The following is a 56,117-nucleotide window of genomic DNA, read 5'->3' as shown; positions in this document are numbered from 1 at the left end:
GGCGACGCGTTGAGCCGACCGGTACTAATCGCCCGATTGACTTGATCGCTCCCGTGATCCGTGTCCGTGCGTGATCGGCAGCCGCTGCAAAGCGGGTGCCGATCACGCCAGACACAGCCACACGAAGACCCGCAGCGCCCGACGCTGCATGCTTGCCGAACCGGACACACGCCGTCGCAGCACCCTGCACGGCCCCGTCCCAAAAAATTGCGTTGCGCCGGTCTGGTGGCTTGAGCGGCGTGCCCAGAACCCGATCCCATCTCGAACTCGGCCGTTAAACACGCCAGCGCCCATGGTACTGTGTCTCAAGGCACGGGAGAGTCGGTCGCCGCCAGACCCGCACAACGCAATCACATCGTTCCCTCATCACGATCAGCGCGATCGGCCCCGGAGCCCGCCCCACAGGCGATCAGCCAGCCCGGACCAGCCGCACAACCTTGGCGCGGGGTGGAGCAGCCCGGTAGCTCGTCAGGCTCATAACCTGAAGGTCACAGGTTCAAATCCTGTCCCCGCAACCAAATCTCTTTCGATGACTCGACCCTTCAAAGAACCCGGCTCGCTAACGCGAGCCGGGTTTTTCGTGTTCGGGGCCACGCGTGCCTGCCTGCGTCGCTCGGTCGATGGGACGGCATTGCGCGTGCGCCACGCGTTCCAGACCGACGCTTCCAATCTTCTGACTCTGAGAGTTCCTTGCCGCTCATGCGCGGGCATCCGGTTAAGGACTTGTTCCGGCCGTCCAAGCTTCGAGCGTAGCGAGCCCTCACTCGGCAGCCCTGCCCGATCGGCGGACCTCTGAGGGCGTCAGGCCGAAGCGCCTGCGGAACGTGCGATTGAAGTAAGACAGGTCGCCGAACCCGACATCGAAAGCGATGGCGCTGACGGGCCGGTCGTCCTCGACATCGGTGAGGCGCTGCATCACCCGGTCGAGGCGGCGGGCGAGGACGAAGCCCGAAAAGGTCTCACCCTCCGCCTGGAACATCGCTTGGACCTGTCGGCTGGAAATCTGCTGCGCCTGCGCGACTGCGTCGAGGCTCAGGTCCGGCCGGCCGAGGCGCTGCTCGACCTCGGCCTTGAGCGCCTGGATCCGTAGATCGCGCCGGCTCGGGCCGGGAAAAACCGTCACGGGGGCCGGCTCGCGGACCGTAAAGGCGAGGAGCTCGGCGAGATGCGCGCGGACCAAGTCGGCGATGCCAACGGAGCCGACCGGGATCAGCCCCCGCAGAAGGCTCGCTCCATAGACGGTCAGGGTCTGCAGGCCGGGATGGTCCCGGCCGATCCGCCGGACGAGCCCGGTCTCCAGCGCGGCAAGCGGGCCGGTCAGCCGATCCCGCTCGATCGCCAGGAAGTCGATCCGGTCGACGCCCAGAGCCTCGAAGACGGCGCCCCGGCTCGCGGAGACGAGCAGCGCGTCCCGCGAGCAACAGGCGACGCTGCGGCTGCCCAGGGTCACCTGAAGACGTCCGACCGCGGGCCGCACCAGCATCAGGCGCTCGCCCGGCCCCTCGTCCCGCCAACACCGGGACGGCTCGAACACCGAGGCGATGCCGAGATCCGGGACGAGGCAGATCGCCGTTCGGCCCTGGAACGGAATGGAATCGGGGCCTTCGACCGTCCGCGGGACCGCGCCCGCTCCCGCATCACCGGATGCGGGGCGCGGCGGCGCTGTCATCGCAGTGTCGAGCATTGTTGTTCCGTCATCCCGCCCTCGATCATCCCTGGCTGCGCAGCAGTCCGCACGCGATCGCGCCAGAGTCCAAGCTGATCGGGGATCACCATGCTAGAGACATTGGGAGATGTCGAGAGTTCCAGCGCCTTCAACTTGGCGATAGGGACCCGGAAGACGAACTGATATTACATTAGACTAGTTTTAAACCATCCGCCGATCGGCGCATCTCTGCGCCCCACGCGTGCGCGAGGGTTCGGCAGGTTCGAGATGCGTTCCCGTGCGGACGTGCAGGGGTGGGTCTGACAATCATGCGTACTCTTCGTCTCCTCGCGATCCTCGGTGCGGGGACGGCCCTGGCCGGCGCGGCCCGAGCCGAGACGGCGGCCCCCGCCATCGCGCTCGACGAGATCTCCGTGACGGCCACCCGTGCGCCGCGCCGGATCGAGGACGTGCCGCAGAGCGTCCAGATCGTCGACCGCGAGCAGATCCGCCAGCAGCTTGCCCTGACCCCGAACCCCTCGGCGGTACTCTCGAAGCTGGTCCCGGGCTTCACGGTACCGAACGGGACGATCTCCAGCGCCTCCGAGAACTTCCGGGGCCGCAACCTCCTGGTCCTGATCGACGGCGTGCCCGTGAACACGCCGCTGCGCGACGTCTCACGCCTCCTCAACCTGATCGACCTGAATTCGGTGGAACGGATCGAGGTGGTGGCTGGCGCCTCCAGCCTCTACAGCGCGGGCGCTACCGGCGGCACCGTCAACTTCATCACCCGGCGCCCGACGGACGGGGCCCCGGTTGTCACGGTCAACACCGCGGTCCGGACCTTCACGGCTGACCCGGTCCACGGCGTTGCGCCCGAGACCTCGATCAGCGTGACCGGCAAGGTGCCGGACGGCGTCGATTACGCCTTCACCGGCTCCGGCCGGTTCGCCGCCCGTACCTATGACGGCAAAGGCCGGGAACTGCCCTCGGACGGCCAGCTCGGACAGGGTGGCGGCGACCGCTTCCAGCTCGGCAACATCAATTTGCGGCTCGGCTACGACCTCGATCTGGCCAAGCGCGTCGAGTTTGGCCTCACCCAGATCCTGCTCAACCAGGATCCGCGCTACCTGACCGATTACACCGGCGCCTTCGCCCGACCGAATTACGCGCGGCCCTATATCGGGCTGCCCGTCGCCGAGGATACGCGCTCGCTCTACCTGCGCTATACGGACCGCGATACGCCGCTCGGCAGTCTGTCGATCCTCGGCTTCTACAACGACATCAACAAGCGCTTCAATTACACGCAGTTCGCCTACCCGGCCAATCCGTTCGTCACGTATTCGTTCAACCCGACCGCGCCCACGAGCCTCGCCAACCAGACGGCGCTCGCGACCGAGCGCGGCGGCATCAACCTCACCTTCGACACGGACCTGAGCGCCCTCCTGCCCGGGCTGAAGCTGACCTGGGGCTCCGACGTGATCTCGGAATCCACCCGTCAGCGGGCGCGAGACGGCACCGACGTATTCACGCCCCTGCAGCAGAACAGCTATGCCGGCTTCGCCCTGATCCAGCTGCCCGTGGGCGAGCGGCTGACCCTGCGCGCCGGCATGCGCTACGAGCATTTCGACCTCGACGTGTCGGGCTTCACGCGACCGACGACCTTCGCGGCGACGGCGGCGCGCAACGCGCTGGGCTACTCGACCTTCGTCCTGCCGGCCCTCAACGTCACCGGCGGCAAGTTTGCCTATTCGGCCCCGACCTTCAACGCGGGGGCGACCTTCAATCTCGTGCCCGGCCTCGACCTCTACGGCGGCTTCAGCCAGGGCTACGCGCTGGCCGATATCGGCGCCTTCACGCGCCGGGCCGGCCTGTCGCTGGCCTATGCCTGCCCGGTGACGCGGCCCTTCTGCCTGCCCGCCGGCACCACCATCGCCTATGCCAGCATCGCGCCCCAGGCGCAGATCGTGAACTCCTACGATTTCGGCATCCGCGGCCGGAGCGGGATCTTCTCCGGCAGCCTCGGCGGCTTCGTGTCGACCTCCGACGACGGCACGACCTTCGACCCGCTCACCAATCGCCTGAGCCAGCAGAAGGAGATGATCTACGGCGTCGAGTTCGTCGGGAACGCGCAGGTCACGGAGCAGCTGAACCTCGGCACCGTGCTGGGCTACCGCGAGGGCCGCTACGACACCAACAAGGACGGCCGCCTTGACAGCGACCTGCCGAATAACCGCATCGGTGCGCCCTTCCACGGCACGGTCTCGGGGACCTACCTGTTCGCGAACGGCGTCTCGCTCCGGGTCGAGGGCGAGGGTTTCAGCGGCCGCGACGCCCGCATCGACCTCGTGGGCACCCGCTATCGCCTCAAGGACGCCTTCACGGTGAACGCCGCGATCGGCGCGCCGCTCGCCGGGGGCGAACTCTATGCCTCCGTCGACAACCTGTTCGACCGCGCCTACTGGAATCCGACCGCGACCGCGGTGCGCAACCTGACCGTCTACGGGCTCGGGCGCACCGTCACGGTCGGCTACCGCCGGACCTTCTGAGGGATGGTCGCCCTCGAGGAGACCGGCGACCTCGTGGTCCTGCGCTATCTCGGGCCGCCCGAGCCCGGCGACGAGACCGCCTATCTCGACGCCCTGGAGCAGGTCGGGGCGCGGTCCGCGCCGTTCGCGCTGATCCTGATCTTCGGCGGCATCGGCAAGCTCTCGGCCGCCGCCGAACGAGCCCAGGCCCTCTGGTTCAAGCGCACCCGCGCCGATCTCGACCGGCGCTGCCGCGGCCTCGTGATCGTGCGGCCGGGCTTCGAGGAGGCGAGCGCCGACCTGTTCCGCCGACTCTGGACCTTCCCCATCACGATCGCCCCGGACGAGGCCGCGGCCCGGGCCGCCGCGCAGGCCTACCTGGCATGAGCGCGGCTCCCACCGCCCTGGCCGCTCGGGAAGCAGGTCGCCGCGAGCGGATGTCGCTCTTCGCGGTGCTCGCCGCCCTCTACATGGCGCAGGCGATCCCCTCCTATCTGATCGCCGCGGCGCTGCCGCCGATCATGCGCGAGGCCGGCGTATCCCGGGCGGCGATCGGCTATGTCAGCCTCCTGTTCCTGCCCCTCGTCCTGAAGTTCCTCTGGGCGCCGCTGATCGACCGGGTACGGCCTTTTGCGCGGGCCCACCGAGCGGGCTGGGTGGTGGTGACACAGGTCGGCGTGATCGGATGCATCCTCGCTCTGCTGCCGCTCGGCCCTACCAATGTGCCCGGGATCATCGGGATCGGCTTCCTCGCCGCGCTGCTGATCGCGACGCAGGACATCGCCACCGACGGCTACGCCGTGAAACGGCTGCGGCCGGAGGATCGCGCCATTGGCAACGCCATACAGGGCGGCTCGGTGGCCCTCGGGGTGGTGGTCGGCGGTACGCTGAGCCTCGTCCTCTACCACCATGTCGGCTGGGCCGGCATGCTGCTGACCGCAGCCGCCTTCTCGGTGCCGCCGTTGTTCGCCGCCTTCGCCATGCGCGAGGGGGCGCCGGAGATCGGCGCCTCCGCGCCGCGCCCCTCAATCCGGGCCTTCCTGCGACGGCCGGAGGTGCGCACCATCCTCTGGGTCGCGCTCACCTACCGGGTGAGCGAGGGGCTCGTGAAGGCGATGGAGGGCGCCTACCTCGTCGATGCGGGCGTGCCCCTCGACCGGATCGGCTACCTGTCCGGCGTCTCGGCGATGATCGCAGGACTCGCGGGCTCCGGCGTCGCGGCGCTGCTGGTCCGTCGCTACGGCACGGCCGCGACCCTCGGCCTGCTGGGCGGATTGCGGACCCTCTGCTTCGGCCTGTTTACGGCCCACGCCCTCGGGGCCGTGGTCGGCCTCGGGCCGCTCTTCGGCGCGGCCGGGTTCCAGACCCTGATCCGCTACATGGAGATCGTCGCGCTCTACAGCCTGTTCATGGCGGTCTCCTCCGCGGAGCAGCCGGGCACCGACTTCACGATCCTTGCCTGCGCGCAGCTCGTGGTCTACCTGGTCGGCGCGCTGATCTCGGGCAAGCTCGCCGACCTCCTCGGTTACGGGGCCCTGTTCGGGGTGGCCACGCTGCTCTCCGGCCTCGCCACCGTGGCGACCGTTCGCCTGCTCGGCTCGGGCCGCACAGATCAGGCGACCGGATGACGAGGATCGTCCAGCCGAAGCCGCGCCGCGGCGCCGATCAGGGCAAGCCCCAGGGCCGCGCAGGTCCAGAACGGCAGCGCCGGCGCGATCCGGAATGCCGCGCCGCCGCACAGGGCGCCGATCCCCTGGCCGAGCACGTGGACGCTCGCGAGCCAGCCGGCGGCTGCGGCCTGAGCCTGCACGGGCACCCGGGCGACCAGGGCGGCGGTGTAATGCGGGGTCGCCAGGGCGATGCCGGCGCCCGCCAGGACAGCCCCGAGCATGGCGAGCCAAGCGCCGGGGGCACAGGCGATCAAACCGGTGCCCACCGCGAAGCCGGCGAGCCCGAGGCCGAGATTGCGCCGCAGGTTCGGGCCGAGGCGCGGCACCAGAAGAAGCTGCGTCAGGATCATCGTCACCGCGACGAGGGCGAAGGTCGCGCCAGCCAGTCCCGCTGCCGCGGCGGCGTCGAAGCCGAAGCGCTGCTGCAGGAGCAGGCCGAGCACGATCTGGATCTGGCCGAGGCCCAGGGTCAGGGCGAAGCCGATCCCCATGAGCGGACCGGCCCCGCGCAGGCCGCCGTGGCTGTGCATTCTCGCCGGCTTGGCCTTGGGGCCGCCCGCAAGGTCGGGCGCGGCCAGGAGCAGCAGTGGGCTCGCCGCCAGCGCCACCAGAGGAGCAGCCGTTCCGAGGATTCCGACGCTCATCACCAGAGAGCCGAGGATGCGCCCCACCGACAGGCCCGCGCTGAGTCGGCCGAGCGCCGTCGGGCGCGCCGGTTCCGCCACAGCCCCCGCCACGGCGGCCTGAGCGTGCGGCATCACCCCGGCCGCGCCCGCCCCGTAGGCGATCCGCGAGATGACCAGCAGCGCCAGGGCCGAGGCGGTGGGCAGATTCGGCACCGCGAGGGCGAGGGCGAACAGACCGTGGCCGAGCGTCATCAAGGCGGCCAGGACCGCGAACAGCCGGCGCAGGCCCCAGCCGGTCCCCCAATGCCCCCAGAGGGGCGCGCAGACCAGGAACGCGACCGCACCGGCGAAGGCGACGCCCCCGATCGCGGCCGCATCGAGTCCCGTGCGCTCGGCCGCCACCGGTACCAGGGCGAGCACCGCCGATTGCCCGAACCCCACTGAGGCCGCGGCAAGGGATAGCCGCTCGGCCGCCCCATCCCCGGGAGCGCGCGCATCGATTCGAACCATGACATCTCCGTCCGTGGGCAGATTCTATCGGCGCAATTTCGAACATGGCAATCATCAAATGGTATATTTAAAATAGTTCTATAGTAATGATCCCGCATTGCGCCGCGTTATATGGTCATTTATAGGCCATACCGCGAGATGAAGAGGATCGAATGATCGAAGCTGACATCTCATCTGCCGACGTTGCTTGCCAGATATCGGCACGCAGCTTCCTCAACAGCCTGATGCGGGAATGGGCCGGCTGGACCCTGGCGGCTGCCGATTCCTGCGCGGGCGATTCGGCGCGTCCCCTGTTGCGCGTCCCGCTGCCGCGCCGGGGTTCGGTGGTCGAGATCGCGGTCACCCATGTCTCGTCCGTTGGCCAGCACGTGTTCCGACTGCCGTTCCGCGAGCGGCGCGTCGGCCAGCCGTCCCGCATCATCGCCTTCGCCGAGTTCGCCGCCGCGGTCGCCAACGAGCCCACCATTGTCGGACCGACTGCCCCCCAGGCTGCGCCGACCTTCCTGCGTCGGCTCTTCCAGAGCCTCGCAACCGTCGAGGATATTCTCGCCCACGCCCCAGCGCCCGGCATCTTCCTGAGGCGCGACCCGAGTTTCCTCGAAGCCGAGCGGGCGCTCCGCTTCGGCCATTCGGTGCACCCGACCCCGCGCAGCCGGGACGAGTTCACCCTCACGGATTCGCGCCGCTTCGCCCCCGAATACGGACGGGGCTTTCCGTTGCGCTGGTGGTCGGCGGCGCCGGAGGCGGTCGTCCAGGGCTCCGCGCGGACGGAGAGCGCCGCCGACCTCTGCTCAGGTCTCGCCACGGCGGACCCCGCCTTCGATCCAAAAATCCGCGCCGCGAGCGAGGGCCGCGTGCTCCTGCCGATGCATCCGTGGCAGGCGGCGCGCCTCGCGCTCGATCCCGAGATCGACGCCCTGTTCCGCACCGGGCGCCTGCGCGACCACGGTCATGCCGGCGCGCCCTGGTACGCGACCACCTCGCTGCGCAGCCTCTACGCACCGCAGGCGCGCTTCATGCTCAAGCATTCGCTGAGCCTCCGGCTCACCAACTCGCTGCGCCTCATCAAGGACGTCGAGTGCACGCGCGGGCTCGTGGTCGATGCGGTGCTGCGCGGCCCGGTCGGCACGGAGATCGCCGCGCGTTGGCCGTGTTTCCGCGTCCTCGGCGAACCAGCCTACCTCGCCCTCCGCGGGGCCGACGGAAAGCTGCTGCCGCAGACGATCGTGGCGCTGCGCGACAACCCGTTCCGCGGGGCGGACGAGTGGCCGGCCGCGGTCTTGGCCGCCCTCTGCGAGGTCTATCCTGACGGGCGGGGCAGCGGGCTGGCCGATACGATCCTGCGCATCGCCGCGCGCGAAGGTTCCGCCGGTGCAGGCCCCGTTGAAGCCGTGGCCCTGCGCTGGTTCGAGCGCTTCCTCGCCGTCACGGTGGGGCCGATCCTCGAGATCCAGTGCGCGCTCGGCCTGCTGTTCGGCGCGCACCAGCAGAACCTGGTCCTCGGGCTGGAGGATGGCTGGCCGGTCGCGACCTTCTTCCGCGACTGCCAGGGCACGGGCTTCGTGCGCGAATTCCTGCCTGCGCTCCGCGAGGCCGCACCCGGGCTCGACCTGGAAGCCGGGCACCTCCTGACCTCCGCGGAGGCCGCGCGGATCATGGCCTACTACCTCGTGGTCAACAGCGTCTTCGCCGTCACCGGGGCGATCGGCATTGCCGGACTGGCGCCGGAGACCGCCCTCACCGGGGCCCTGAGCCGCTTCGTCGCGGCGCTCACCGCGAAAGATCTTCGGGACAGGACCTGCCTGCGCCTGCTGCTCGACGCCCCGGCCCTGGGGAGCAAGGGCAACTTCATGATTTGCTTCCGCAATATCAACGAGAACACCGACGTGACCGACCCCCTGGCGAGCTACGTGGACCTTCCGAACCCACTGGTGGAACCGCGCGGTCGCAGGGCGGTCCGGTCATGACGCTGCGCCCCTGCATCGATGCCGCCTCCGGGACGGTGCTGGACGGTTGGGCCGGGACGAGCCGCCACTGGCCCGTCGCCGACGCGGATATCGCGGTCGAGTGCTTGCCTCGCGATGTCCGCGCGGCCCGGCTGCTTGCCTTGCGCGATGGCGAGCCGATCGCCGAAGCAGAGCTGCGCTCAGACCCGGACGGCGTGCGCCTCGCGCTCACCGGCTCCGTGGGCCGCCATCCCGCCGACGCACCGGTCGTGACGGCCCTGGTCGAGGCTGCGTTCCAGCGCTGCCCGGATGCGCGGCGGCTGCGCGTTTCCGGACTCGGGGGCGCGCCGGCCCTGCTCGCCCTGGCCGCGACGGTGGAGAATACCCCGGCCGCCCCCGACGCGATCGTGGAGCGTGCCCTGTTCTACCAGCTCCCCCTGCTCTGGCTGACCGCCGGGGCGCGGACGGCCTATCCGCTGATCCGCTCGCAGCTCGGGCCGCAAGACCGGCTGCCGCCCCTGCGACCGCCACAGCCGAACGGCCCGTTCTACCGGCGCTGGCTGCCGCAGCTCGGCACGACCCTGTCGTTTCGCGCCATCGATCGGCGGCACGACCTCGGCCTGTTCCACGGCTGGATGAACCAGAAGCGCGTCGCCTTCTACTGGGAGCTCGCACAGAGCGAGGCGGAGCTGGACCGCTACCTCGCCGACCAGGAGGCCGACCCGCACCTGTTCGGGGTGATCGGCAGCTTCGACGACGTGCCGGTCGGCTATTTCGAGTTCTACTGGGCCAAGGAGGACCGGCTCGGGCCCTATTACGACGCCGAGGATTTCGACCGCGGCTGGCACGGGCTGATCGGCAATGTCGAGCACCTGGGACGGCCGAAGACGCTGGCCTGGTTCAGGGCGATCACGCACTACCTGTTCCTGGACGAACCCCGGACCCGGCGGATCATGGGCGAGCCGCGGGCCACGCACCGCAAGATGCTGAGCTACTGCGCGGATGCGGCCTACGAGACGCTGAAGGAGTTCGACTTCCCCCATAAGCGCGCGGCCCTGGTCTGCTGCGAGCGCGAGCGCTTCTTCCGCGAGGTCCCCCTGTGAGCGCCGGCCCGCTGCCGCACGGCGGGGCGGTGACGGCGCCGCTCTGGCTCGATCTCAACCGGGCGCTCATCGCCAAGACGATCGCCGAGCTCGCCTTCGAGGAGGCGCTGGCGCCGGAGCCCACCGATCGGGCCGGCACCCAGTGGCTTCTGCGCCTCGACGACGGGATCGCCTACCGCTTCGCTGCGGAGCGCCGGATCTGGGGCAACCTCGCGATTGATCCGGCCAGCCTGGTTCGCATCGCGGGCGCCCATGTGAGCCCGGCCGGCGACGCAGCGGGTTTCCTCGTGGATGCGAGCCGGACGCTCGCGATCGAGCCAGCCACCCTCTGCGCCTATGCGGGAGAGGTGCTGAGCACGCTCTCGGCCGATGCCCGCATCGCGGCGATTGGCCGGGACATGACGGGGTCGGATTTCCTCGCCTTGAGCGACCGCATCCTGCAGGCCTATCTCGACGGCCACCCGAAAGCGCCCGCCAGCAAGGGGCGGATCGGCTGGGGGCTGGCGGATTTCGAGGCCTACGCACCGGAGTTCAGCCCCGAGATCCGCTTGTTCTGGATCGCGGCGGACCGCACCGTCTGCCGCCTCAGCCTGGAGCCCGGCCTCGCCGAGGCCGACCTCGTGGCCGATTCCCTCGACGGGCCCGAGCGCGCTCGGCTGGCGGCAGCCTGTGCTGCGCAGGGTGTCGACTCCACGACTCACCTGCTCCTGCCGGTCCATCCCTGGCAGTGGGACAACAAGATCGTGCTGCACTTCGCGGGCGAGATCGCGGCGCGGCGCCTCGTCCCCCTCGGGGTCTTCGGCCGCGCCTACCTGCCCCAGCAATCGCTGCGGACGCTCGCCCGCGCGGATGCGGACGGCCGCCTCGACGTGAAGCTCGCACTCACGATCCTCAACACCTCCGCCTGGCGCGGGGTGCCAGGCCAGTACATGGCGATCGGCCCGGCTTTTTCGGCCTGGCTCGCGGACAAGGCCGCGCGGGACCCGGCGCTTGCCGGCACGGTGATCCTGCGCGAGCGGGCCGGCGCCTTCTACCCCCACCCCGTCTACGAGCGGATCGCGGCGGCGCCCTACCAGTACCGCGAGATGCTCGGGGTGATCTGGCGGGAGGGCATCGCCGGCCGCCTTGAGCCCGGCCGATCCGCGATGATGATGGGTGCGCTCCTGAAGGCGGATGCTGCGGGCCGCCCGCTTGTCTCCAGCTTGATTGCGCGCTCCGGCCTCGCCCCGGAAACTTGGCTCGAACGGCTGTTCGACCACGTCGCAGTGCCGCTCTACCATTTCCTCTGCCGCTACGGCGTCGGCTTCATCGCTCACGGCCAGAACGTGACCCTGATCCTGAAGGATGGCGTGCCTTGCGGCGTCGCGCTGAAGGATTTTCAGGGCGACGCCGACCTCGTGGACCAGGACTTTCCCGAGGCCGCAGACCTGCCGGAGGGGGTGCGGGAGACCCTGCTGCGGCGGCCGGCGACGCATCTGCTGCAGCACCTGCAGACCGGCCATTTCGCCAGCCTGCTGCGTTTCGTCTCGGACGCGCTCCTGCGCAGCGATGGGCTGCCCGAGGTCGCCTTCTACGGCGCGCTCGCGCGGGCTCTGCGCCGCTATCAGGCCCGGCACCCCGACCTCGCCGACCGATTCCGCCAGTTCGAGCTGTTCGCGCCGACCGTGCCGCGGATCTGCATCAACCGCGTGCGTCTCAGCCTCGGCTACGGCGATTCCAACCTGCGACCGGTGCCGCGGCTCGGCAACCCGCTGATCAACCCGCTCCATCGCGCGGAAGCCTCCGCGCTCGTGGAAGCCGGCGCCGCGAACGGCGTCGGGGCAGGCACACAGGCAGGATCCCGCGCATCATGACGGACCACCCGCTCGACCTCGCCGGCATCGGCATCGGCCCGTTCAACCTGAGCCTCGCGGCACAGCTTGACGCGGTGGGCGACCTCGATGCTCTGTTCTTCGACCGGGCGCCGGCCTTCGACTGGCACCCCGGCATGATGCTTCCGGACGTCGCGCTGCAGACCTCCTTCCTCAAGGATCTCGTCACGGCGGTGAATCCGACGAGCCCCTGGAGCTTCCTCGCCTATCTCGTGGCGCAGAAGCGCTTCTACGAATTCCTCAACGCCGAGTTCGAGGCGGTGCCGCGGCGGGAATTCGCGCAGTATCTCGCCTGGGTCGCGGCCCGGCTGCCGAGCCTGCGCTTCGGCACCGCGATCCGCGAAGTCCATTTCGAGGGACGGGCCTTCCGCCTCGACAGCGACCGGGGGACCGCACGCGCCCGCAACCTCGCCCTCGGAGTCGGGCTGCAGCCGAGCCTTCCCGCCTTTGCGGAGAAGCTCGACCCGCGCGACCACGTCCACAGCTCCCAGGCCATCTTCGCCCTCGACCGGATCGCGGGCAAGCGGGTCGCGGTGATCGGCGGCGGCCAGAGCGGCGCCGAGATCGTGCTGAACCTGCTGAACCGGGACTCGGACGCGCCCGCCGCTCTCTCCTGGATTAGCCGGCGCCCGAACTTCCAGCCGATCGATGCGACGCCGTTCACGAACGAGCTGTTCACGCCCGGCTACGTCGAGAGCTTCCACGCTCTGCCGGAGGCGCGGCGCCGCTCCACGGTGGGACGCCAGAAGCTTGCGGGCGACGGCATCTCGGCCGCCACCCTGCGGGCGATCTATCAGCGCCTCTACATGCTCCGACATCTCGCCAAGAAACGCCTCGACAAGAGCCTGCTGCCCCACCGCACGGTGCTCGATGTCGATCGGGCTGGCGGCTACCACCTCATCATGCGCAACGGCTTCGACGGGGGCATCGAGGTCGCCCACGCCGACATCGTCATCCTGGCCACGGGCTACCGCTACACGCTGCCGACGTGCCTGGATCCGCTACGCGAGCGCCTCACCCTCGACGAGGATGGCCGGCCCGAGATCGGCGCGGACTTCTCCGCATCCTGGGACGGTCCCGCGGACCACCGCCTCTTCGTCCTCAACGGCGGCCTCGTCAGCCACGGCATCGCAGAACCGCAACTCAGCCTCATGGCATGGCGCAGCGGTGTCATCGTCAACGCCTTGGCCGGGCGCCCGGTCTTCGAAACTGCTCCACCGGCGATGCCCTTGACCTGGTCCACCACCCATCCTGAGCGCGAGTTTCACGGGGGAGAAGGCCGCCAGTAACGGGATTGCCCCAATTGATTGAATACGGAGAACGCTTCGCTCGAGGGGTCATTTCAACACCCGAGCGCAGTTCGATACCCCGCCGAGTTTCACCCCCGAACGATCGCATTGGGCCGCGCCGGACAAGCAACGGGTCAATTCCGCTGCGGGTTTGTAATGCCGCTTAGGGTTGCTCCAGACGCGCTGGAATGGGACCCTAATGCTGTCCATGTATATGGGGATCGGCTTCTTATCCTGAGCCGATCGATCTGTATGGTCCTGGGACGATCCGATGCTGCCGGCATTCCAGAGCGCGTTACACGGCAGGGAGCAACTGACTGTCCTCGAATCCGACAGGGCGAGACCAATACGGTTGTTCGCGGACCGAAAGTAAGTCGAGCTCGATTTCAGAGCACTTCACAAAACGCCCGATCACCGCGCGCGCCCCTCCCTCTGCACGCGACGGCGCCGCGGGCGTGATGTAAGAAGTGCTATGCGGGGCAGCAATGCCGATAGCTTTGGTATAGTTCTCTTAATCTACTTCACGAAAAAGTTTTTGTGCACCTTTCAACCAACAATCCTTGCGCAATACTGATCGCCGAATTTCACCGGGATCGGGTGTTGTTGGTTCCCGCGATCAAGGACACGCCACCAAATAAACCAAGCGGTCCGCTCGCGCAGGCCGACCTTGCTGCGTTCAGGGCTAGGTCTGGTGTGAACGTCGAACAGCTAGATCAGGGTCCAATTGTGCGGAAAAAGTGGTGGCGCGCCGAGGCAGGGGAGGGGCCCGCGACGCAGCCCCGCCCGCCGCCTTGCGGTCAGTCGAACCCGATGACGATCTTTCCGAAGGGGCCGCGCTCCAGGTGATCGAGAGCGGCGGGCACGTCCTCGAGAGCGTAGCGTCGATCGATCACCGGCTTCAACGCCATGACGTCCACGGCTCGGACGAGGTCTTCGAGGGCCCGCCGATGGCCGACGCGGATGCCTTGGACCGTGGCGGATTTGAGCATCAGGTTCCCTGCGGCGCCCGACAGGTCGTATCCTGCGATGACGCCGATCACCGAGACGCGCCCATCGACGGCCACGGCTTCGAGCGATCGCGCGATGTGCGCGCCGCCGACGATCTCCAGGATGTGGTCGATCCCGCGATCCGCGGTGAGCCGATAGACGGCTTCGACCCAATCGTCGCGGTCGATGGCGTGGTCGGCGCCCAGGGCGCGCGCGCGTTCGCGCTTCTCGGGGGCACCCGAGGTGACAAAGACCTCGGCGCCGTGCGCCTTGGCGATCTGAAGACCGAACAGGGCGACGCCGCCGGTCCCCTGGACCAGCACGCTCTGGCCAGCCTTGAGTCGCCCGCGCTCGACGAGCGCGAACCAGGCCGTGAGACCGGCACAGGGCAGGGTGCTGGCTTCCACGAGATCGAGGCCGTGCGGAGCAGCGACGCACCAATCCGCCGGTACGGCGATGTATTCTGCCAGGACGCCGGGATGGACGCCGCCGAGGCTTCCGACATCCAGAGTCTTCGCGGTTCCCGGGGCCGAGCCGTCGATCCAGCCGGGGAAGAAGGTCGTCAGAACCCGGTCGCCCACCTGGAAGCGGGTGACGCCCGCGCCGATGGCCGCGATCGTCCCGGCGAGATCGGATGCCGGGGTGAACGGGAAATCGAGGGCGAGCCCCATCCCGTGCTGGATCACGAGCGTGTCGCGGTAGTTCAACGACACCGCCGCGGATTTCACCAGGATGTGCCCCGGCCCTGGTTCAGGGATGGGGACCCGCTGCAGCCGGAGTGCCTCGCGGCCGAAGCCGGTCATCTCCCAACGCCTCATCATGGTCATTCGCGAATCTCCGATCGTCTGCCGACCGGTGATGCGTAGCGTTGATCGACGGACCCCTGTGGCGATAGTTCGGACCCGGATCGGTGCATGCGGGGCAACAATGATTCCGGGTGATCTGCTGGCGGACCTGCCGATGTTCGTCGCGGCCGTCGAGGCCGGCAGCTTCGCCGCGGCGGCCGCGAAACTGAACCTGACGCGCTCGGCGGTCGGGCGAAGCATCGCCCGGCTGGAACGCCGGCTCGGTGTCCGGCTGTTCCACCGTACGACCCGCTCCCTCGCCTTGACCGAGGACGGGCTGACCCTGTTCGAGCATGCGCGGCGCGCCCTCGGCGAGGTGCAGCTCGCGACCGCGCTGCTCGATTCCGGCCGGCACACGATCGCGGGCCGGCTGCGCGTCTCGATGCCGGTCCTGTTCGGGCGCCTGCGCATCGCGCCGATCCTGATCCGCCTGGCCGACGCACATCCGAAGCTGGAGCTCGATCTCAACTTCAGTGACCGGCTGGTCGACGTGGTCGAGGACGGTTTCGACCTCGTGGTGCGCAACGGGCGGTTGCAGAATTGGCCCGGCTTGATCGCGCGGCGGATCGCGTCCCAGCCCATGCGCGTCTGCGCGGCGCCGCGCTATCTCGATGGCGCGGGCGCGCCCGAATCCCTGGCGGACCTGACCGGCCATCACGCCGTGCTCTATGGCCGTCCCGGGCGGGTACGCTCCTGGCTGTTTCCACAACCGGGCGGCCCCGCGACGGAGATCGTCCCGCCGAGCCGGATGCAGTTCGACGATCTCGGCGCGCTTCGCGACGCGGCGCTCGGCGGTCACGGCCTTGCCTGGCTTCCAGCCTGGCTGATCCGGGACGACGTGGCCGCGGGACGACTCGTGACCGTGCTCGACCATCTGCCGGCGCATGCCTTTGAAAGCCACGCGCTCTGGCCGCAGAGCCCGCATCTGCCGCTGCGCGTGCGCCTCGCGATCGACGCGCTGGCAGCGCTGGTCGCGGAATCGACCTTCCGGGCCGAGAGCGGCCGATCGCCCGCATCGGGTTGAGACCAGGCGCAGGCGCCGTCGGCGCGTCATATCGCGGTTCGGCGCGGCAATGCCGCCGTGCTCGCACCAGCGGATCGGCCTTCCCGACCTGTCCCGGGCAGGCGTTTCCCGCCCCGGTCATCCCCCGTCCGTCCCCAGGCCGGGCCGCCCGGATTTGGCGTTCGGCACCCGGAGCTTTACAATACGTGCGGGGACGCGGCTTCAGCTGCGGAGGGGGGATCATGACGTATCATCGCGCGCGCCGCGCCGCCGACTGCGAACGGAGCTGAAGACCGCGTTTTGCGCGTGTCCGTTCGCCTGGGTCGATCGAGTCTGTCCGGTGCGCCGCGTGCGCTGCCGCGGCTGATGCTTGTCGCGGCAACATCCGTGACGCTCGTTGCCGCGCAGCCCGAGACGGCACGGGCCTTCGACCTGTTCGGCCTGTTCGGCTCGGAGCCTGAGCCGCCGGCACCGAGCCCGACCGCCCTGCCGTATGCGGTGCGGATCACCGGCACCGACGATTCCGACGTGCTTCAGGCGCTCAAGGACATCTCGACCCTCTACCGCCTGCGCCAGGACCCGCCGCCGGACGGGGAGGGGCTCCTGCGCCGGGCCGAGACCGATCTGCCCAAGCTCACCGATGTCCTGTCGGGCTACGGCTATTACCAAGGGACCGCCGCGATCCGGATCGATTCCGTGCCGGTGGCGGGTCAGGCCGCGGCCGCCTCCGCCGTGGGGGCCGCGGAGCGGTGGCGCAATCGCGGCCTCGTGCCGGTGCGGATCGCGGTGGATCTCGGGCCGCTCTATACGTTGCGCCGGATCACGGTCCGCGACGTCGCCGGCCGGCCGTTCCCCGACGATGTGCTGCCGCCGCGGATCACCCGGGTGGACGAGGACGTGCCGGCCCGCTCGGCCACGGTGCTGGCCCGGGAAGCCCGGATCGTGGACGAATTCCGGGCGCAGGGGCACCCCTTCGCCAAGGTGGTGGCGCGCGATCCGGTGGTGGACGATGCCGCCCACGTGATGGATGTGACCTTCACGGTCGATCCCGGGCCGGTAGCGGGGCTCGGGCCTGTGGCGGTCAGCGGTGCGCCGGGGATCGACCCGGCGACGATCCGGTCGTTCATCTATGCCGAGCCGGGGGACCCGTACTCGCCCCAGGCGGTGGCGGCGATCCGCAAATCGCTGACGCGCATCGAGGCGATCGGAGCCGCGCGGGTCCGCGAAGGGACGGCGCTCGACGCGGACGGAAACCTGCCGCTCTTCGCCGAATTGACCGAGCGCGAGCGCAATCTCGTGGGCGTCTCGGCGCGCTATTCCACGGTCGACGGCCCGGGGGTGCGCGCCTACTACGCCAACCGCAACCTGTTCGGGGGCGGCGAGACGTTCCGGCTCGATGCCGACATCTACTACCTCGGGTTGGGCAACGATCCGTTCGCGACCCAGCGCAAGATCGCCCGGATCGGCACCAACGGACTCGGCGGGCGCCTGTCGGCGACCTATGTCCAGCCGGCGCTCGGCGGCACCCGCAACGACTTCCTGGCCAACGCCTTCATCACCCGTGAGGTCCAGCAGAGCTATCTGGTGGATGGCGGCGGGGTCTCGGCGGCGATCCGGCACCGGTTCTCCGACACGTTCTCGGCCCAGATCGGATTGGATGCCCAGGCCGGTCGCTCGAAGGATGCGCTGGGCACGGTCAATTACCGGCTGATCGGCGTGCCGGCCTCGGTGACCTACGATTCGACCGACAGCCTGCTCGACCCGACCAAGGGGTTCCGGGCGATCGCCTCGCTGGCGGCCTATCCCGGTGCGATCTCGTCGCCCGGGATCGTCGTCGCGAAGGCGCAAGGCTCGACCTATTATTCCCTGGACGACGAGTCCCGGTACATCCTGGCCGGGCGGATCGGCTTCGGCTCGGTGTCCGGCGCGCCGCTCGGGGACATCCCGGACAATTTCCGCTTCTTCGCCGGCGGCGGCGGCTCGGTGCGCGGCTATCCGTACCGGACGCTCGGGCCGATCGGGCCGTTCAACCTGCCGATCGGCGGCCGCAGCCTGCTCGAAGCCTCGCTGGAGGCGCGGATCAAGATCACCGACACGATCGGGGTGGTGCCGTTCTTCGATGCCGGCACCGCTTTCGCCTCGTCACTGCCGGATTTCGATGAGAAGATTCGGAAATCGGTGGGCATCGGCCTGCGCTACTACACCGGCATCGGCCCGATCCGCGCGGATCTCGCCTTCCCGCTCGATCCCTACAAGGGCGGCCATGTCCGCCCGGCCGTCCTGTATCTCAGCCTCGGGCAGGCGTTCTGAATGGCTGGTTTTTTCGGGACGCTGAGACAGGCCGGTTCGTCGGCGGTGAACCCCGGCGGCGACCCGTTTTCGTGCCAACCTCACACCCGTCAGGATGCGGCGCGGGTCCCCTCGCCCGTTCGGGAGAGGGACAGGGGTGCGACTTTTCCGGAGCAACCTGGTCCCTCACCCCAACCCTCTCCCGAACGGGAGAGGGGGCTCGTCGCGGCCTTCACGCACGAATCTGCGCGTCTCGTGGTCTGCAGGGAAGGCAGGAAGGCCGCGCTTGTGCTGGCCTGCCTCGCGCTTCTCTTTATTCTTCTGATCCCCACCGCCGTCCCAACTCACGCCGACGACGGCGAGAAATCCGTGCTCGGCGGGCTCCTGTCCCGGGCGCTCTCGACCCCGTCGTCGCGGGTGGCGATCGGCGCGGTGGACGGCGCGCTCTCTTCGGATGCCACGATCCGCGACGTGGCGGTGAGCGACCGCGACGGCGTCTGGCTGAAGCTCGACCGGGCCCGGATCGTCTGGCGCCGGCTCGCCCTTCTGTCGGGACGGCTGGAGGTGGACAGCCTCGAGATCGGACGGCTCGAGGTCCTGCGCCGGCCGATTCCCGGGCCGACCCCGCCGGAGGCCAAGCCCGACGGCAAGCTGCTGCCCGACCTGCCCGTGAAGGTCGAGATCAAGGGGTTCAAGCTGGCCGAGCTGGTGCTGGGCGAGCCCGTCGCCGGTCAGCCGGCGCGGCTCTCGGCGGAGGGCAAGGCCCGGCTCGGGGCGGCCAGCGAGGGGCTGGACCTGCAGGCCAGGGCCCAGCGCCTCGACGCCGCCGGGCGCTTCCTGCTCTCCCTGGTCTACGTGCCGGAGGGCGACAAGCTGGAGCTGAGGGCCAATCTCGTCGAGCCGGCCGGCGGCCTGCTGTCGAAGGCGGCCAACGTCCCTGGCACGCCGCCGATCGATTTCGACCTCGCGGGCACCGGAACCCTCGATGCCTGGAACGCCCGGCTCGATTTCGCCGCCGGCCCGGATATCGGCGCCAAGGGCGGCGCCAAGATCTCCCGGATCGGCGCCGAGCGCCGGCTGGCGCTCGACCTCGCCGCGCGGATCGAGGGCCTGGTGCCGGGGCCGGCCGCCTCCGTGTTCGCCGGCACGACCAAGCTCGACGGCGGCGTCGCCTTCGCGGATAGCGGCGCCTTCCGGATCGACCGGCTGGAACTGACCTCGCGCACCGCGCGGCTCGCCGCCGGCGGCAGCCTGACCAAGGACCGGATCGCCGACCTGACGTTGCAGGCCCGGGCCCTGCCCACCGAGGGCGCGGTGACCAAGGCCGGCGATGCCGAGATCGAGAAGCTGGTCTTCGATGGCAGCGTGAAGGGTCCGCTCACCGCGCCGACGGTGCGGGGCAACCTCGACGCGGCCGGCCTGCGCAGCCGCGAATCGGCGCTGGAGCGCGTCGAGGCGCGCCTCGGGGTCGATCCGCAGGGCGACCCGTCGGCCCAGCGCTTTGCCATCACGGCGGACGGCAAGGTCGAGGGATTGCGGCTGGCAGATCCGGCCCTGCGCCGGGCGATCGGCAGTCGCGCGCAGCTGACCCTGCGGGCCGCCTCCGGGCCGGACGGGGTGATCGACGTCGCGAGCCTCCGGGTCGAATCCGACACCGCCAAGGCGAGCTATGCCGGCCGCGTCGGCCAGAACACCCTCGCCGGCACGCTGGACGCAGCCCTGCCGGATCTCGCCGTGTTCTCCGGCCTTGCCGGGCGCGGGCTCGCCGGCAGCCTCGACGCCAAGGCGCGCCTCAGCGGCGATCCGGCCCGCAAGGCGCTGGCGGCCGACCTCACCGTGACCAGCGCCGGCCTCGCCACCGGGATCGCGGCGGCCGACCGGGTGCTCGGCCGCGCCCCGACGCTCCAGGGCCGGGTGTCGCAATCCTATGACGGCTACGGCTTCGACCACCTGCGCCTGGAGGGTTCCGGCCTGACCGCGACCCTGCAGGGCGAGGCGACCTCGGCCGCCGCGGACGTGACCGGACGGGTCGACCTCAAGAGCCTTGCCGACCTCGACGGCCGCCTGACCGGCCGCGCCGGCATCGACGCGCGCATGACCGGCTCCCTGGAGCATCCGCTTCTGGCCGCGACGGTCACGGCGCCGTCGGCGACCGCGGACGGCAAGCCGATCCGCGACCTGCGCGCCGAGGCCGTCCTCAGCGACGCGCTGCTGGCGCCCGACGGCACCCTGAAGCTGTCCGGCGAGGTCGCCGGCAAGGCCCTGCGCGGCGGCGCCCATGTCGCGAAGGCGGGGGCCGACTGGGTGCTCGACCGGCTCGACCTCGATCTCGGCTCCGTCTCCGTCTCGGGCAACGCGATCGTGGCGGCCGAGACCTGGCTGTCGGCCGGAACGCTCTCGGTGAAGGCGGGCAACCTCGCCGACATCTCCCCGCTGGCCCCCGAGCCCCTGGCCGGGCAGCTCGACGCCACGGTGAACCTCGCCCGCGACGGCGGCCGCCAGGACGCGGCGATCCGGGCGACCGGTGCCGCCCTGCGCTACGGCGCTTACGGTCTCAACCGCCTCGATGCCGACCTGAAGGGCCGCGACCTGCGCGCCTACCCGGTCCTCGATGGGCGCCTCGACGCCGACCGGCTGCTGGCCGCGGGTCAGCAGATCGATACGGTGCGGCTGGCCGCGCTCAGCAGCCCGGCGGGCAGCGACGTGACGCTCACCGCCAAGGCGCGCGGCTTCAACCTTGACGGGGCGGTCCGGCTCGTGCCGGCCGACGACACGCGCATCGACATCCAGCGTCTGTCCGCCGCTCGCGGCGGCGACCGCTTCGCCCTGACCGGTCCGGCCAGCATCACCCTGCGCGACAGCGGCGCGGTGATCGACGGATTGTCGATCGCGGCCGGCTCCGGCCGGGTGACGGTCTCGGGCCGAGCCGGCCAGGCGCTGGATCTCAAGGTGGCGATCCGCGCGCTGCCGCTGTCGCTCGCCCGGATCGCCGCGCCGGACCTCGCCCTCTCGGGCACGCTGGACGGCGACGCCGACCTGCACGGGCCGGCCGCGAGCCCGGAGGGCCATTACGCGCTGACCATCTCCAAGCTCGTGGCGCCGCAGACCCGCCAGGCCGGCCTGCCGCCGGTGGATGCCAGCGCGAAGGGCACCCTGTCGGACGGGCAGGCCAGTCTCGACGGCCGGGTCACGGCCGGGAAGGGCGTCGCCCTGACCGTGGCGGGTTCCCTGCCGGTGGAGGCCGGCGGTCCGCTGAACCTGCGCGCCCGCGGCACCCTCGACGCGTCGCTCGCCAACACGCTCCTGAGCGTCGGCGGCCAGAGCGTCACCGGGCGGATCGCGGTCGACGGTGGCGTCACCGGCACCCTCGCGGCACCCCGGGCCCAGGGCTCGGCCGTGCTCACCGGCGGCAGCTTCACCGACCCGCTCAACGGCATCCGCCTCACCGACATCGACGGCCGCGTCACCGGCCGGGGCGACAGCCTCGTGGTCGAGCGGCTGACGGCCTCGGCCCGCAACGGCGGCCGCCTCTCGGTGACCGGCCGGGTCGCCCTGGAGCCGGATTTTCCGGGTCAGTTCCACGTCACCGCCGACAGGGCCGAGCTGGTCTCCAGCCCGCTGATGACCGCGGTGTCGAGCGTCGATCTCAACCTCTCCGGTCCGCTCGCCCGGACGCCGCGCATCACCGGCCGGGTCGATGTCGTGTCGATCGACGTGGCCGTGCCCGACCGCCTGCCCGCCACGGTCAGGCCGCTGCCGGGTGTCCGCCACGTCAACACCCCGCCGGAGGCCCGGGCGCGGCTGGCGCAGCGGGCCGACCGGAAGGCGGCAGGGAAGCCCGGGCGGCGCGCGACCAAACCCGCCGTGCCGTTCGACGCCACCCTGGACGTGCGGATCGACGCGCCGAGCCGGATCTTCGTGCGCGGGCGCGGCATCGACGCCGAGCTCGGCGGGTCGCTCCGGGTCACCGGCACGTCGCGGTCGCCGAACGCGGTGGGCGGCTTCGGCCTGCGCCGCGGGGTGTTCCAGCTCGTCGGCCAGCGCCTGGATTTCAGCCGCGGCAACCTGACCTTCGCGGGCAGCCTCGCCACCCCGGCCCTCGACTTCGCCGCCGAGACCAAGGCCGGCGACGTCACCGCCCGGGTGGCGGTGAGCGGCTTCGCCGACGCGCCGCAGTTCACCCTGACCTCCGATCCGGTGCTGCCGCAGGACGAGATCCTGTCGCGCCTGCTGTTCAAGAAGGCGGCCGGCGGGCTGTCGCCGTTCCAGGCCCTGCAGCTCGCCCAGGCGGTGGCGCAGCTCTCGGGCGGGGCCGCCGGCCCGGACGTGTTCGAGCAGGCCCGCAAGGGGCTGGGCCTCGACAGCCTCGACGTCTCCACGGGCGCGAGCGGCGGCCCGGCGCTCGGGGCCTCGCGCTACATCTCGGACCGGGTCAGCGTCGGCGTGAAGGCCGGGGCCAATCCGGCCGACACGGCCGTGGGGGTGGATGTCGACGTCACCCGCCGGATCAAGCTGAAGGGCGAAGCTGGGAGTGACGGCCGGACCAGCCTGGGGGTGGGGGCGGAATACGAGTGGTAGGGGCGAGGGCGCACCGGACGTCTGTCTTCGTTTCGCGATCTGCCTGAACCATTCGATCATCCTCGCAGTCATCCCGGGGCCGCGTAGCGGAGCCCGGGATCCAGAGCCGCCGACAGGTGAAGGTCTTGCACCGGCGGCGTTTCTGGATCCCGGGCTCGCCTGCGGCGCCCCGGGATGACGGAGCGATCGATTTTGCCGTAGGCGCACACCGGCGCGACGCCGAGCGGTAAGAAACTCTCGTCCCCTCGATCCCGCCGTATCGCCGCGATCGACCAATGATCGGTGCGAACTCCACCACACAGCGGCGCGGTTTCGCGTTCAAAATCCCCATCGGCTCAAACACCTCGGCCGAAGATCCGTTGGCCGGCCGGGCCAAGTCTGCTTAGGTGTCGAAGCAAGCGGCGCGATCAGCCGGAATCCGGGCGGGAAACACGAAGGGCGATGGACGACCTGTTCGAGACGGACGACAATCTTCCCGTGCCCGAGGGCGGCTTCCTGCGGATGCTGCCGATCATCAACCGGCGCGGCCTCCATGCCCGGGCCTCGGCGAAGTTCGTCCAGACCGTCGAGCGCTTCGACGCCGCCGTGACCGTGACCCGGGCCGGCGAGACGGTGGGCGGCCGCTCGATCATGGGCCTGCTGACGCTCGGGGCCGCCATGGGCACGCGCATCGCCGTCACCGCGGTCGGCCCGGATGCGGAGACCTGCCTCGACACGATCGAGGCGCTGCTCGCCAACCGCTTCGGCGAGGACGAGTAGGCCGGCTCAGGTCTCCTTGCCGGGCCAGGTGCAGAGGTCCGAGACCGGGCAGCGTGTGCAGGCGGGTTTGCGGGCCGTGCAGATGTCGCGCCCGTGCCGGAACAGCCAGATATGGGCCCCGTCCTTGAACCGCTCGGGCACGGCCTGGGCGAGCCCGTCGGCCACCGCGTCCACCGTGGCGCCTGGGGCCAGCGGGATCCGGTTCGAGACCCGGAACACGTGGGTGTCCACCGCGATCACCGGCTCGTGGAACGCGAAATTCGCCGTCACCTCGGCGCTCTTGCGGCCGATCCCCGGGAGCTTTCGCATCTCGGCCGCGCTGCGCGGCACCGCGCCGCCGTAGGTCTCGATCAGGGCCGCCGACAGCTTGACGATGTTGCGCGCCTTGGACGGCCCGAGCCCCACCGGGCGGATGATCTCGGTGATCTGCGCCTCGCCCAGCTTCAGCATCGCGGCCGGATCCGTGACCCGGGCGAACAGCGCGTCGGCGATGCGCGCCACCGTCGGGCCGGTGGATTGCGCCGAGAGCAGCACGGTCACCAGCAGCCGGAACGGATCGGTGTCGTCGAACCCGGCCTTCGGGTCCGGATCGGCCTCGGCGAGCCGCGCCAGCACCGCCGCGACCCGGCCGACCTCACCCGGCTGCGGCGCGGCGCGGGCCTTGGTCCGTCGCGGTGCGGGCCGGAGGCCGTGGGTTATGTTGCGCGTCATGGCAAGCAGCTAGGGCCGGGACGGCCGGCGCGACACGCGGCGGATTGACGGCCCCGTTCAGCCCCGCACCCGGCGCCAGGCCACGGGGCCTGCGCCGGGGCCGAAGGGGCCGGCCGCGAATCTCTCGACCCGGCGCAGGAATGCCGACCGGAGGGCGCCGCTCCGGGCCGAGAGCCGGCCCCAGATGTTTTCGGACGCCACGGCGACGGCCGGCTTGCGATCCGCGACGACCGGCACGGCGACCTCGGGCGGCGCCCAGCCCGCGGGCCGCACGCCGAGCAGGTTCTCGGCCGGGATCGCCCGCGGCCGGCGGAGGCGATCCGCCGCGGGGACGGGGACGGCGGGCCGACCCGCGCGGCCGAGCGCCGCCAGGCGAGCACGGATCGCTCGGTCGACCGCCGCAGCGGCGTCGGCATCGAGCAGGACGGGGGCCGTTTGGACGGTGAGAGCGTCCCGGCTCCAGGCCAGGACGAGCACCGGGCGCGGCCGATCCGCCGCGGGTTGCCGGGCCGTCGTCCCGGAAAGGCCGCCCTGTATCACGGTGAAGCGTCGCGCCATCGCCTGTCCCGACCTCTCGACCAATCGTCCCATTCCGGGACGCGGGGCGCCCCGGAGGCGCCGTTCGGGGCAATGGCTTCAAGGACGGTGCCGCCGGGCAGCTCAGCTCCCGGGGATCGCCAGCGGGTTGTCGGTCAGCGCCGCGGCGTCGGGCGCGTCCACGCGCGGACGGCCCAGGAAGGCGTCCCAGAGGCGCTGGACGAAGGCCGGGTCGAGGTCGCGCAGGATCAGGACGAGGCGGGAGGTGTGGTCGGGATCGGGCCAGGCCGGCAGGGTCAGGGGGGCGTGGAACACGTGCTGGACCCCGTGGACCACGATCGGGCGTTCCGGGTCGTCGGCCAGCGCCACGATCCCCTTGAGTCGCAAGAGCTTCGGCCCGTGGCCGGAGCGCAGCAGGTCCATGAACATCTCGAAGGCCGGCCGCGGCACCGGCGCGGCGCTGGTGAGGCACAGGGCCTGGATCGCCGCGTCGTGGCGGTTCACGTCGCCGGGGTGGTGGTGCGCGTCCTCCATGGCCGCGTCGCCGAGCCAGGCGCGGACGTCGGCGCCCTTGCCGTAGAGGCCGAACAGCCCGCCGAGCAGGTCCTCGGCCGCCGCATCCGGCGGCAGGATCGGCGCTGCCGGGTTGAGGGCGGCGAGCCGCGCCCGGATCCCGGCGATGTCGTCGGCGAGGTCGGCCTTGGTCAGGACGATCCGGTCGGCCACCGCGGCCTGGCGCACGGCCTCCGGATGGGCATCGAGGGAGGCGGCGCCGGTCACCGCATCGACCACCGTCACCACCGCCTGCAGCCGGTACCGGAGCACGAGATAGGGGTGGTAGATCAGCGCGTGCAGGATCGGCGCCGGGTCGGCGAGGCCGGTGGTCTCGATCACCACCCGGCGGAACGGCTTGATCCGGCCGTTGTCGCGCTTGCGCAGCAGGTCTTCGAGGGTCGCGATCAGGTCGCCGCGCACCGTGCAGCACAGGCAGCCGGCGCCGAGCAGGACCATGTCCTCGTCGATCGTCTCGATCAGCAGGTGGTCGAGGCCGATCTCGCCGAACTCGTTGACGATCACCACCGTGTCGGCGAGCGCCGGATCGCGCAGCAGCCAGTTGAGCAGGGTGGTCTTGCCGGCCCCCAGGAAGCCGGTGAGCACGGTGAGCGGGATCGGCTCCGGGCGGCGCGGATCCGGAGCGGGCGAGGCGGTCAGGGACATGACCGCGCAGATGGGGGTTTTCGGGGTCGGAGGCAACGCGCCGGGGCGCGATGCCGGGGGGCCGCTACTCCTCGGCGGTCGCCTTCTTGGCCGGCGCCTTCTTCACCTCGGCCTTCTTGCCCTCGGGCTTGGCCGGCGCCTTGTGGGCGGCGGGCTTGGAGAGGCCCTTGCCGGGCTTGGCCTCCGGCATGCCGGGCGTCTCCGCCGACGACGTGTAGGCGCTGGCGCTGCGCGGCAGGCCGTGGGCCGGCTTCGCGGCGACCTTCGAGGCCGGCTTGGCCGCGGCCTTGGCGGCGCTGGCGGCCTTGGCCTGCTCCAGCCGGGCCTCGCGGGCCTGCTTGGCCGCCTGCAGCGCGGCCTCGCGCTTGGCCTTGGCGGCTTCGAGCTTGGCGGCCCGCGTATTGGCGGCGGCCGTCTTCTGGGCGTTCTCCTGCGCCTCGAGGATCTGCTGGCCCTCGGCCGGGTTGCGGCCGATCCAGACCGCGATCGGCTGGAGCGGCGCCCGGGGCGGGAGCGTCCGGGCGCGCAGAGCCGGGCTGGAGAAGGCGGCCATGGCGAGCGCCGGGGAATTGGCGGCGGAGCCGCCGATCAGCTGCGCCGCCGAGCCGGGGGCGCTGACCGCGCCGGGGCCGTCGTCGATCGCCGGGGGCTTCTTGCCGCCGCAGACGAAGGGGCGCATGTCCGGCGGCGCGCCGAGCGCCGAGGCCGGCAGGGCGTCGAGGGTCGGGCTGGTCCAGCCGGCGCTCTGGGTGAAGGCGTAATCGAACAGGTCGGCGGCCTTCACGTCGCGCTCGCGCGGGCTCGGCTGGCCCATCACGACGGTGATGACCCGGCGGCCGTTGCGCGAGGCGGTCGCGACCACGTTGAAGCCGCCGGAGCAGATGAAGCCGGTCTTCATGCCGTCGGCGCCGGGATAGCGCCCGAGCAGGCCGTTGTGGTTGGCCATGACCGCCCGGCCGAACTGGATCGCCGAGATCGAGAACAGGTCGTGGGAATCCGGGAAATCGCGGATCAGCGCCCGGGCCAGCACCGCCATGTCGCGGGCCGAGGTCCACTGGCGCGGATCGGGCAGGCCGTTGGGATTGGTCCAGCGGCTGTCGCGCATGCCGATCCGCTGCGCGGTCTCGTTCATCAGGTCGGCGAAGCCCTCGATCGAGCCGCCGAGATTCTCGCCGATCGCGTAGGCGATGTCGTTGGCCGACTTGACCATGATGATCTTGAGGGCGTTGTCGAGGGTGAGCTGCGTCCCCGGCTTGAAGCCCATCTTGGAGGGCGGCTCGGAGGCCGCCGCCGCCGAGATCGTGATCATCGAATCGAGCGAGACCTTGCCCTGCCGCACCAGGTCCAGGGCGACGTAGGTGGTCATCAGCTTGGTGATCGAGGCCGGGTACCAGGGATCCGTCGGCGCCTGGGAATAGATCACCTTGCCGGAATCGACATCAACCACGAGGATCGGCGCGGTGACCGCGTTGGCGGCCTGGATCCCGATCAGGCTCGTGCCGAGAAGACCCGTCATCGCCGCGAGTCCGACGGTCACGCGCCGGAGGAGTGAAGAGGACATTCGAGCCCGACTCGTCAGAGGATCGCCAGGGTCGGCACCGCGAGGCACCGCTCTTCCGGCCGGCCGGCCGGGATTCGCGCAGCCCGGACCGCCGGGGCGGCCATCGTGCTGCATCACGGCATCAACGTCTCCACCGTGGCAAGAGCAAGGCGAGACACAACCGCGGGGCTGCGCCGCCTGGTTGTCGGTGGTCCGGAAGGCCCGCGCCGCTTATGTGCGGGATCACGGTCGAGCGAAAAGGTTTCGGGGACACGGTGGCTTACGCGGTCAAGGAGATTTTCCACACCCTTCAGGGGGAGGGCGCCCAGGCGGGACGGGCCGCGGTGTTCTGCCGATTCGCCGGCTGCAACCTCTGGTCCGGGCGCGAGGCGGATCGCGCCGCGGCGGCCTGCCGGTTCTGCGACACCGACTTCGTCGGCCTGGACGGGGAGGGCGGCGGCCGCTTCGCGGATGCGACGGCGCTGGCGGATGCCATCGCCCGGACCTGGGCCGGGGGGCCGGAATGCCGCTACGTTGTGTTCACCGGCGGCGAGCCGCTGCTCCAGCTCGATTCCGCGCTGATCGACGCCGTGCACGGGCATGGGTTCGAGATCGCGATCGAGACCAACGGCACCCTGCCGGCGCCTCCGGGCATCGACTGGATCTGCGTCAGCCCCAAGGGCGCCAATCCCCTGGCGCAGACGACCGGCCACGAGCTGAAGCTGGTCTATCCCCAGGCGGATGCCGACCCGGCGGATTTCGTCGGCCTCGCCTTCCGGCACCGCTTCCTCCAGCCGATGGACGGGCCGGAGCAGGGCGCTAGCACCCAGGCCGCCATCGCCTATTGCCGCCAGGACGCCCGCTGGCGCCTGTCGCTGCAGACCCACAAGATGATCGGGATCCCGTGAGGGTGCGGCCGGCCGGCGTAGCTCTGCCGTGCGGGCGCATCTCCCCTCGCCCGGCTTGCGGGCAGAGGGGGGACCCGTATCTCGTTCTGGCGTGAACGGGCCGTCCCATCGCCCCCACCCTTCCCATCCCGCCAAAAATCGGGAACGATCCCCACCACTTTCCCGCCCCTGGACCGGTGCCCTTGAGTCTGGACGATCCATCGCCGCTCGCCCACGCCGCACCGGAGGGCATCTGGCCGATCGATCCGGACCCGCGGGTCACGGATCTGCCCGGGCGCCAGCGCTGGACCTTCGGGGGCGGGCGGGCCCGCGCGGCCGAGGTCGCGGGCACCCTGGTCCCGGCGACCGATGCCCGGATCGCCTATCTGGGCATCCGCCGGGACGGGCAGGGCCGACCGTTTCCGGCCGCCTTCGCGCACTCGCCCGAGACCGGCGCCGCGCTGGGCCCGCCGGTCCCGCTTCCGGCCCCGGACATCCTCGACATCGACCTGGACAGCCTCACCGACGTGCCGCTACCAAGCGGCGTGCCGGCGCTGATCCGGGCCGGACACCCGGCCGCGCTGTACCTGTTTCAGGAGAATCTCGGCGCGTTCGCGGAATGGGACGGCCGAAATTTCGTGGGCCACGAACGGCTGCCGCCGCATCCGGTCGGAACCGGCATCACCGCAAGCCGCAGGGGCATCGCCTACGCCACTGCTGAGGTGCTGGTCGGCGTGCGGCTGCCGCAACTCGGGCGCGGTCTGGTCCACAGCGAGACCCGGGCGGCGGGCCTGCGGTTCCTGTCGGCGCCGTGCTGGCGCGGCGGCGACCTCCTCGTCCTGGGCGAGCGGGGCGGGCGCCTCGTCCTCTGCCGCCTTGCGGCCGAGTCGGACGCCCTCGACCTGCGCGACCTCGGGCGCGCCGCCCCCGATGCGGATTTCGCCGGGCCGTGGATGAACCGGCTCGGCGACGCCGTCTGGACCGGTCCGGACGGGTTCGTCGCCTGCCGGACGCTCGGTGACGAGACCACGGCCACTCCCTGGCCCGGGGGCTTCACGCCGGTCATCGCCCAGGCGCCCTGGCGGGACCGCGCCGACCTGTATCATCAGCTCGGCATGGCGGAGGGCCGCTATCACGTCGCCGCGCTGGCTCCGGATCCGGACCTGCACCGCCTCGACGGGCCGCATCTGGCGGCCGGACCCTGCACCTATTCCGGCGCGGAGCGGTTCGACGTGCCCTGGCAGGCCGCCGAGGAGGTCCTCAATCTCGGCACCCATGCGGGCAACCTGCTGGTGCCCCGCCTGTCGATGGCCCGCGACACGATCCTGCTCGCCCTCGACATTCCCGGTCCGCGCGGCGGTTTCCTGCGCGGCGAGCGCCTGTCGGGGCCGGTGACCGGCCACGTCCTCCACCACGCCCACGGGGCCGGGCTGCGCCGCCTGCCGGTGGGTCTGGCGGTGTCGCGGATCGGCGACGCGCGGGCGCTGCTGCACGACGGCGTGCTCTACCTCTGGAGCCGGTCGGAATGCCGCTGCCACGCCCTGCGGCTGCGCGCGGCATGAGCAGGTTCCTGCGGATCTTTCTGATGCTCGTCCTCGCGCTCGGCGGACACGCCCGGGCCGAGGCGCCGGTGCGGCAGGTCTTCCTCGTGCAGGATTCCGGCTGGATGGAGCCGTTCCTGACCGCGGAGGGCTCGCAGTTCCGGCCCCTGGTCGAGGCCCTGGTCGGGGCGGCCCGGGTTCCGGGAGCCGATATGGCCGTGGCGACCTTCGACCAGGACGGGCAGGTCCCGGGCCGGCCCTCGCCGCGCATCCTGTATGACGGCGCCTACGACGCCGCGCGGGTCCGGGCGGCGATCGCCTCGATCGACCTGCCGCGCAAGGCCGGCGGCACAGCCTATGCCGATGCGGATTTCAACGGCGCGCTGCTCGGGGCGATCCGCACCGGCCTGCGCGGCCGGGACGGGGTGATCTGGATGGTCACCAACAACAAGAACAGCCCGGGCAACAGCGCCGAGGTCGAGCGCAACACCGCCGCCTTCTACGCGGCCCTGCGCGACTCGGCGGCGATCAGCCGGATCGTCGCCTATCCAGTGCGGATGCCCCTCAAAGGTCGCAACTTCTCGGAGGGCGGGTTCGTCATCTACGGCATCGGCTACGGCGCGGCCGGCGGCCGGGCCCTCGAATCCGCCGTCAGCGCCCCGGCGCTCAAGGCCCTGTTCAGCCACCCGCCGGTGAGCCTGAAGCCGGTGCTGGCCGGCGGCCTGACCTTGCGCTTCGACCGGCTCGACACTGGCGGCTTGCAGGCCGGGTTGGAGAACGGCGTCCTGATCGTGAGCGGGGCCGATGCCGCCGCCGGCACCGCCCTGCGGCTGACCGCCCATCTGCGCAACGGCCTCTACCCGCAGCGCGTCGCGGCAGCCCGGCTCGCCCTGAGCTGGAGCGAGGTCGGCACCGAGGCGGGGCTCGCTCAAGCCGCGGTCTCGCCCGCCGAGATCGCCGACCTGGCGCCGCAGGCCGAGAGCGGGCCGCTCTCCGTGGTGCTGACCCTGCCGCCGATTCGGCGCCCGAGCGGCCTCGCCGGATTGCTCTCCGACGGCCGCACCGTGGATGGCACCCTGACTCTGCGGCTCGCGGACTTGCGCCTGGCGCTGGATCCGGCCTTCCTGGAAAGGGTGCGGCCGATCTTCGGCAGCGGGTTGTTGTCCGGGGACCAGATGGGCGGGCCGGTCGGGGATGCGCGTGCGGTGGAGGGCCGGCTGCCCGGCCTGTTCCGCGACTATCGCGGCGTCTCGGAAGCGTCGGTGAGCCTGCCGGTGCGGATCGAGGCGGCGTTCTCGCCCTGGCCGCTGATCGCCGCCGCCTCCGCCGCCCTGGCGCTGGCCGCCGCGGCCGGCCTCGGGGCCCTCGCGCTCGCCCGGGCGCGGGTCCAGACCGTGATGCTCGGCACCGTCCCGAAGCGGGTGAGCCTCCGGCCGTACCGCACCCAGACCCTGCGCGCCCCCGACGGCAGCCGCTGGCAGGTGCGGGCGGGGCTGTGGGGGCCGGCCCGCGCCACCCGCCTGCAGGAGTCCGGACCCGGCGCATGATTCCTTTGCATCTCGACCGCCTGGGGCCTCCCGGGCTCGTTCACGTCCAGGCCCGGACCGGGCAGGATTTCACCATCCCCGCCCCGCAGAACCCGGCCCCGCAGGCCGATCCGATCCAGACCGCGCCGCCCCCCGCCGGGACGAGCACCGGGGCGAACCCGTTCAGCACCCTCGAACGGGGGCCGACCACCACGGAATTCGCGCTCGGCGCCGCCGCCCTGGTGGTTCTGGCGGTGCTGTTCCTGTTCGTCCGCCAGGGCGTGCGCACCCACCTGATCAACCGCCGGGCGACGCTCGACGCCGCCAACGGTGCGAGCTGGATGCTGTTCTCGGCGCTGATGCTCACCGCCGCGATCCTGGTCAGCGCCACGGTCGGCCGGCTCTGGCAGGCCTGGGCCGGGCTGGCGGCCGGCTTCGCCCTCTGCCTCGTGCTGTTCGGCGCCGCCCTGGTGCTGTTCCTGCGCGCACCCGAACGGAGGCGCTGAGACCATGGCTGACGCCCGGCCCGCCGAGACCGAGACGCTCCTGAAGGTCCGCCCGACCGTGTTCGTGGCGCTCGGCGGCACCGGCATGGAGGTGCTGCTGCGCCTGCGCCGGCGCATCCTCCAGGCCGACTGGAACGGGACGCGGATCAGCGCCCTCGACCAGTTCCCGGCCGCGTCCTTCCTCTACTTCGACACCGACACCCTGGAGGCCCGCGAGGCCGGCCGGGCAGCGGCCACCGACGCGCTCTCGGCCAAGGTCGCGTTCCGCGAGGGCGAGACCCTGCAGAAGGCGGTCAACCTCGCCCGCTACCAGGCCGAGCGGCGCAGCTACCCGCATATCGATTCCTGGCTGCCCGCCCGGGACCTGTCGCGCATCGACGCCTCGAAGGGCGCGGGGCAGATCCGCGCCATCGCGCGGCTGCTGTTCTTCGACGAGGTGCGCAGCTTCATGGACCGGCTGACCGCCAAGGCCGGCGCGGTGCTGGCCAACGTCTCGAACGAGGCGCAGCTGCGCGCGCTCGGCCTTGACACCGCCACGGACCTGCGCGTCGTCGTGGTGGCGTCGGTGGCCGGCGGCACCGGCTCGGGGGCGGTGATCGATGCCGGCTACGCGATCTCGTCGCTGGAGACGCCCAAGCGCCCGGACGCGGTCGATCTCTTCCTCGTCCTGCCCTCGGGCTATGTCGGCGCCAACAAGGACCGGGTCTTCGCCAACGGCGTCGCGACCCTGTCCGAGCTCGAATACGCCATGCGCGGCAATCCCGAGCCGCCCTATGTCGAGAGCTGGGGCGACCATGCCCGGGTCGCCCGCGGGGTCGAGCGGCCGTTCAGCGACGTCTACCTGTTCGACACCCAGAACCTCGCCGACCAGCGCACCGCCGCGATCGGCGACCTCTACGACATGATGGCCGACGTGCTGTTCGAGGATTTCGGCAATTCCGAATTTTCGGGCCGCAAGCGCTCGACCGGCGTCAACCAGACTCAGCACAAGATGCGCAAATGGGCGCCGCCGAGCCCGGACCGCGCCGGCCGCGCCGCCCTGTTCTCCCTGAACTACTCGGCCCTCGGCCAGGCCGTGCTGGCCACACGCGGCAGCCTCGAATTCGAGGAGCACGCCGCCCGGGCGGGTCTGGGCATGGTCGAGGCGTTCTTCGGCGTCGCCCGGGGGCAGGGGGAGCGCCACATCCCCACGGTCGAGGAGCGCGACCGCTTCGCCGCCGACCGGCTCGCCCTGCGCTTCTCCGCCTTCGAGGCCTTCCCGAAGGTGCTGCGCCCGGCGCCCCCCGGCATCCCCGAATACGACCTCGTCGGCACGCTGCTGCAACGGACGGACGGCTCCTCGATCCAGGAATCGGTGGCGCTCGGGGTCGAGGAGGCGGTGGACGCGATCCGGACCGAGATCGCCAGCCCCCGGGACTGGGCGCCGAACCTGCGCAAGGAGGCCGAGCGCCTGCGCGACGACATCCTGGGCCGCACCGGCTCGGGCGCCGCCTACGGCCCCCGCGGCGCCGAGGTGCTGGACGTGCGCGCCAAGCTCGAGGCGGCCTGGCTCTCCGATCGGGACGGCGCGCTGCCCGCCGCCCTCTACCGCCTGCTCGACGACCAGGAGCGCGGCGGCCTCGACTACGCCCGGGCCCTGATCGAGGGTGTGAAGGAGCTGATCGAGGCCGATGGCGGCGCGCTCGCCCGTCTCAATGCCGCCGCCGACACCTATGCGCGGCTCGCCGACGAGATGCTGGCCGAGCATTTTTCCGCCTCGCTCAGCCGGCTCGATCAGGTCCGTCCCGGCCTGATCTTCTCGCACCGGCGCGACGCCGAGCGCTACCTGGAGCAGGCCCGGGAGGATCTGCGCGGCTCCTGCGTCCTGCGCATCCGTTCGGTGGCCGCCCGCGAGGCGGCCGAGCTGCTGCGCCGGGTCTCGGCCAAGCTAGGCACAAGGACCGGGCGGGACCCGGAGACCGGCGCCGCCCGCTACGACGGCCTGCTCGGCGCCCTGAACCAGGGCCACGAGGATGTCGGCCGGCTGATGCGCGAGCTGCGCCTCGACATCGCCGAGATCCGCAACGCCATCGAGCGCCCCTCGGGCGGCACCTTCCTGGTCCTGCCCTCGGGCGACCTGCCGGACAAGATCGCGGTCGCGCCGGCCGAGCAGCTGGCCTGGGCCCGGGAGGCGTTCCGGGCCTATGGCGGGTCGCGGGCGATCTTCGCGCTGCTGCGCGAGGAAGACACCCGCGCCGACCTGCTCAACGCGGTGCGCGACATGGCCCGGCGCCGGCTCGGGCCGCACCGCGCCCGCATCCCCTCGGCGCTCGACGCCCTGCGGGAATTGCCCCCCGCCCGGCAGCGCGAGACCCTGGAGCTGATGCTGCTGCGCTGCATGCCCTGGATCTACGCGCGCTTCGACGCCTTCAGCCCGGGTGGCGACCAGTTCAAGACGATCCTGGCGGTGGAGGGCTCGCGCGCCTTCCAGGCCGAGTTCGGCCCGATCCTGCGGGCGAGCCTGCCGCCGGTGCTCGGCGCCGGCGAGATCGGCTTCCTCGAATCGAGCCAGCGCGGCCGCATCGTTTGCTACTGCGAGCTGTCCGGCGTGCCGCTCGACGTGCTCGGCCCCCTGCGGCGCGACTGGCGCAACGCCTACGCTCAGGAGCTCGACCGCCTCGACGCGATCCCGCTCCACAACCACAAGGACTATCTGCGCTTCCCGGACCCGGTCGCCCCCTCGGCCGAGGAATCCGACGCCCTGCGCGAGACCCTGTCGCTGTTCCTGCGCGCGGTCTGCCTCGGCCTGCTCCAGCGCGCGCCGGAAACAGGGCTGTGGCGCTTCGCCTTCGAACCGGGGGATTGGCGCAGCGTCGGCTCGGAGCGGACCCTGCGGCGCAAGCTGTTCGACCGGGTTCAGCGCGCGGCGATCGCGGCCCAGCTCGCCGAGGCCGAGGCGGCCCTGTCGCCGGTCCAGAACCTCGCGATGGCGGCGCTCTTCGCCTGGACCGCCAAGCGCGCCTACGCGCCCCGGCGCGAGACGGTGAATTTCGACGCCGAGGCCCGGGTCGGCGGGATCGGCCACGGGGTGGCGGACGCGCTGAGCCGGCGCTGGCGCCAGGGCGCCGTCGAGGCCGGCGGCCTGCCGGGCGATCCGGACCGGCTGTTCGACGCGTTCCTCGCCCAAATCGACGCCTGGACGAAGCCGATCCCGGGCAGCCTCGCCGACGTGCCCGCCGAGGAGGCCAACCGCGACCCGGCCGACCCGCCAGCCCTGCGGGCCGTGGACAAGCGCGTGATCGAGCCCGCTTCCTTCACCACGGAGGGGCTGCTGCGGCTCGCCAACCCGGCCGCGTCCGCCCCGCCGCCACCGCCGCCGGCCGCGCTCTTCTACGTCTACCGGGACACGGTCGAAGGCCCGTTCCCGCTTTCCGAACTGGCCGCCCAGGCGCGCGCCGGCACCCTGAGCGCAGCCACCCAGATCCACCCGCAGGGCGGAGCCTGGATCGCCGCCGGCGACCACCCAGCGCTCGCCCCGCTCCTGGCACCACCGCCGCCACCGCCTCCGGCTCGCTGAACGCGCATGCGGTTGGCGACGGTGTGGTCAACGGTCTCACGCGGGCCACACCGTCATTGCGAGCGCAGCGAAGCAACCCAGTGTAGCCCCACATCTTGAGAACGCGCGCTGCCCTCGGTTGCTTCGCTGCGCTCGCAATGACGGCGGTGGCGCTCAGCCACGCATCGCCAAAACCTGCGCCCGCGCCGCCCGGATCGCCGAGCGGGCGAAGCGACCGTTCACCAGCGTGGGATCGGGTTCATCGCCATCCAGCACAGTCCGTCGAAGCGCCGTGAGGGCCGGGTCGCCCCAGGCGTCGAGCAGGCGCCCGAAGGCGAGATGGCGGGCGGCATCGAAGCCGGCCCGGCGGTCGGCCGCGTCCTTGGCGGGATGCGCCGGATGGAGCGCTGCGCAAGGCACGAGGCCGGGTGGGATCGGCGCGGTCGCCGCATGGGTCCGACCGAGCCGCAGGAGTTTGGGCAGGATGTGGCTGTGCGGCCCGGGGGCGCTCGCGCCGCCGGCCGGCAGGATCGGCGTGTAGACCTCGATCCGGCCGAACCGGACCAGGAACACCCGGTGCGGGCTCGCCGCCACGAGCATCGGCCCGATCGGGTTGCCGGGCGCGAAGACCGGCCGGCCGGCGGCGGCCCGCAGGACATCGATCAAGCCGGGATCGGCCACGCGCAGGCAGGCATCGACCGCCCGAAGCCCGAGGCCGAGATCGAACAGGATCGCCCCGCGATCCTGCACCCGCGCGGCCGCCGCGTCGGGCCCGAGCTCCGTCAGCACCGCGCGCCGGCTCATGGTGCAATCCGCCTCGGGCAGGCACAGGGCGACCGCCTGGCTCCAGCCGCCGGTGAAACCGGTCTCGTAGGCGAACGGCACCAGGTCCGGTGACGCGGTGAGCGCGATCGCGCCCCGCGGGGTCGCAAGCCCGGTCCGGCCGTCCTCGCGGATCGCCACGGGCTCGGCCGGATCCCGCGCGAAGGCCGCCACCGCCCCGTAGGCGCCGAGGCTCCAGGCACAGGCCGGGTCGGCGATGTGGTCGCGCAGCAGGGACTCGACCGATCCGCCCGTCATCGGCACCCGATAACGCAAGACCAGCCCTGGCGAAAACCGCGCGGGCGAACATCCCCGCAGGCAACACGCCTTGACACGGCCGGCGAATGACCGGAAGTCGCGGGTCGATCATCGAGGTTGTTCTCGGCGCGGCGGGCGCGATGCCCGGGACGACCGAGGCGGAGATGTCCGCGGGGCTGGCCGACGGCATCCGCGGGGAGGGACGCGCTGGCATGGACGTGATCGAGACCGAGATTCCGGACGTCAAGCGCATCAAGCCCAAGCGCTTCGGCGACAGCCGCGGCTGGTTCTCGGAGACGTTCCGGGTCGACGCGATGGAAAAGGCCGGGATCACCACGCCGTTCGTGCAGGACAACCAGTCCTTCTCGGCCCCGCAGGGCACGATCCGCGGGCTGCACTTCCAGATCGCCCCGCAGGCGCAGGCCAAGCTGATCCGGGTGCTCCAGGGCGCGATCCTCGACGTGGCGGTGGACATTCGCAGCGCCTCGCCGACCTTCGGCAAGTTCGTCGCCGTGACGCTGGACGCCGAGAACGGCGAGCAGCTCTACATCCCGCACGGCTTCGCCCACGGCTTCTGTACCCTGACCCCCGACGTCATGGTCGCCTACAAGGTCGACGCCTATTACAGCCCCGAGCACGACCGGGCGCTGGCCTGGGACGATCCCGAGATCGGGATCCCGTGGCCGGTCTCCGGTGCCGCCGCGATCCTGTCCGACAAGGACCGCCGCGCGCCGAAGCTCGCCGACCTCGGCCAGGTGTTCTGAACGGCGTTTCCGGCCGCCCCACGGCCGGGCCGTATTTTCGTCACGCCGGGCGGTCTTTAGCTGCCGGCAGCTCATTTTCATCCGCGATCGATCCGAAGGGGACCCGCCATGCGCATTCTCGTGACCGGAGGCTGCGGCTTCATCGGCTCGGCGCTGGTGCTGCATCTCGTCAACGATCTCGGCCACGAGGTCTGCACCCTCGACGCGATGACCTATGCGGCCAACCCGATCTCCCTGGCGTCGCTGGCCGACAACCCGCGCCACCGCCTTGTCGAGGCCGATATCTGCGACCGCGCCGCCGTGCAGGCCGCCATCGCCGACTTCAAGCCGCAGGCGGTGATGCACCTGGCCGCCGAGAGCCATGTCGACCGCTCGATCACCGATCCGGGCGCCTTCGTGCGCACCAACGTCATCGGCACCCAGACCATGCTGGACGGGGCCCGGGGTTATTACGAGGCCCTGCCGGAGGCGGAGAAGACGACCTTCCGGTTCCTGCACGTCTCCACCGACGAGGTCTACGGCTCGCTGCCCCCGGATGCGTTCTTCACCGAGGACAGCCGCTACGACCCGCGCTCGCCCTACTCGGCCTCGAAGGCGGCTTCCGACCACCTGGCGCGCGCCTGGCACGAGACCTACGGGCTGCCGGTGCTGGTGACCAATTGCTCGAACAATTACGGGCCGCGGCACTTCCCGGAGAAGCTGATCCCGCTAATGATCCTCAACGCCCTCGAGGGCAAGAAGCTGCCGGTCTACGGCGACGGGCTGAACGAGCGCGACTGGATCCATGTCGAGGACCACGCCAAGGGCCTGGTCGCCGTGCTGGAGCGCGGCCGCATCGGCAACACCTACCTGCTCGGCGGCCGGGCGGTGCGCAACAACCTCGCGGTGGTAAAGGCGCTCTGCGCGGCCTTCGACCGGCTGCGGCCCGAGAACGGCCCGCACGAGCAGCTGATCAGCTTCGTCACCGACCGGCCGGGCCACGACCGGCGCTACGCCATCGACTGCACCAAGGCCGAGACCGAGCTCGGCTGGCGGCCGCAGAAGACCTTCGAGCAGGCCCTGGAGGAGACCGTGGCCTGGTATCTCGACAACGAGAGCTGGTGGCGCCCAATCCGCGAGGGCCGCTACACGGGCGAGCGCCTGGGGCTGACCCGCTGATGGACATCCTGGTCCTCGGCGGCGCCGGCCAGGTCGGCACCGAGCTGCAGGCCCTGGCCTGGCCGGCCGGCGTGTCGGTGCACGCGCCGACCCGGTCGGAGCTCGACATCACCGATGCGGGCGCCGTCGCCCGGACCCTGGAGGCGCGCGCCTACCGGGCGGTGATCAACACCGCCGCCTACACCGCCGTCGATAAGGCCGAGTCCGACGTGGTCGAGGCCTGGCGCCTCAACGCGCTCGCCCCGGCGATCCTGGCGGCCGCAACGGCCGCCAAGGCGATCCCGCTCGTGCACGTCTCGACCGACTACGTCTTCGCCGGCACCAAGCCGGACGGCGCCTACGCGCCGGACGCGCCGATCGACCCGCAGAGCGTCTACGGCGCCAGCAAGGCCGCGGGCGAGCTCGCCGTGCGCAGTGCCAACCCGCGCCACGCGATCGTGCGCACCGCCTGGGTGGTGAGCCCGCACCGGGGCAACTTCGTCAAGACGATGCTGCGGCTCGCCGGCGAGCGCGACGCCCTGACGGTGGTGAACGACCAGCACGGCTGCCCGACCTCCGCCGCCGACCTCGCCGCCGCCCTGGCGACGATCGCCCGGCGCCTGGCCGAGGATCCGGACGCGCCCACCGGGACGTTCCATTATGTGAATGCCGGCGCCACAACCTGGCACGGCTTCGCCGAGGCGATCGTGGCGGGATCCGCCAAACGCGGCGGCCGGTCGATCCCGGTCACCGGCATCCCGACCTCCGCCTACCCGACCCCGGCCCGGCGGCCGGCCAATTCGCGCCTGTCCACCGACAGCCTGACGGCGGCCTACGGCATGACGCCCCGGCCCTGGCAGGCGGCGCTCGACGACATCCTGGACCGGCTCGTGGGGCCGGTTCGAGAGGGAGCTTCTAAGCCATGAAGGGCATCGTTCTGGCCGGCGGATCCGGCACGCGCCTGCATCCGGCCACGCTGTCGATCAACAAGCAGCTGCTGCCGGTCTACGACAAGCCGATGATCTACTACCCGATCTCGGTGCTGATGCTCGCCGGCATCCGCGAGATCCTGATCATCTCCTCGCCGGAGCACCTCGACAATTACAAGCGCCTGTTCGGCACCGGCGAGCAGTTCGGCCTGAACTTCACCTACGCGGTGCAGCCGCGGCCGGAGGGCCTCGCCCAGGCCTTCGTGATCGGGCGCGACTTCGTCGGCACCGACGACGTGGCGCTGATCCTCGGCGACAACCTGTTCTTCGGCGCCGGCATGCGCGAGCTGTTGAACCAGGCGCGCGCCCGCAAGGCCGGCGCGACGGTGTTCGCCTACCACGTCGACAACCCGCAGGCCTACGGCGTGGTCAATCTCGACAAGACCGGGCGCCCGACCAAAATCGTCGAGAAGCCGCAGAAGCCGGAATCGACCTGGGCGGTGACCGGGCTGTACTTCTACGACAACCAAGTGCTCGACATCGCCGCCGCGGTGAAGCCCTCGGCCCGGGGCGAGCTGGAGATCACCAGCGTCAACGAGGCCTATCTCGAGCGCGGCCAGCTCTACGTCGAGCGGATGTCGCGCGGCTATGCCTGGCTCGACACCGGGACCCATGACAGCCTGCTGGAGGCGAGCGAGTTCGTCCGCACCCTGCAGAACCGCCAGGGTCTCCAGGTGGCCTGCCTGGAGGAGATCGCCTTCCTGCAGAACTTCATCACCCGCGACCAGCTCATCGCCCGCGGCGAGATGTTCGCCAAGACCAATTACGGCCAGAACCTGCTCCGCCTCGCCCGCGAGAGCGAGGACGAGCTCGCGCTGCGGTAGGCTGTACTCCTGACGGGGTCATTGCGATCGAACGGCGTGTTCGCTCGACGGACCTCCAAATCTCCCCTCATCCCAAGGAGCGGCGCAGCCGCCTCGAAGGAGCCCTCCAGGGATCGCGCGGCGGGCTGGAGGCCTCCTTCGAGGCCTCCGCTGCGCTCCGGCACCTCAGGATGAGGTGACGGGTGGGAAATTGTTGCAGCGGACCGTCGCGGAGGGCGCGAGACCGCAAAACCCTATTTCGGGCTGCAGCCGATGCAGATGCCCTGAGAGATCTTGTCGTCCTGGATCTGCTGCTGGGTGCGGTCGCGCCGATCGTTCGGGGTGGCGGCGCCGGCGCCGGAGGCGGGCGGCATCGTGCGGCCGACGGGAGAGGTGTGCGGCGCCGTCACCGTCGATGTCGGTCCGCCGCCGGTTCCGGTCTGGGACTGCGCCGTGGCGGCCGTCGCGGCCAGCATCGGCAGCAGGGCCGAGAGGCCGAGGATCGTCATGGTGCGGGTCATCTGTCCGGATCTCCTTGCCCGGACCTAACGCGAGCGTGACCACCCGGTTCGCGCCCCCGGGCGAACTCCCCGTTTGTTCGCCTTTGCAGACCGGGCCCGGCGCCGTATCAGGGGCGCGCATCCCCCGATCCAGTGTCGAAACCCCGGAGCCGCCGCGACGATGCGGGACCCCAACGCGATCGACTTCTGGCGCGGCTTCGCCCTCGTGACGATTTTCGTCAACCACATCCCGGGCAACACCTTCGAGCGCTACACCTTCTCGCAATACGGCATCTCGGATGCCGCCGAGCTGTTCGTGTTCCTGGCGGGCTGGTCGATCGGCATCGCCACGCGCCGGCGCGACGGGACCCCGGAGCCGGCCGGCCAGAGCGTGGTCCGGCTGCTCGCCCGCACCGTCGAGGTCTACCGGGCGCAGCTCACCGTGATGCTGCTGGCGCTGGCGCTCATCGCCGGGTCGGCGCTGCTGCTCGACAACCCGCTGATCCTCGAATGGCACAATGCCGGCGGCTTCTTCGCGGACCCGATCCAGTCGGTCTGCGGCATGGCGCTGATGACCTACCAGCTCGGGTTCTTCAACATCCTGCCGCTCTACGTGGTGCTGATCGGCATCGCCCCGATCTTCGTGCTGGTCGGCCGTGTCAGCCTGATCGCGGCCCTGGCGCTGTCGGGGGCGATCTATCTCGCCAGCCTCGTCTTCGAGTGGAACGTCCCGTCCTGGCCCGGGGAGGGGGATTGGTTCTTCGATCCGTTCTGCTGGCAGGTTCTGCTGGTGCTGGGCTTCGTGCTCCAGGGCTGGAACCTGCGCTCCGATACCCTGCGCCGCTGGTCGCGACGCCTGATTCCGGCCGGCGTGGTCATCGTCATCCTGGGCATCGCGCTCGCCGTGACGGGACTCCGGCCGGATCCGCTGATGGTGCCCGAGCCGCGGTTGCTGTTCACGTTCGAGAAGACCTACCTGACACCGGCGCGGCTTCTTCATTTCCTGGGGGTATTGCTCGCCTTCGCGCCGCTCTACGCATTTCTGGCTCCCCGAATCGGGGGGGTCGGGCGCTATCTGAGTCAGCTGGGCCGGAACTCCCTGGCGGTCTTCTCCATGGGCTCGATCCTGAGCCTGATCGGGCAGCTCGTGCGTTTCCAGACCGGCGGCGGCGTGCTGGTCGATATGCTGGTCGCCGGAAGCGGCCTGGTCGGTCTGGGGTTCACCGCATGGTTCGTCGAATGGCGCAGCCGCACCAAGTCGTCCCGGGCCCGGTCGTGAGGCGTGCGCGCGTCCCCGTGCCCCGCTGGGCGCTGGCCGCGCTGATCCTGGGGGCATCGGTGCCGGGGGCGGCTGCGGAGCAACCGGCCGACACGGGCGCCGGTGACCAGCCCGGCCTGTCGCAGGAATGCCGGGTCCCGGGCGCTCAGCTCTACACCATGGCCAAGCTGGGCGCGGTCCGGACCGCGCTCGGCGAGAACCGTCCGCTCAGGATCCTGGCGATCGGCGGCAGCGCCGCGCCGGGCGCCTCGGCCTCTTACCCGGCCAAGCTCGAAGCCGCCCTGGAACGGGCGCTGCCGAAGACCGACGTATCGATCGACCATCGCGGCCTGCCGGGGGAGATCGCCTCCGGGGCGGCCGAGCGCCTGCGCACCATGGTGGCGGAGGCCGAGCCCGATCTCGTGGTCTGGCAGGTCGGCACCCACGATGCCATCGCCCGGGTCGATGCCGACGCCTTCGCGAGCGCGCTCAGCGAGGCCGTGGCCTGGATCCGCTCGCACGGGATCGACGTGGTTCTGGTCGACCCGATCTACACCGCCAGCATGGCCGCCGACGTCGATTACAACCGGATCGTCGAGGCGGTCCGCACCGTGGCGGCCCAGCAGCAGGTGCCGCTGGTGCGCCGCTACGAGGCCCTGCATTACCTGTCGAGCCGCAGCGACAAGAGCGAAGGCCACATGCTCGGCCGCCAGTTCCGGCTCAACGATCTCGGCCTGCGCTGCATGGCCGAGCACGTGGCGCTGACCATCGCCACCTCGCTGATGCGCACCGACCCGGCTCCGGACCCGAAGGCCGCCCCGGGCGCGCCGCCTTTAACCGAGCCGCAACGCGCCCCGGGCTAGACCCGGAAACCCGCGATCGCTCACCCACGATCACTGGACTATCGCCCCGGATATTGGATCTCGGACGATGCTCCAGCGGGTTTGACGGGACATCGTCTGTTTCCGATCCGGCGGCCGCCTTTCGGGATGATGCTCCGAGCCCGGCGCGGAGCGCGTAGTGTCAGCCACGGCCGTCCCAGCCCCCACCAAGCTCGCCGCCGCCGGCCGGCGCCTCCACGCTTTGCGGAGCGGCCCGGCACGGGCGGCGCTGACCGTCTTCGCCATCCGGGTCGGGGCGGCCGGCTTCGCCTATGCGGCCCAGGTGCTCGCCGCCCGGCTGATGGGCTGGGACGCCTACGGGGTGTTCGCTGCCGTCTGGGTCTGGACCGCCATGCTCGGCCACACCCTGACGCTCGGCCTGTCGCAGGGCGCCTGCCGCTTCGTGCCGACCGACCAGGCACGGGGCGATCTCGACCTCGCCCGCGGCTATATCCGGGCCGGTGCCCTGGTCACCGGTGGGGCGGCGCTCAGCGTGGCCGGTCTCGGCGCCGCCCTGTTGTGGCTGGAGCCCGGCCTGTTCGCACCGGCCTACCGGGCGCCGATCGCGGTCGCGCTCTGCGTGATGCCGCTTTTTGCCCTGCAGGATTATCTCGAAGGCGTGGCGCGCAGCCAGAACTGGGTCGGGCTCGCCATCGCGCCGCCCTACCTGCTGCGCCAGAGCCTGATGATGGCCTGCATGGTCGGGGCCGTGCTGCTCGGGGCGCCACCCCGGGCCGAGGTCGCGATGGCCTGCATGCTGGTCGCCGCCGCCATCGCCACCGCGCTGCAGGCCGGCCTGCTCGTGGCGCGGCTGCGGGCGGATCTGCCCGCCGGGCCGCAGCGCTACCGGTGGCGGACCTGGCTCGGCACCAGCCTGCCGATCGCCGGGATCGATCTCGCCAATGCCGGCTTCACCTTCGTCGACGTGATCGTGCTCGGCGCCCTGGTGAGCCCGGCCGAGCTCGGCCTGTATTTCGCCGCGACCCGGATCCAGCAATTCGTGGTGTTCGTGCATTTCGCCGCCAGCGCGGCGACGCTCCAGCACTACAGCGCCGCCCATGCCCGGGCCGACCGTCCCCTGCTCGCCGACCTGGTGCGCCGCCAGGGCCGGCTGACCGCGGGCGCCACGGCCCTGGTCGGCAGCGCGATCGTGGGCTTGAGCCCCCTGCTGCTGGCGATGTTCGGCCCCGGCCTCGGGTCCAGCGTGCCGATCCTGGCCGTGCTGGTCGCCGGCAGCGTCGCGGCGAGTTTGTTCGGACCGGGCGAGGACCTCCTGACCATGCTGGGCGGCGAGCGCCTCTGCGCCGGCATCACCGCCTTCATGCTGATCGTAGCTTGCGCCCTATGCCTGATGCTGATGCCGCTCTTCGGCACCTTGGGGGCCGCCTTGGCGGTGGCGCTGGCGACGATCGTGCGCGCTGGCCTGCTCGCCCGCGCCGCCGGCCGCCTGCACGGGCTGCCGACCCCGATCTGGTCCGCGGGAGCGATCCGGTGAACGCCGTGGCGCAATCCAAGCGGACGACATCCGGCCTGTCGGTCTCGATCGGCCACGCGCCCGAGCCGGCGGCGTGGGACGCGCTGTACGCGTCGAGCGCCGCCCCGCACCCGCACTACACGCACCACGCGGTCGCAGCTCATCGGGAAGCCGGGCTGCTGCCCGGGGCGCTCGGCTTCGTCACGGTCCACCGCGGCGGCGATCCGGTCGCGCTCCTGCCCTTCACGCTGCGGCGCGATCTCGCCGGCCTCGGCGGCCGGGTGGCGCAGCCGTTCCTGTCACCCTTGGTGACCGCCACAGCGCCCCTGGTGATCGACGGACCCGACCGCGCGGCGGCGATCCAGGCCCTGGTCGCCGGGCTGGAACAGGCGTCCGGCGGACGGGCCTGGCGCTGGCCGCTCCTGCCGACGGAAGACGGGGCGGTGCCCGAGATGCTCGCGGCGATGCGGGCGCGTGGCTGGGCCATCGGCATCGTGACGGCGTTCGAGCGCCCTTTGATGGTGCGACGCGCCGATCACGATGCGTTCCTGGCCGGGCACCCGAACCGGTCCCGGTTCAAGGATCTGCGTCGGCGCACCCGCCGCCTCTCCGAGGCCGGCACCGTGGCCCATGTCGGCGCCGCGGGCGGCCCGGAACTGGCACGGTGTGTGGCGGATTTCCTGGCCCTCGAGCGGAAGGGCTGGAAGGGTCAGGCCGGCACCGCCATGGCCTGCCGGCCGGACACGGCGGCACTCGCCCGGGCTCTCTTCGCCGAACGGCCCGGCCCCGTCGGCGTCCGGGCGGATGCCCTCACGCTCGACGGCCGGCCGATCGCGATCAGCCTGGCCCTGGTCGGTGGGGGCAGAGCGACGCTCCTGAAGACCGCCTACGACGAGGACCTGCGCAGCCACGCCCCCGGCCTGCTCTTGGAGGCGGAGATCGTGCGCGCCTGCCACGAGACCGGCTTTGCGGACACGCTCGATTCGGCGACGCTCGACGGCTCGGCCCTGGAGAGCCTCTACCGCGAGCGAACCCGTATCGCCGAGATCATCGCCTTGCCGCCGGGGGATCGCACCCTGTCCCTGGAGCGACGCCTGCGGCTCGCTCGGTTCGAGCACGCGGCGCGCGCCGCGGCCAAGCGGGCTCTGCGGCGGCGCTGAATCCGACGCCTACCGGTTGCGGTACGGCCCCTCGCCCTGGACCTGGTCGTAGACGCCGTGTCCGGTCCGGGCCCGATAGGCGCGGCCGGCGATCTGGCCGGGGGTGGGCGGCGTGCCGGGCTGGGCGAAGCTCGTCTCCGGACGATAGGCCGGGCCCCAGCCGATCTCCTCGTCGCCGGCCGGGTCCTTGCCGGGAAAGCCGGTGGCGTAGCCGACGCTCTGCGCCAGAGCCGGGGCCGCGGCCAGCCCGAGCAGGGCCGCGAGGGTGAAGCGGAGCGTGGTCCTGGAGCGCATCGATCGTCTCTTTCCATGGTGATCCGCCGGGCGGATCCTCTGAAGGGGAAACGCCGGTGCGCGACGCGCGTTCTCGGGGGCGCATCCGTGTCGCGGGGGGATCTCAAACCGCCGGCCCGGACGATTCCTCGCCGCGGGGGCCCGGGTCGCCATGGAGGATTGGAAGTCCGGGTTGCGGGCCGAATTGCGGGCGATCGAGATCGCCACCGCCGATGCGGCGGCGTCGGTACTGCCGGATTTGCTGCGACGCCTGCGCCATCATCAGGCCGGGCTCGGCGGCCCTGCTCTCCTGACGCTTTACCGGCGCTGGCGGATCCGGCGTCTCTCCCGGGCGGTGGCGGATGCGCGCTGGCAGGTGGAGCAGGGTCGGCTGGCGCGTCTGGGCGGTCTCGATCCGCGCCGGTGAATGGGCGACCGGCTCAGGCCGCGGCCGACCGGCGTGCGCTCGGACGTACGGCCTCCCGCTTCGTGCCGGCGGCACGGCCCGGCTGCTCCTTCTGCTCGGCCGCCGGGGCCGGGAGGCGCACGAGGACGACGGTGCCGACCGTTTCCTCGGAGCGGATGCGCAGCGAGCCGCCGTGCAGCTCGACCATGGAGCGGGTGATCGCCAGCCCGAGCCCCGAGCCCTTGTGGCTGCGGGTCATCTGCGCCTCGACCTGGGTGAACGGCCGGCCGAGCCGGGCGAGGTCGGCGCGGGGGATGCCGATGCCGCTATCCTCGACGAACAGGTGGGTGCTGGCCCCCGCCCGGCGGACCCGGACCGCGACGCGCCCCCCGGCCGGCGTGAACTTCACGGCGTTCTGGACGAGGTTCGCCAGGATCTGCTGCATCGCGCTCGGATCGGCCAGCAGCTCGATTCCGGGCTGGACGTCGACGCCCAGCGCGATCCCCTTGTCCCGGGCGGCCGCCTCGACCAGCCCGAGCGCGGAGGCGACGGCGGCCTCGGCCGGGATCGGCCGCGGGTTCAGCCGCACCCGGCGTGCCTCGAGCCGGGCCATGTTGAGGATGTCGTCGATCATCGAGAGCAGGTGCGAGCCGCTCTCGCGGATGTCGCGGCAATATTCGGTGTAGCGCGGGGTGCCGAGCGGCCCGAGGACCGCGTTCTCCATCACGTCGGCGAAACCGATGATCGCGTTGAGCGGCGTGCGCAGCTCGTGGCTCATATTGGCCAGGAACTCGGACTTGGCCTGGCTGGCGGCCTCGGCGGCGGCCTTCTGGTCGAGGTAGCGCTCGGCCAAGTCGGCGAGCTGCTGGGTCTGGAGTTCGAGGGTGCGGCGGGAGCGCTTGAGGTCCTTGACGGTCTCGATCAGCTCGCGCTCGGACGCCTGGAGCTGCTCCTGGTGGCGCTTCAGGCTGGTGATGTCGGTCCCGACCGAGACGTAGCCGCCATCCTTGGTGCGGCGCTCGCTGATCTGAAGCCAGCGGCCGTCCGTGAGCTCGGCCTCGAAGGTCCGGGCGGCCATATCGGTGAGGGCGAGGCCGGCCTCGGGGGATTCCCGTCGGACCTGGGGCAGCACGCCCCGGCCCATCACGTCGGTGTAGCTCCGGCCGGATTGCGCATCCTCCGGGCTGAGGGCGTGGAGGTGGCGGAACTTCGAATTGCACAGCACCAGGCGGTTGCCGGTATCCCAGAGGACGAAGGCCTCGGAGATCGCCTCGACGGCGTCGCGCAGGCGCATGTCGGAGGCCGCATTGGTCTCCTCCAGGGCGCGCTGCTCGGTGATGTCGGTGGCGATGCCGACGAGGTGGCGCCCGCCATCGGTGGCGTCCGGCATGACCTCGGCCCGGGCGCGCAGCCAGACATAGGCGCCGTCGGCGCCCCGCATCCGGAAAGCGTGGTCGACGCAGGTCTGGGCGGCGGCGAGACCCCGGGCGAGGCTGTAGAGGTCGCCGTCGTCGGGATGGACCAGGGCGTTCACGGCCCCGAAGGAGAGATATTCGTGCTGCCGCTGGTAGCCGAGCAGGGCGTACATCGAATCGGACCAGTAGATCCGGCCCCGGGCGATGTCCCAATCCCACAGCCCGCAGGCGCCGCGGCGCAGGGCGGTCTCGAGCCGGCCGCGGATCTGCTCGCGGGCGCGGTCGGCCCGGGTCGCCTGGCGGCTCTGCAGCCCGTAGGCCAGGCCGACGCCGACGATCACCAGGATCGCGGCCCCGACCAGCACGATCTGGTCCCGGGCCCGGGCGCTCCACCCGCGCATCAGCGGCTCGATCGGCTGCAGCACCGCGACCTGTCCGGCCCCGTCGGGCAGGCTGTGGATGGCCGCGAGCACGCTCTCGCCGCCGGGCAGGTCGAGGGCCATGGCGCCGGCGCGCTCGCCGAGCCCGGAGAGCGGCTCGCTGTCGCCGAGCACCTGCGCCAGGGTCGTGGCGTCGGAGGGAAGGGGCGGATGGGCGGCGGCGATGCGGGTATCGGGCCGCACCAGCAGCAGGCGCCGGCCGGGATGCCGCTCGCTCTCCGGCATCAGCACGCGCAGGTCCGAGGCCTTACCGGCGCTCGGGACGATCGCCCGGGCGGCCAGCCGGGCGAAGCCCTCGACCTCGGCCTTGGCGCCGGCCAGGATCTCGGCACGCTGCCCCTGGATGTGGAGCGCCGCGAGCCCGACCAGGCAGGCCAGGAACACCGCCAGGATGCCCGGCACGGCGTAGCGCAGCCACCGCTCGATCAGACCGAGCCGCGGATCCCGGACGCGCATCGGCCAGGAAACGGCGAGACTCGAATCCGCACGCGCGGAGAAGGAAGCGGAAGCCGCCTCCGGCATGGCCGAACCTCACCCAAGGGAACTGCGATCCGTCCGTGGCGTCTCGCGCCCCTCGAATCTGACGGGATAGAACCATCTTCGAGGGGCGCTTGTCCACGGATTTTTTACCATTCGGCCTTGACGGACCCGATGGGTTGCGACTCGGCGAGAGAATCGATTTCTACCGCAAGTTCAGGTACTTAGCCACCTCCCAGGGTGCGTGCGACGATGTCGGCCGTGTCCCGCGACAGGCCCGGGATCGCCTTGATCCGATTAAGCATTTCGCCGGCTTTCGCGGCCCGCGATTTTTCCAGCCGACGCCAGGATCCGAAGGCCGTCAGCAGGCGCGCGGCAACCTGTGGGTTGGTCGAATCCAGCGCCGCGACCGTGTCGGCGACGAGGGAAAATCCGGCGCCGTCGGCCCGTGCGAACTGCGTCGGGTTGCCGAACGCCAAGGTTCCGATCAGCGCGCGCACCCGATTCGGGTTGGTCATGGTGAAGGCCGGGTGCGCTTTCAGCCGGGTGATTCGCTCCAGGGTGCCGGGCTCGGGGATCTGCGCCTGGATCGCGAACCACTTGTCGAGGACCAGCGGCTCGTCGGCGAAGCGCTCCGCGAAGCCCGCCAGCGCGTCCTCCCGAGCCTGACCGGGGATCAGCGCCAGGGTACCGAGCGCCGCCAGCCGGTCGGTCATGTTGGTAGCGTTCGCCAGGCGCTCGGCCGCACGCTGCGTCCCGGCCTCGGGATCGCCCGCGGCGATCAGGTCGAGGGCGGCGTTGCGCAGGGACCGGCGCCCGGCCGAGGCCGCGTCGGGGCTGTAGGCCGCGCCGTCGGCCGGGGCGAGGGCGGCGTCGAGCCGCTCCAGGCGCGGCCGCAGGGTCCGGCCGAGGCGTGCCCGCAGGTCGAACCGCGCCCGGTGGATCGCGTCGGGATCGACGTCGGCGGACAGGGAATCGGCGGCCTCGCCCTCGCTCGGCAGGGTGACGACCAGGGCCGCGAAGGCCGGGTCGGCCAGGGCTTCGCCGTCGAGGAAGCGCCCGAGCGCCTCCGCGAAGGCGTCGGCCCGGGCGGGATCGGGGTCGAGGATCAGCCGCAGGGCAACGTCCTGGGCCGCCTGCCAGCGGTTGAACGGGTCGCTGTCCTGCGCCAGCAGCCGCATGCGCTGGGCGTCGGTGAGGTCGAACTCGAGCCGCACCGGGGCCGAGAAGTCGCGCAGGAGCGAGGGCACCGGCTCCTCGGTGACCTGCTCGAACACGATCTCGGCCTCGGCACGGTCGAGGACATAGACCCCGTTCCGGACATCCGGGCAGGTGGCGTTCGTGAGCGGCCCCGCAGCGCCGACGAGGCCGAGCGCCACCGGGATCACCAGGGGCGGGGCGTCGGGGCCGGTCTCGCCGGGCAGGCTCTGAGTGAAGCGCAGGGTGCAGCGGGCGGCCTGCGGATCGTAGGCCATGGCGACGGACAGGCGCGGCGTGCCGGGCCGCTCGTACCAGCGGGCGAAGGCCGAGAGGTCGCGCCCGGTCACGGTGGCGAAGGCGGCCAGGAAGTCCTCCACCGTGGCGGCGCGGCCGTCATTGTCGGCGAAGTAGCGGTCCATGCCGGCCCGGAACGCCTCCGGGCCGATCAGCGTCCGCAGCATCCGGACGATCTCGGCACCCTTGTCGTAGACGGTCGCCGTGTAGAAGTTGTTGATCTCGGCATAGGCCCGCGGCCGCACCGGATGGCGCAAGGGGCCGGCATCCTCAGGGAACTGGCGCGCCCGCAGGGACCGGACCTCGGAGATCCGGTGGACCGGCCGGGAGCGCATGTCGGACGAGAATTCCTGGTCGCGGAAGACCGTCAGCCCTTCCTTGAGGCAGAGCTGGAACCAGTCCCGGCAGGTGACCCGGTTGCCCGACCAGTTGTGGAAATACTCGTGGGCGATGATCGCCTCGATCGCCGCGTAATCCCCGTCGGTCGCAGTCTCGGGGCTCGCCAGAACGTATTTGTCGTTGAAGATGTTGAGGCCCTTATTCTCCATGGCGCCCATGTTGAAGTCGGACACGGCGACGACGTTGAATACGTCGAGGTCGTAGGCGCGACCGAAGGCGGTCTCGTCCCACCTCATTGAACGGATCACGGCATCGAGGGCGTAGTCGGCGCGGGCCTCCTTGCCGGGCTCGACATAGACCGCGCAGGTGACGGCGCGTCCCTCCTGGGTGGTGAAGTTGGTCTCGACCTTGCCGAGCCGGCCGCCCACCAGCGCGAACAGGTAGGCGGGCTTCGGATGCGGGTCGTGCCAGATCGCGAAGTGCCGATCGGCCCCGGCGGGGCCGGATTCGACCAGGTTGCCGTTGCCGAGCAGCACCGGCGCCTCGGTCCGGTCCGCTTCGATGCGGGTGGTGTAGATTGCCATCACGTCGGGGCGGTCGAGGAAATAGGTGATCCGGCGGAAGCCGTCGGCCTCGCACTGGGTGCAATAGACCCCGCTCGAGCGGTAGAGGCCCATCAGCTTGGTGTTGGCGGTCGGATCGACCTCGGTGACGAGGCGTAAAGTGAACGGCTGCTGGGGCGGGGCGTGCAGGGTGAGGCCCGACGGGGTCGCGGTGTAAGAATCCGCGGCGAGCGCCGCGCCGTCGAGATCCGCCGAGACCAGGCGAAGGTCGTCGCCGTCGAGATGCAGCGGCGCGCCGGCGCGCCCCGCCGGGTTCGGACGCAGGGCCAGGGTCGCGTCGATCCGGGTGGCGTGCGGGTCGAGGCGGATGTCGAGATCGACGCGGTCGATCAGGTAGTCGCTCGGCCGGTATTCCTCCAGGCGGATCAGCGGCGGCGTCTCGGTGCGCATTCGGCTCTCTCTCCGGATCGGGTTCGGCCCGTTCTGGTCCCTCGCGCGGCCCGGCGCAACGCGGGCGCGCAGCTCGGATCACGGATCGGAAAGGCGCGGCGGGCCCGGGGTCAGGACGATGTGGCGGCGATGCCCTTCATGCGCCACAACCCGCCGATCAGAACGAGGTTGATCGCGGCGAGCAGCGCCAGCAGGCCCCACAGGGCGTCGGGCCCGATCCGCACCAGCAGGAACGCGCCGAGCGGCGGCGCGAGCGCCTGGGCGACCAAGCCCGGCCGGGCCAGCCGGCCGACGAGCCCCGCATAGCGCTCCGGTCCGAACAGCACGAGGGGCACGGTGCCCCGCGCGATCGAGTAGACCCCGTTGCCGGCTCCGTAGACGGCCAGGGCGAGGCCGATCACCGGCCCGTGCGCGGCCAGGAGCAGCAGCCCGAGGGCGACCAGCACGAAAGCGGCGGTCAGGGTCCAGAGCGGGTGGTGCCGGCCCCGGTTGGCGATCTCGATCAGCCGCGCCCCGACCTGCGACGGCCCGATCAGCCCGCCATAGGCGACTGCGGCCGCCAGCGTCTCGCCCCGGGCCTGGAGCAGGGTCAGCAGGTGCACCGAGACCAGCGCCATGATGGTGCCGCCGAGCACCAGCACGCCCGCCATCAGCAGGAAGGCCTGCGCCTGCCAGGGCGCCAGCGGCGCGACCGGCCGCACCCGCCCGGTCGCCGCTATCGCCAGGGGCGGGGCCGAGGGGATCAGGACGAGGACGAGCGGCAGCGTCACCGCGAGGTGCAGGCCGGCATAGGCGAAGCACGTCCCCCGCCAGCCGAGATGGGCGACCAGGAAGGCCGAGAGCGGCCAGCACAAGGTGCTGGCGAAGCCGCCGATCAGGGTGAGGGCGGTGATCGCCGAGCGCGCCTCGGCGCCGTAGAGCCGGCCGAGGGTGGCGTAGGCGGGATCGTACAGGCCGCAGCCCATGCCGAGGCCGAGGATCAGCCAGCCGCCGAGGAAGACCGGGAGCGTGGGGGCGAGGCCGAGCACCGCGAGCCCGGCGGCGAGCAGCAGGGCCGCCGCCGCCAGGACCGGCCGTCCCCCGCGCCTCTGGATGACGGCGCCGACCCGCGGCGACGCGAAGGCCGCGACCAGCAGGCCGAGGGACAAGCCGCCGACGATCCAGGCGAGCGGCCAGCCCGTGTCCCGGGCGATCGGCTCCGCCAGCACGGCGGGAATGTAGAAGGAGGAGCCCCAGGCGAGGATCTGGACCACGCCGAGGGCTGAGATCACCGGCCAGCGACGGGTCCGATCGGCCATCGGATCAGCTGGGTCCGAGCAGCGGCAACCACAGAGCCAGGGCCAGCAGCGCAGCCAGCAGCACCGGCACGGTGATCACCAGGCCGACCCGCATGTACTGGCCCCAGCCGATCCGGTAGCCCTTGCTGGCCAGGACGTGCAGCCAGAGCAGCGTCGCGAGGCTGCCGATGGGGGTGAATTTCGGTCCGAGGTCGCACCCGATGACGTTGGCGTAGACCAGGAGCTCGCGCATCAGCGGCGCGAGATCCGGGGCCTGCTGGATCGCCAGGGCGCCGATCAGCACGCTCGGCATGTTGTTCATGACCGAGGACAGGATCGCGGCTCCGAAGCCGGCCCCGACGGCGGCCGCTACCGGCCCGTAGCCGGTGAGCCAGACGAGACCGCGCGCCAGCCCGTCGGTCAGGCCGGCATTCTTGAGGCCGTAGACGACGAGATACATGCCGAGGCTGAACAGCACGATCTGCCAGGGCGCGCCGGCCAGCACCGTCCGGATCGGGATGCGGCCGCCGCGCCGGGCCAGTACCAGCATCAGGGCCGCGCCCGCGCAGGTCACGACCGAGACCGGGACCCCGAACGGCGCCGTGACGAAATAGGCGACGAGCAGCAGCCCGAGCAGCGGGAACGCCGCCCGGAACAGGAGCGGGTCGCGGATCGCCTCGCGGGGCGGCTCCAGCCTGCCGACCGGGTAGGCGGCCGGCACGGCGCGGCGGAAATAGAGACCCAGCACCGCCAGGGTCGCCGCCAGCGAGACCAGGTCGACCGGCACCATCACGGCGGCGTAGCGCCCGAAGCTCAGGTCGAAGACGTTGGCGGAGACGATGTTGACGAGGTTGGAGATGACCAGCGGCAGGCTGGTGGAATCCGCCACGAAGCCGCAGGCGATGATGAAGGCCAGAGCCGCCTGAGGCTTGAAGTCGAGCTTGAGCAGGATCGCCAGCACGATCGGCGTCAGCAGCAGGGCGGCGCCGTCATTGGCGAACACCGCCGCGATGGCGGCGCCGAGCACGACGACCAGGGGGAACAGACGGCGGCCCCGTCCGCCGCCCCAGCGCGCGACATGCAGCGCCGCCCAGTGGAAGAACCCGGCCTCGTCGAGCAGCAGCGAGATGATGATCAGGGCGACGAACGTGAAGGTCGCGTCCCACACGATGTGCCAGACCACCGGCACGTCGGCCGGCTGGATGACCCCCGTGGCCAGGGCGACGCCCGCGCCGATCAGGGCGCTCCAGCCGATCCCGAATCCCCCGGGCTGCCAGATGACGAAGACCAGGGTGACGGCGAAGATGGCGAGCGCGAGCATGCTTGTGCGAGTCTCGTCCGCAGCGGCTCAGGCCAGCCCGACGCGGCGGCCCTGCGCATCGACGACCGGCTCGCCATCCTCCTTGACGAAATCGCCCTGCTGCGCGGGCAGCAGCTCGAGCACCGCCTCGGAGGGCCGGCACAGGCGGACGCCCTTCGGGCTGACCACGAGCGGCCGGTTGAGCAGGATCGGGTGCGCCGCGATGGCGTCGAGGAGCTGGTCGTCGCTGAGCGCGGGATCGCCCAGCCCGAGTTCGGCGTAGGGCGTGCCCTTCTCGCGCAGGGCGTCGCGCACCGAGAGGCCGGCGCGGGCCAGGAGCTGCTTGAGCAGCGCCCGCGCGGGCGGGGTCTTCAGGTACTCGACGACGTGGGGCTCGATGCCGGCGTTGCGAATCATCGCCAGGGTGTTGCGCGAGGTGCCGCAATCCGGGTTGTGGTAGATCACCACGTCGATGGCGCGATCAGGCATGGTCCACGTCCTTCGTGTTGGGGCCGCAGGCCGACAGGGCGGCCAGCGCCGGCGCGCAGACCTCCGGGTGACCCTGGCAGCAATCCGTCATGAGAAATTCGACCAGCCCGGATAGGACCGGGTAGGCGACGCTGTAGATGATCGAGCGCCCCGCCCGCCGGGACCCGATCAGTCCCGCCTGCTGCAGCTCCTTCAGATGGAAGGAGATGGTGGAGGCGGAGACCCCGATGGCGGCGGCCAGGGCGCCCGAGGCCATGCCGTCCGGGCCGGCCTTCACCAGCGCCCGGAGCGCCCGCAACCGGTGCTCCTGGCCCAGGGCCATGAAGGCCGCGAGGGCTTGCGACTCATCCATTTTCGTTTCAACATTCAAACGATCGTACGATCATACAAGAAAGTGTGCCCGTGAACAAGCCTGCGCAGCCCTTCGCCGACGGGATCCCGAACCTGAGCCGGCCGCATTTCGCGGTGCCGAGCTCCGGTCAGCTCGCGGTGGCGCAACCCTTCGCGCACGCGCCGCGCTTCCTGATCCTCTACGGCTCGCTGCGGGCGCGCTCGTTCAGCCGCTTCCTCGCCTACGAGGCGGCCCGCCTCCTCGAAGCCATGGGCGGCGAGGTCCGGATCTACGACGCGCACGGCCTGCCGCTGCCCGACGATTCCACCGCCGACCACCCGAAGGTGCAGGAGTTGCGCGCGCTCTCGCTCTGGTCGGAGGGGCAGGTCTGGGTCTCGCCGGAGCGGCACGGCAACCTCACCGGCGTGATGAAGAGCCAGATCGACTGGCTGCCGCTCAGCGAGGGATCGGTGCGCCCGACGCAGGGGCGCACGCTCGCGGTGATGCAGGTCTCGGGCGGCTCGCAGAGCTTCAACGCGGTCAACAGCCTGCGCCTGCTCGGCCGCTGGATGCGGATGATCACCATCCCTAACCAATCCTCGGTGCCGATGGCCTACAAGGAATTCGACGAGGCCGGCCGGATGAAGCCGGGGCCGCTCTACGAGCGCGTGGTCGATGTCTGCGAGGAGCTGATGAAGTTCACGCTGCTGACCCGGGAGCGGGCCGGGTATCTCGTCGACCGCTACAGCGAGCGCAAGGAGCGGGCGCCGGACCGGCTGCAGGACGTGGCGGCCGATATCGGCATCGGGAAGCCGTGACATGGACAGCGCGGCCTACTCGGCCGGGGAGGCGCGCTCTAGCTAGGACAGCGACCGGCCCCGCCGGCCATGTCCGTTTCCGCAGAGGGCGTCGCGACGGCCCTCGCTCCGACAGAGGGATAGCCGCTTGATGGAATACCTGCACACCATGGTCCGGGTGGCCGATCTCGATCGCGCGCTCGCCTTCTACGTCGACGCGTTCGGCCTGAAGGAGGTCCGCCGGGTCGAGAACGAGAAGGGCCGCTTCACCCTGGTCTTCCTGGCCGCCCCCGGGGATGTCGAGCGGGCGCAGGCGACCAAGTCGCCGCTGCTCGAACTGACCTACAACTGGGACCCGGAGACCTATACG

General features: G+C 71.4%; 43 protein-coding genes, 1 tRNA gene and 1 rRNA gene (1 of these 45 cut by a window edge). 29 read left to right on the top strand and 16 right to left on the bottom strand.

Annotation, left to right across the window (positions count from 1 at the left end; genetic code table 11):
* Positions 1-221: 221 nt before the first annotated feature.
* Together rrf and LGR69_RS22640 are read left to right on the top strand one after the other, a co-directional pair.
* A 5S ribosomal RNA gene (gene rrf, locus LGR69_RS22645) occupies positions 222-337 on the top strand.
* A gap of 104 nt (positions 338-441) precedes the next feature.
* Positions 442-518, top strand: a tRNA-Met gene (locus LGR69_RS22640).
* A gap of 242 nt (positions 519-760) precedes the next feature.
* Here the strand turns inward: LGR69_RS22640 and LGR69_RS22635 are convergent.
* Positions 761-1,669, bottom strand: coding sequence for a helix-turn-helix transcriptional regulator (locus LGR69_RS22635; RefSeq protein ID WP_230367415.1), 909 nt, complete (start codon positions 1,667-1,669; stop codon positions 761-763).
* Positions 1,670-1,974: 305 nt separating this feature from the next.
* Between LGR69_RS22635 and LGR69_RS22630 the strand changes: the two genes are divergently transcribed.
* From LGR69_RS22630 to LGR69_RS22620, 3 genes are read left to right on the top strand one after another with little or no spacing between them, the layout of a single operon-like run.
* Positions 1,975-4,194 carry a TonB-dependent receptor gene (locus tag LGR69_RS22630; RefSeq protein ID WP_230367414.1) on the top strand — a complete coding sequence of 740 codons (2,220 nt, stop codon included), beginning with the start codon at positions 1,975-1,977 and terminating at the stop codon, positions 4,192-4,194.
* 3 nt (positions 4,195-4,197) lie between these two features.
* Complete coding sequence (locus LGR69_RS22625; RefSeq protein WP_230367413.1) at positions 4,198-4,560, top strand: hypothetical protein; 363 nt, start codon at positions 4,198-4,200, stop codon at positions 4,558-4,560.
* Positions 4,557-5,801 (top strand): MFS transporter, encoded by a 1,245-nt coding sequence (locus tag LGR69_RS22620; RefSeq protein WP_230367412.1) that lies wholly within the window; start codon positions 4,557-4,559, stop codon positions 5,799-5,801. Before LGR69_RS22625 ends, LGR69_RS22620 begins: the two co-directional genes overlap by 4 nt.
* Here the strand turns inward: LGR69_RS22620 and LGR69_RS22615 are convergent.
* The gene (locus tag LGR69_RS22615) at positions 5,786-6,979 is read right to left on the bottom strand and encodes an MFS transporter (protein WP_230367411.1); all 1,194 of its coding nucleotides are present in this window, start codon (positions 6,977-6,979) and stop codon (positions 5,786-5,788) included. The genes LGR69_RS22620 and LGR69_RS22615 overlap by 16 nt on opposite strands.
* 152 nt (positions 6,980-7,131) lie before the next feature.
* Here LGR69_RS22615 and LGR69_RS22610 point away from each other — a divergent pair, with 152 nt between their 5' ends.
* Genes LGR69_RS22610 through LGR69_RS22595 form a run of 4 tightly spaced genes read left to right on the top strand, consistent with a single transcriptional unit; the run spans position 7,132 to position 13,188 of the window.
* Entirely contained in the window at positions 7,132-8,946 is a 1,815-nt protein-coding gene (locus tag LGR69_RS22610) for an IucA/IucC family protein (RefSeq protein ID WP_230367410.1), read from the top strand.
* Positions 8,943-10,028 (top strand): GNAT family N-acetyltransferase, encoded by a 1,086-nt coding sequence (locus LGR69_RS22605; RefSeq protein ID WP_230367409.1) that lies wholly within the window; start codon positions 8,943-8,945, stop codon positions 10,026-10,028. The genes LGR69_RS22610 and LGR69_RS22605 overlap by 4 nt, the downstream gene beginning before the upstream one ends.
* On the top strand, positions 10,025-11,881 hold the full coding sequence (locus LGR69_RS22600) for an IucA/IucC family protein (protein ID WP_230367408.1): 1,857 nt from the start codon (positions 10,025-10,027) through the stop codon (positions 11,879-11,881). The genes LGR69_RS22605 and LGR69_RS22600 overlap by 4 nt, the downstream gene beginning before the upstream one ends.
* A complete protein-coding gene (locus tag LGR69_RS22595) occupies positions 11,878-13,188 on the top strand; it encodes a lysine N(6)-hydroxylase/L-ornithine N(5)-oxygenase family protein (protein WP_230367407.1) in 1,311 nt (436 codons plus the stop codon). Before LGR69_RS22600 ends, LGR69_RS22595 begins: the two co-directional genes overlap by 4 nt.
* 797 nt (positions 13,189-13,985) lie before the next feature.
* Here LGR69_RS22595 and LGR69_RS22590 read toward each other — a convergent pair.
* Positions 13,986-15,002 carry a zinc-dependent alcohol dehydrogenase family protein gene (locus LGR69_RS22590; RefSeq protein WP_230367406.1) on the bottom strand — a complete coding sequence of 339 codons (1,017 nt, stop codon included), beginning with the start codon at positions 15,000-15,002 and terminating at the stop codon, positions 13,986-13,988.
* A gap of 100 nt (positions 15,003-15,102) precedes the next feature.
* On the opposite strand from LGR69_RS22590, the gene LGR69_RS22585 reads away from it, so the two are divergent.
* The 4 genes from LGR69_RS22585 (at position 15,103) to LGR69_RS22570 (ending at position 23,649) form a co-directional block, all read left to right on the top strand.
* The gene (locus tag LGR69_RS22585) at positions 15,103-16,044 is read left to right on the top strand and encodes a LysR family transcriptional regulator (protein WP_230367405.1); all 942 of its coding nucleotides are present in this window, start codon (positions 15,103-15,105) and stop codon (positions 16,042-16,044) included.
* 345 nt (positions 16,045-16,389) lie between these two features.
* Positions 16,390-18,333 (top strand): autotransporter assembly complex protein TamA, encoded by a 1,944-nt coding sequence (locus tag LGR69_RS22580; RefSeq protein WP_230367404.1) that lies wholly within the window; start codon positions 16,390-16,392, stop codon positions 18,331-18,333.
* Positions 18,334-22,890: a translocation/assembly module TamB domain-containing protein gene (locus tag LGR69_RS22575; RefSeq protein ID WP_230367403.1), complete on the top strand. Its 4,557-nt coding sequence runs from the start codon at positions 18,334-18,336 to the stop codon at positions 22,888-22,890.
* A 441-nt stretch (positions 22,891-23,331) separates the two neighbouring features.
* Positions 23,332-23,649, top strand: coding sequence for an HPr family phosphocarrier protein (locus LGR69_RS22570; RefSeq protein WP_007562246.1), 318 nt, complete (start codon positions 23,332-23,334; stop codon positions 23,647-23,649).
* Positions 23,650-23,655: 6 nt separating this feature from the next.
* Here the strand turns inward: LGR69_RS22570 and LGR69_RS22565 are convergent, their stop codons facing one another.
* From LGR69_RS22565 to LGR69_RS22550, 4 genes are all read right to left on the bottom strand, one after another.
* The gene (locus tag LGR69_RS22565; protein WP_230367402.1) at positions 23,656-24,360 is read right to left on the bottom strand and encodes an endonuclease III domain-containing protein; all 705 of its coding nucleotides are present in this window, start codon (positions 24,358-24,360) and stop codon (positions 23,656-23,658) included.
* 57 nt (positions 24,361-24,417) lie between these two features.
* On the bottom strand, positions 24,418-24,918 hold the full coding sequence (locus LGR69_RS22560; protein ID WP_230367401.1) for a hypothetical protein: 501 nt from the start codon (positions 24,916-24,918) through the stop codon (positions 24,418-24,420).
* Between the two features lie 102 nt (positions 24,919-25,020).
* Positions 25,021-26,115, bottom strand: a complete 1,095-nt coding sequence (locus LGR69_RS22555; RefSeq protein WP_230367400.1) for a CobW family GTP-binding protein — start codon at positions 26,113-26,115, stop codon at positions 25,021-25,023.
* A gap of 64 nt (positions 26,116-26,179) precedes the next feature.
* Complete coding sequence (locus LGR69_RS22550) at positions 26,180-27,676, bottom strand: D-alanyl-D-alanine carboxypeptidase family protein (protein ID WP_122160358.1); 1,497 nt, start codon at positions 27,674-27,676, stop codon at positions 26,180-26,182.
* Between the two features lie 254 nt (positions 27,677-27,930).
* Between LGR69_RS22550 and queE the strand changes: the two genes are divergently transcribed.
* The 5 genes from queE to LGR69_RS31900 all read left to right on the top strand — a co-directional run bounded on the left by queE (position 27,931) and on the right by LGR69_RS31900 (position 35,671).
* Complete coding sequence (queE, locus tag LGR69_RS22545) at positions 27,931-28,563, top strand: 7-carboxy-7-deazaguanine synthase (protein WP_230367398.1); 633 nt, start codon at positions 27,931-27,933, stop codon at positions 28,561-28,563.
* Positions 28,564-28,745: 182 nt separating this feature from the next.
* Positions 28,746-30,104 carry a hypothetical protein gene (locus LGR69_RS22540; RefSeq protein WP_230367397.1) on the top strand — a complete coding sequence of 453 codons (1,359 nt, stop codon included), beginning with the start codon at positions 28,746-28,748 and terminating at the stop codon, positions 30,102-30,104.
* Positions 30,105-30,127: 23 nt separating this feature from the next.
* On the top strand, positions 30,128-31,630 hold the full coding sequence (locus LGR69_RS22535; RefSeq protein ID WP_230367396.1) for a hypothetical protein: 1,503 nt from the start codon (positions 30,128-30,130) through the stop codon (positions 31,628-31,630).
* Complete coding sequence (locus tag LGR69_RS22530; RefSeq protein WP_230367395.1) at positions 31,627-32,115, top strand: hypothetical protein; 489 nt, start codon at positions 31,627-31,629, stop codon at positions 32,113-32,115. The genes LGR69_RS22535 and LGR69_RS22530 overlap by 4 nt, the downstream gene beginning before the upstream one ends.
* Positions 32,116-32,119: 4 nt before the next feature.
* Positions 32,120-35,671 (top strand): tubulin-like doman-containing protein, encoded by a 3,552-nt coding sequence (locus tag LGR69_RS31900; RefSeq protein WP_268868726.1) that lies wholly within the window; start codon positions 32,120-32,122, stop codon positions 35,669-35,671.
* 153 nt (positions 35,672-35,824) lie between these two features.
* Here LGR69_RS31900 and LGR69_RS22520 read toward each other — a convergent pair whose 3' ends face one another.
* Positions 35,825-36,730: a DUF6925 family protein gene (locus tag LGR69_RS22520; protein WP_230367394.1), complete on the bottom strand. Its 906-nt coding sequence runs from the start codon at positions 36,728-36,730 to the stop codon at positions 35,825-35,827.
* 212 nt (positions 36,731-36,942) lie between these two features.
* Between LGR69_RS22520 and rfbC the strand changes: the two genes are divergently transcribed.
* The 4 genes from rfbC to rfbA all read left to right on the top strand — a co-directional run bounded on the left by rfbC (position 36,943) and on the right by rfbA (position 40,444).
* Positions 36,943-37,494, top strand: a complete 552-nt coding sequence (rfbC, locus tag LGR69_RS22515; RefSeq protein WP_230367419.1) for a dTDP-4-dehydrorhamnose 3,5-epimerase — start codon at positions 36,943-36,945, stop codon at positions 37,492-37,494.
* A 108-nt stretch (positions 37,495-37,602) separates the two neighbouring features.
* Positions 37,603-38,652 carry a dTDP-glucose 4,6-dehydratase gene (rfbB, locus tag LGR69_RS22510; RefSeq protein ID WP_230367393.1) on the top strand — a complete coding sequence of 350 codons (1,050 nt, stop codon included), beginning with the start codon at positions 37,603-37,605 and terminating at the stop codon, positions 38,650-38,652.
* The gene (rfbD, locus tag LGR69_RS22505) at positions 38,652-39,557 is read left to right on the top strand and encodes a dTDP-4-dehydrorhamnose reductase (protein ID WP_230367392.1); all 906 of its coding nucleotides are present in this window, start codon (positions 38,652-38,654) and stop codon (positions 39,555-39,557) included. Before rfbB ends, rfbD begins: the two co-directional genes overlap by 1 nt.
* Positions 39,554-40,444, top strand: coding sequence for a glucose-1-phosphate thymidylyltransferase RfbA (gene rfbA / locus LGR69_RS22500; RefSeq protein WP_230367391.1), 891 nt, complete (start codon positions 39,554-39,556; stop codon positions 40,442-40,444). Before rfbD ends, rfbA begins: the two co-directional genes overlap by 4 nt.
* A gap of 233 nt (positions 40,445-40,677) precedes the next feature.
* On the opposite strand, the gene LGR69_RS22495 is transcribed toward rfbA, so the two are convergent.
* Positions 40,678-40,944 carry a hypothetical protein gene (locus LGR69_RS22495; RefSeq protein WP_230367390.1) on the bottom strand — a complete coding sequence of 89 codons (267 nt, stop codon included), beginning with the start codon at positions 40,942-40,944 and terminating at the stop codon, positions 40,678-40,680.
* Positions 40,945-41,104: 160 nt separating this feature from the next.
* Here LGR69_RS22495 and LGR69_RS22490 point away from each other — a divergent pair, with 160 nt between their 5' ends.
* The 4 genes from LGR69_RS22490 to LGR69_RS22475 all read left to right on the top strand — a co-directional run bounded on the left by LGR69_RS22490 (position 41,105) and on the right by LGR69_RS22475 (position 45,696).
* Positions 41,105-42,202: an OpgC family protein gene (locus LGR69_RS22490; RefSeq protein ID WP_230367389.1), complete on the top strand. Its 1,098-nt coding sequence runs from the start codon at positions 41,105-41,107 to the stop codon at positions 42,200-42,202.
* A complete protein-coding gene (locus LGR69_RS22485) occupies positions 42,163-43,044 on the top strand; it encodes an SGNH/GDSL hydrolase family protein (RefSeq protein WP_230367388.1) in 882 nt (293 codons plus the stop codon). The genes LGR69_RS22490 and LGR69_RS22485 overlap by 40 nt, the downstream gene beginning before the upstream one ends.
* A gap of 157 nt (positions 43,045-43,201) precedes the next feature.
* A complete protein-coding gene (locus LGR69_RS22480; RefSeq protein ID WP_230367387.1) occupies positions 43,202-44,557 on the top strand; it encodes a lipopolysaccharide biosynthesis protein in 1,356 nt (451 codons plus the stop codon).
* Positions 44,554-45,696, top strand: coding sequence for a GNAT family N-acetyltransferase (locus tag LGR69_RS22475; protein ID WP_230367386.1), 1,143 nt, complete (start codon positions 44,554-44,556; stop codon positions 45,694-45,696). Before LGR69_RS22480 ends, LGR69_RS22475 begins: the two co-directional genes overlap by 4 nt.
* 9 nt (positions 45,697-45,705) lie before the next feature.
* On the opposite strand, the gene LGR69_RS22470 is transcribed toward LGR69_RS22475, so the two are convergent.
* Positions 45,706-45,990: a hypothetical protein gene (locus tag LGR69_RS22470; RefSeq protein ID WP_007562288.1), complete on the bottom strand. Its 285-nt coding sequence runs from the start codon at positions 45,988-45,990 to the stop codon at positions 45,706-45,708.
* A 151-nt stretch (positions 45,991-46,141) separates the two neighbouring features.
* On the opposite strand from LGR69_RS22470, the gene LGR69_RS22465 reads away from it, so the two are divergent.
* Positions 46,142-46,396, top strand: a complete 255-nt coding sequence (locus tag LGR69_RS22465) for a hypothetical protein (RefSeq protein WP_230367385.1) — start codon at positions 46,142-46,144, stop codon at positions 46,394-46,396.
* Positions 46,397-46,409: 13 nt separating this feature from the next.
* On the opposite strand, the gene LGR69_RS22460 is transcribed toward LGR69_RS22465, so the two are convergent.
* The 6 genes from LGR69_RS22460 to LGR69_RS22435 all read right to left on the bottom strand — a co-directional run bounded on the left by LGR69_RS22460 (position 46,410) and on the right by LGR69_RS22435 (position 54,971).
* Positions 46,410-48,752, bottom strand: coding sequence for a PAS domain-containing sensor histidine kinase (locus LGR69_RS22460; protein WP_230367384.1), 2,343 nt, complete (start codon positions 48,750-48,752; stop codon positions 46,410-46,412).
* 179 nt (positions 48,753-48,931) lie between these two features.
* Positions 48,932-51,553: an aminopeptidase N gene (gene pepN, locus LGR69_RS22455; RefSeq protein WP_230367383.1), complete on the bottom strand. Its 2,622-nt coding sequence runs from the start codon at positions 51,551-51,553 to the stop codon at positions 48,932-48,934.
* Positions 51,554-51,663: 110 nt separating this feature from the next.
* On the bottom strand, positions 51,664-52,851 hold the full coding sequence (locus LGR69_RS22450) for an MFS transporter (RefSeq protein ID WP_230367382.1): 1,188 nt from the start codon (positions 52,849-52,851) through the stop codon (positions 51,664-51,666).
* Positions 52,852-52,855: 4 nt separating this feature from the next.
* Entirely contained in the window at positions 52,856-54,151 is a 1,296-nt protein-coding gene (locus tag LGR69_RS22445; RefSeq protein ID WP_230367381.1) for an arsenic transporter, read from the bottom strand.
* Between the two features lie 27 nt (positions 54,152-54,178).
* Entirely contained in the window at positions 54,179-54,619 is a 441-nt protein-coding gene (gene arsC / locus LGR69_RS22440) for an arsenate reductase (glutaredoxin) (protein ID WP_230367380.1), read from the bottom strand.
* Positions 54,612-54,971, bottom strand: a complete 360-nt coding sequence (locus tag LGR69_RS22435; RefSeq protein ID WP_122159480.1) for an ArsR/SmtB family transcription factor — start codon at positions 54,969-54,971, stop codon at positions 54,612-54,614. The genes arsC and LGR69_RS22435 overlap by 8 nt, the downstream gene beginning before the upstream one ends.
* Positions 54,972-55,021: 50 nt before the next feature.
* Here LGR69_RS22435 and arsH point away from each other — a divergent pair, with 50 nt between their 5' ends.
* Complete coding sequence (arsH, locus tag LGR69_RS22430) at positions 55,022-55,768, top strand: arsenical resistance protein ArsH (protein WP_230367379.1); 747 nt, start codon at positions 55,022-55,024, stop codon at positions 55,766-55,768.
* A 130-nt stretch (positions 55,769-55,898) separates the two neighbouring features.
* On the top strand, positions 55,899-56,117 hold the beginning of the coding sequence (locus LGR69_RS22425; RefSeq protein WP_007562307.1) for a VOC family protein. Its footprint extends 222 nt past the window's final position; only the first 219 of its 441 coding nucleotides appear in the window; the start codon lies at positions 55,899-55,901; its stop codon lies beyond the right edge, outside the window.

It is taken from the genome of Methylobacterium brachiatum (assembly GCF_020523825.1).
Taxonomy (GTDB): domain Bacteria; phylum Pseudomonadota; class Alphaproteobacteria; order Rhizobiales; family Beijerinckiaceae; genus Methylobacterium; species Methylobacterium brachiatum.
This window is presented reverse-complemented; position numbering and strand designations above follow the sequence as displayed.

Excerpts from the sequence above, each read along its gene's own strand:
- LGR69_RS22460 (WP_230367384.1), bottom strand. The coding sequence starts at position 48,752 with ATGCCGGAGGCGGCTTCCGCTTCCTTCTCCGCGCGTGCGGATTCGAGT.
- LGR69_RS31900 (WP_268868726.1), top strand. The coding sequence starts at position 32,120 with ATGGCTGACGCCCGGCCCGCCGAGACCGAGACGCTCCTGAAGGTCCGC.
- rfbB (WP_230367393.1), top strand. The coding sequence starts at position 37,603 with ATGCGCATTCTCGTGACCGGAGGCTGCGGCTTCATCGGCTCGGCGCTG.
- LGR69_RS22560 (WP_230367401.1), bottom strand. The coding sequence starts at position 24,918 with ATGGCGCGACGCTTCACCGTGATACAGGGCGGCCTTTCCGGGACGACG.
- LGR69_RS22535 (WP_230367396.1), top strand. The coding sequence starts at position 30,128 with ATGCTCGTCCTCGCGCTCGGCGGACACGCCCGGGCCGAGGCGCCGGTG.
- LGR69_RS22555 (WP_230367400.1), bottom strand. The coding sequence starts at position 26,115 with ATGTCCCTGACCGCCTCGCCCGCTCCGGATCCGCGCCGCCCGGAGCCG.
- LGR69_RS22575 (WP_230367403.1), top strand. The coding sequence starts at position 18,334 with ATGGCTGGTTTTTTCGGGACGCTGAGACAGGCCGGTTCGTCGGCGGTG.
- LGR69_RS22610 (WP_230367410.1), top strand. The coding sequence starts at position 7,132 with ATGATCGAAGCTGACATCTCATCTGCCGACGTTGCTTGCCAGATATCG.
- LGR69_RS22485 (WP_230367388.1), top strand. The coding sequence starts at position 42,163 with ATGGCGCAGCCGCACCAAGTCGTCCCGGGCCCGGTCGTGAGGCGTGCG.
- LGR69_RS22585 (WP_230367405.1), top strand. The coding sequence starts at position 15,103 with ATGATTCCGGGTGATCTGCTGGCGGACCTGCCGATGTTCGTCGCGGCC.
- pepN (WP_230367383.1), bottom strand. The coding sequence starts at position 51,553 with ATGCGCACCGAGACGCCGCCGCTGATCCGCCTGGAGGAATACCGGCCG.
- LGR69_RS22615 (WP_230367411.1), bottom strand. The coding sequence starts at position 6,979 with ATGGTTCGAATCGATGCGCGCGCTCCCGGGGATGGGGCGGCCGAGCGG.
- LGR69_RS22495 (WP_230367390.1), bottom strand. The coding sequence starts at position 40,944 with ATGACCCGCACCATGACGATCCTCGGCCTCTCGGCCCTGCTGCCGATG.
- LGR69_RS22630 (WP_230367414.1), top strand. The coding sequence starts at position 1,975 with ATGCGTACTCTTCGTCTCCTCGCGATCCTCGGTGCGGGGACGGCCCTG.
- arsC (WP_230367380.1), bottom strand. The coding sequence starts at position 54,619 with ATGCCTGATCGCGCCATCGACGTGGTGATCTACCACAACCCGGATTGC.
- LGR69_RS22450 (WP_230367382.1), bottom strand. The coding sequence starts at position 52,851 with ATGGCCGATCGGACCCGTCGCTGGCCGGTGATCTCAGCCCTCGGCGTG.
- LGR69_RS22445 (WP_230367381.1), bottom strand. The coding sequence starts at position 54,151 with ATGCTCGCGCTCGCCATCTTCGCCGTCACCCTGGTCTTCGTCATCTGG.
- rfbD (WP_230367392.1), top strand. The coding sequence starts at position 38,652 with ATGGACATCCTGGTCCTCGGCGGCGCCGGCCAGGTCGGCACCGAGCTG.
- LGR69_RS22590 (WP_230367406.1), bottom strand. The coding sequence starts at position 15,002 with ATGACCATGATGAGGCGTTGGGAGATGACCGGCTTCGGCCGCGAGGCA.
- LGR69_RS22605 (WP_230367409.1), top strand. The coding sequence starts at position 8,943 with ATGACGCTGCGCCCCTGCATCGATGCCGCCTCCGGGACGGTGCTGGAC.
- rfbC (WP_230367419.1), top strand. The coding sequence starts at position 36,943 with ATGGACGTGATCGAGACCGAGATTCCGGACGTCAAGCGCATCAAGCCC.
- LGR69_RS22635 (WP_230367415.1), bottom strand. The coding sequence starts at position 1,669 with ATGACAGCGCCGCCGCGCCCCGCATCCGGTGATGCGGGAGCGGGCGCG.
- LGR69_RS22435 (WP_122159480.1), bottom strand. The coding sequence starts at position 54,971 with ATGGATGAGTCGCAAGCCCTCGCGGCCTTCATGGCCCTGGGCCAGGAG.
- LGR69_RS22520 (WP_230367394.1), bottom strand. The coding sequence starts at position 36,730 with ATGACGGGCGGATCGGTCGAGTCCCTGCTGCGCGACCACATCGCCGAC.
- LGR69_RS22490 (WP_230367389.1), top strand. The coding sequence starts at position 41,105 with ATGCGGGACCCCAACGCGATCGACTTCTGGCGCGGCTTCGCCCTCGTG.
- LGR69_RS22625 (WP_230367413.1), top strand. The coding sequence starts at position 4,198 with ATGGTCGCCCTCGAGGAGACCGGCGACCTCGTGGTCCTGCGCTATCTC.
- LGR69_RS22470 (WP_007562288.1), bottom strand. The coding sequence starts at position 45,990 with ATGCGCTCCAGGACCACGCTCCGCTTCACCCTCGCGGCCCTGCTCGGG.
- rfbA (WP_230367391.1), top strand. The coding sequence starts at position 39,554 with ATGAAGGGCATCGTTCTGGCCGGCGGATCCGGCACGCGCCTGCATCCG.
- LGR69_RS22580 (WP_230367404.1), top strand. The coding sequence starts at position 16,390 with ATGCTTGTCGCGGCAACATCCGTGACGCTCGTTGCCGCGCAGCCCGAG.
- LGR69_RS22595 (WP_230367407.1), top strand. The coding sequence starts at position 11,878 with ATGACGGACCACCCGCTCGACCTCGCCGGCATCGGCATCGGCCCGTTC.
- LGR69_RS22530 (WP_230367395.1), top strand. The coding sequence starts at position 31,627 with ATGATTCCTTTGCATCTCGACCGCCTGGGGCCTCCCGGGCTCGTTCAC.
- LGR69_RS22465 (WP_230367385.1), top strand. The coding sequence starts at position 46,142 with ATGGAGGATTGGAAGTCCGGGTTGCGGGCCGAATTGCGGGCGATCGAG.
- LGR69_RS22565 (WP_230367402.1), bottom strand. The coding sequence starts at position 24,360 with ATGACGCGCAACATAACCCACGGCCTCCGGCCCGCACCGCGACGGACC.
- LGR69_RS22620 (WP_230367412.1), top strand. The coding sequence starts at position 4,557 with ATGAGCGCGGCTCCCACCGCCCTGGCCGCTCGGGAAGCAGGTCGCCGC.
- LGR69_RS22570 (WP_007562246.1), top strand. The coding sequence starts at position 23,332 with ATGGACGACCTGTTCGAGACGGACGACAATCTTCCCGTGCCCGAGGGC.
- LGR69_RS22550 (WP_122160358.1), bottom strand. The coding sequence starts at position 27,676 with ATGTCCTCTTCACTCCTCCGGCGCGTGACCGTCGGACTCGCGGCGATG.